Annotated in this window: 53 protein-coding genes (1 of these 53 only partly in view); 20 read left to right on the top strand and 33 right to left on the bottom strand. The window is 66.6% G+C overall.

Annotated elements, in window-relative coordinates; translation table 11 throughout:
- Nucleotides 1-1017 precede the first annotated feature (1017 nt).
- Nucleotides 1018-1812, bottom strand: a complete 795-nt coding sequence (locus D1409_RS18720) for a hypothetical protein (RefSeq protein ID WP_123538520.1) — start codon at nt 1810-1812, stop codon at nt 1018-1020.
- A gap of 260 nt (nt 1813-2072) precedes the next feature.
- Between D1409_RS18720 and D1409_RS18715 the strand changes: the two genes are divergently transcribed.
- On the top strand, nt 2073-3050 hold the full coding sequence (locus D1409_RS18715; RefSeq protein ID WP_123538519.1) for a sugar phosphate nucleotidyltransferase: 978 nt from the start codon (nt 2073-2075) through the stop codon (nt 3048-3050).
- Nucleotides 3051-3094: 44 nt separating this feature from the next.
- On the opposite strand, the gene D1409_RS18710 is transcribed toward D1409_RS18715, so the two are convergent.
- Both D1409_RS18710 and D1409_RS24730 read right to left on the bottom strand, forming a co-directional pair.
- Nucleotides 3095-4369, bottom strand: coding sequence for a glycosyltransferase family 2 protein (locus D1409_RS18710; RefSeq protein ID WP_123538518.1), 1275 nt, complete (start codon nt 4367-4369; stop codon nt 3095-3097).
- A 404-nt stretch (nt 4370-4773) separates the two neighbouring features.
- Nucleotides 4774-5214, bottom strand: a complete 441-nt coding sequence (locus tag D1409_RS24730; protein ID WP_164471779.1) for a lasso peptide biosynthesis B2 protein — start codon at nt 5212-5214, stop codon at nt 4774-4776.
- A 307-nt stretch (nt 5215-5521) separates the two neighbouring features.
- Here D1409_RS24730 and D1409_RS18695 point away from each other — a divergent pair, with 307 nt between their 5' ends.
- Nucleotides 5522-5749, top strand: a complete 228-nt coding sequence (locus D1409_RS18695; RefSeq protein ID WP_123538516.1) for a hypothetical protein — start codon at nt 5522-5524, stop codon at nt 5747-5749.
- A gap of 137 nt (nt 5750-5886) precedes the next feature.
- On the opposite strand, the gene D1409_RS18690 is transcribed toward D1409_RS18695, so the two are convergent.
- A complete protein-coding gene (locus D1409_RS18690) occupies nt 5887-6492 on the bottom strand; it encodes a metal-dependent hydrolase (protein WP_123538515.1) in 606 nt (201 codons plus the stop codon).
- 127 nt (nt 6493-6619) lie between these two features.
- Here D1409_RS18690 and D1409_RS18685 point away from each other — a divergent pair, with 127 nt between their 5' ends.
- From D1409_RS18685 to D1409_RS24725, 5 genes are all read left to right on the top strand, one after another.
- Nucleotides 6620-6883 carry a PqqD family protein gene (locus tag D1409_RS18685; protein ID WP_123538514.1) on the top strand — a complete coding sequence of 88 codons (264 nt, stop codon included), beginning with the start codon at nt 6620-6622 and terminating at the stop codon, nt 6881-6883.
- A 12-nt stretch (nt 6884-6895) separates the two neighbouring features.
- Nucleotides 6896-7021, top strand: a complete 126-nt coding sequence (locus tag D1409_RS25615; RefSeq protein WP_268895833.1) for a hypothetical protein — start codon at nt 6896-6898, stop codon at nt 7019-7021.
- Nucleotides 7018-8955: an asparagine synthase-related protein gene (locus tag D1409_RS18680; protein WP_123538513.1), complete on the top strand. Its 1938-nt coding sequence runs from the start codon at nt 7018-7020 to the stop codon at nt 8953-8955. The genes D1409_RS25615 and D1409_RS18680 overlap by 4 nt, the downstream gene beginning before the upstream one ends.
- A 150-nt stretch (nt 8956-9105) precedes the next feature.
- Nucleotides 9106-9261: a lasso RiPP family leader peptide-containing protein gene (locus tag D1409_RS18675; RefSeq protein WP_123538512.1), complete on the top strand. Its 156-nt coding sequence runs from the start codon at nt 9106-9108 to the stop codon at nt 9259-9261.
- Nucleotides 9262-9265: 4 nt separating this feature from the next.
- The gene (locus D1409_RS24725) at nt 9266-9421 is read left to right on the top strand and encodes a hypothetical protein (protein WP_164471778.1); all 156 of its coding nucleotides are present in this window, start codon (nt 9266-9268) and stop codon (nt 9419-9421) included.
- Between the two features lie 244 nt (nt 9422-9665).
- Here the strand turns inward: D1409_RS24725 and D1409_RS18670 are convergent, their stop codons facing one another.
- The 3 genes from D1409_RS18670 to D1409_RS18660 form a co-directional block, all read right to left on the bottom strand.
- A complete protein-coding gene (locus tag D1409_RS18670) occupies nt 9666-10553 on the bottom strand; it encodes a hypothetical protein (RefSeq protein ID WP_123538511.1) in 888 nt (295 codons plus the stop codon).
- 130 nt (nt 10554-10683) lie between these two features.
- Nucleotides 10684-12465: an ABC transporter ATP-binding protein gene (locus D1409_RS18665; RefSeq protein WP_123538510.1), complete on the bottom strand. Its 1782-nt coding sequence runs from the start codon at nt 12463-12465 to the stop codon at nt 10684-10686.
- Nucleotides 12466-12687: 222 nt separating this feature from the next.
- Nucleotides 12688-13920 (bottom strand): nucleotidyltransferase domain-containing protein, encoded by a 1233-nt coding sequence (locus D1409_RS18660; RefSeq protein WP_123538509.1) that lies wholly within the window; start codon nt 13918-13920, stop codon nt 12688-12690.
- A gap of 437 nt (nt 13921-14357) precedes the next feature.
- On the opposite strand from D1409_RS18660, the gene D1409_RS25760 reads away from it, so the two are divergent.
- On the top strand, nt 14358-14804 hold the full coding sequence (locus D1409_RS25760) for a DUF1616 domain-containing protein (protein ID WP_123538508.1): 447 nt from the start codon (nt 14358-14360) through the stop codon (nt 14802-14804).
- Nucleotides 14805-14814: 10 nt separating this feature from the next.
- On the opposite strand, the gene D1409_RS18650 is transcribed toward D1409_RS25760, so the two are convergent.
- From D1409_RS18650 to D1409_RS18630, 5 genes are all read right to left on the bottom strand, one after another.
- Complete coding sequence (locus D1409_RS18650) at nt 14815-17139, bottom strand: DUF2206 domain-containing protein (protein WP_123538507.1); 2325 nt, start codon at nt 17137-17139, stop codon at nt 14815-14817.
- Between the two features lie 51 nt (nt 17140-17190).
- A complete protein-coding gene (locus tag D1409_RS18645) occupies nt 17191-18468 on the bottom strand; it encodes a sulfatase (RefSeq protein WP_164471776.1) in 1278 nt (425 codons plus the stop codon).
- Complete coding sequence (locus D1409_RS18640) at nt 18465-19400, bottom strand: NAD-dependent epimerase/dehydratase family protein (RefSeq protein WP_123538505.1); 936 nt, start codon at nt 19398-19400, stop codon at nt 18465-18467. The genes D1409_RS18645 and D1409_RS18640 overlap by 4 nt, the downstream gene beginning before the upstream one ends.
- Nucleotides 19401-19499: 99 nt before the next feature.
- Nucleotides 19500-21530, bottom strand: coding sequence for a right-handed parallel beta-helix repeat-containing protein (locus tag D1409_RS18635; RefSeq protein ID WP_123538504.1), 2031 nt, complete (start codon nt 21528-21530; stop codon nt 19500-19502).
- Between the two features lie 195 nt (nt 21531-21725).
- Nucleotides 21726-22877 carry a glycosyltransferase family 4 protein gene (locus tag D1409_RS18630; protein ID WP_123538503.1) on the bottom strand — a complete coding sequence of 384 codons (1152 nt, stop codon included), beginning with the start codon at nt 22875-22877 and terminating at the stop codon, nt 21726-21728.
- A 269-nt stretch (nt 22878-23146) separates the two neighbouring features.
- Here D1409_RS18630 and D1409_RS18625 point away from each other — a divergent pair, with 269 nt between their 5' ends.
- Complete coding sequence (locus D1409_RS18625; protein ID WP_123538502.1) at nt 23147-24859, top strand: carbamoyltransferase family protein; 1713 nt, start codon at nt 23147-23149, stop codon at nt 24857-24859.
- A gap of 66 nt (nt 24860-24925) precedes the next feature.
- Complete coding sequence (locus tag D1409_RS18620; RefSeq protein WP_123538501.1) at nt 24926-25864, top strand: glycosyltransferase family 2 protein; 939 nt, start codon at nt 24926-24928, stop codon at nt 25862-25864.
- A 149-nt stretch (nt 25865-26013) separates the two neighbouring features.
- Here the strand turns inward: D1409_RS18620 and D1409_RS18615 are convergent, their stop codons facing one another.
- The gene (locus D1409_RS18615) at nt 26014-27504 is read right to left on the bottom strand and encodes a lipopolysaccharide biosynthesis protein (protein WP_123538500.1); all 1491 of its coding nucleotides are present in this window, start codon (nt 27502-27504) and stop codon (nt 26014-26016) included.
- A gap of 243 nt (nt 27505-27747) precedes the next feature.
- Here D1409_RS18615 and D1409_RS18610 point away from each other — a divergent pair, with 243 nt between their 5' ends.
- Nucleotides 27748-28662 carry a polysaccharide pyruvyl transferase family protein gene (locus tag D1409_RS18610; protein WP_123538499.1) on the top strand — a complete coding sequence of 305 codons (915 nt, stop codon included), beginning with the start codon at nt 27748-27750 and terminating at the stop codon, nt 28660-28662.
- 37 nt (nt 28663-28699) lie between these two features.
- Here D1409_RS18610 and D1409_RS18605 read toward each other — a convergent pair whose 3' ends face one another.
- Complete coding sequence (locus tag D1409_RS18605; RefSeq protein ID WP_164471775.1) at nt 28700-29452, bottom strand: glycosyltransferase family 2 protein; 753 nt, start codon at nt 29450-29452, stop codon at nt 28700-28702.
- Between the two features lie 282 nt (nt 29453-29734).
- Here D1409_RS18605 and D1409_RS18600 point away from each other — a divergent pair, with 282 nt between their 5' ends.
- On the top strand, nt 29735-30580 hold the full coding sequence (locus D1409_RS18600) for an alkaline phosphatase family protein (RefSeq protein ID WP_164471774.1): 846 nt from the start codon (nt 29735-29737) through the stop codon (nt 30578-30580).
- A gap of 152 nt (nt 30581-30732) precedes the next feature.
- Here D1409_RS18600 and D1409_RS18595 read toward each other — a convergent pair whose 3' ends face one another.
- Nucleotides 30733-32157, bottom strand: coding sequence for a sulfatase (locus tag D1409_RS18595; RefSeq protein ID WP_123538496.1), 1425 nt, complete (start codon nt 32155-32157; stop codon nt 30733-30735).
- Nucleotides 32158-32298: 141 nt separating this feature from the next.
- On the opposite strand from D1409_RS18595, the gene D1409_RS18590 reads away from it, so the two are divergent.
- The gene (locus tag D1409_RS18590; protein ID WP_123538495.1) at nt 32299-33447 is read left to right on the top strand and encodes a glycosyltransferase family 4 protein; all 1149 of its coding nucleotides are present in this window, start codon (nt 32299-32301) and stop codon (nt 33445-33447) included.
- A 22-nt stretch (nt 33448-33469) separates the two neighbouring features.
- Here the strand turns inward: D1409_RS18590 and D1409_RS18585 are convergent, their stop codons facing one another.
- On the bottom strand, nt 33470-34618 hold the full coding sequence (locus tag D1409_RS18585) for a glycosyltransferase family 4 protein (protein WP_123538494.1): 1149 nt from the start codon (nt 34616-34618) through the stop codon (nt 33470-33472).
- A gap of 531 nt (nt 34619-35149) precedes the next feature.
- Here D1409_RS18585 and D1409_RS18580 point away from each other — a divergent pair.
- Together D1409_RS18580 and D1409_RS18575 are read left to right on the top strand one after the other, a co-directional pair.
- On the top strand, nt 35150-36922 hold the full coding sequence (locus D1409_RS18580) for a right-handed parallel beta-helix repeat-containing protein (protein WP_123538493.1): 1773 nt from the start codon (nt 35150-35152) through the stop codon (nt 36920-36922).
- Nucleotides 36923-37047: 125 nt separating this feature from the next.
- Entirely contained in the window at nt 37048-37869 is an 822-nt protein-coding gene (locus tag D1409_RS18575) for a CPBP family intramembrane glutamic endopeptidase (protein WP_123538492.1), read from the top strand.
- A gap of 92 nt (nt 37870-37961) precedes the next feature.
- Here the strand turns inward: D1409_RS18575 and D1409_RS18570 are convergent, their stop codons facing one another.
- Together D1409_RS18570 and D1409_RS18565 are read right to left on the bottom strand one after the other, a co-directional pair.
- Complete coding sequence (locus tag D1409_RS18570; protein WP_123538491.1) at nt 37962-38204, bottom strand: hypothetical protein; 243 nt, start codon at nt 38202-38204, stop codon at nt 37962-37964.
- Nucleotides 38205-38265: 61 nt separating this feature from the next.
- Complete coding sequence (locus tag D1409_RS18565; RefSeq protein ID WP_123538490.1) at nt 38266-38457, bottom strand: hypothetical protein; 192 nt, start codon at nt 38455-38457, stop codon at nt 38266-38268.
- 496 nt (nt 38458-38953) lie between these two features.
- On the opposite strand from D1409_RS18565, the gene D1409_RS18560 reads away from it, so the two are divergent.
- The gene (locus tag D1409_RS18560) at nt 38954-39394 is read left to right on the top strand and encodes an NUDIX hydrolase (protein WP_123538489.1); all 441 of its coding nucleotides are present in this window, start codon (nt 38954-38956) and stop codon (nt 39392-39394) included.
- A gap of 105 nt (nt 39395-39499) precedes the next feature.
- Here the strand turns inward: D1409_RS18560 and D1409_RS18555 are convergent, their stop codons facing one another.
- Nucleotides 39500-39952, bottom strand: a complete 453-nt coding sequence (locus tag D1409_RS18555) for a universal stress protein (protein ID WP_123538488.1) — start codon at nt 39950-39952, stop codon at nt 39500-39502.
- Between the two features lie 177 nt (nt 39953-40129).
- On the opposite strand from D1409_RS18555, the gene D1409_RS18550 reads away from it, so the two are divergent.
- Complete coding sequence (locus tag D1409_RS18550) at nt 40130-42733, top strand: cation-translocating P-type ATPase (RefSeq protein ID WP_123538487.1); 2604 nt, start codon at nt 40130-40132, stop codon at nt 42731-42733.
- Between the two features lie 29 nt (nt 42734-42762).
- On the opposite strand, the gene D1409_RS18545 is transcribed toward D1409_RS18550, so the two are convergent.
- From D1409_RS18545 to D1409_RS18490, 12 genes are all read right to left on the bottom strand, one after another.
- On the bottom strand, nt 42763-43344 hold the full coding sequence (locus tag D1409_RS18545) for a VIT1/CCC1 transporter family protein (RefSeq protein ID WP_123538486.1): 582 nt from the start codon (nt 43342-43344) through the stop codon (nt 42763-42765).
- A 6-nt stretch (nt 43345-43350) separates the two neighbouring features.
- The gene (locus D1409_RS18540) at nt 43351-43641 is read right to left on the bottom strand and encodes a DUF211 domain-containing protein (protein ID WP_123538485.1); all 291 of its coding nucleotides are present in this window, start codon (nt 43639-43641) and stop codon (nt 43351-43353) included.
- Nucleotides 43642-43754: 113 nt separating this feature from the next.
- Entirely contained in the window at nt 43755-44222 is a 468-nt protein-coding gene (locus D1409_RS18535; RefSeq protein WP_123538484.1) for a pyridoxamine 5'-phosphate oxidase family protein, read from the bottom strand.
- 175 nt (nt 44223-44397) lie between these two features.
- Nucleotides 44398-44892 carry a DUF411 domain-containing protein gene (locus D1409_RS18530; RefSeq protein ID WP_123538483.1) on the bottom strand — a complete coding sequence of 165 codons (495 nt, stop codon included), beginning with the start codon at nt 44890-44892 and terminating at the stop codon, nt 44398-44400.
- A 94-nt stretch (nt 44893-44986) separates the two neighbouring features.
- Nucleotides 44987-45169 (bottom strand): hypothetical protein, encoded by a 183-nt coding sequence (locus D1409_RS18525; protein ID WP_123538482.1) that lies wholly within the window; start codon nt 45167-45169, stop codon nt 44987-44989.
- A 25-nt stretch (nt 45170-45194) separates the two neighbouring features.
- Nucleotides 45195-45509 (bottom strand): ferredoxin family protein, encoded by a 315-nt coding sequence (locus D1409_RS18520; protein WP_123538481.1) that lies wholly within the window; start codon nt 45507-45509, stop codon nt 45195-45197.
- Nucleotides 45506-46903: an FAD-dependent oxidoreductase gene (locus tag D1409_RS18515; RefSeq protein WP_123538480.1), complete on the bottom strand. Its 1398-nt coding sequence runs from the start codon at nt 46901-46903 to the stop codon at nt 45506-45508. Before D1409_RS18515 ends, D1409_RS18520 begins: the two co-directional genes overlap by 4 nt.
- Complete coding sequence (locus tag D1409_RS18510; RefSeq protein ID WP_123538479.1) at nt 46900-47985, bottom strand: electron transfer flavoprotein subunit alpha/FixB family protein; 1086 nt, start codon at nt 47983-47985, stop codon at nt 46900-46902. The genes D1409_RS18515 and D1409_RS18510 overlap by 4 nt, the downstream gene beginning before the upstream one ends.
- Nucleotides 47982-48773, bottom strand: a complete 792-nt coding sequence (locus D1409_RS18505; RefSeq protein ID WP_123538478.1) for an electron transfer flavoprotein subunit beta/FixA family protein — start codon at nt 48771-48773, stop codon at nt 47982-47984. The genes D1409_RS18510 and D1409_RS18505 overlap by 4 nt, the downstream gene beginning before the upstream one ends.
- A 114-nt stretch (nt 48774-48887) precedes the next feature.
- Entirely contained in the window at nt 48888-49073 is a 186-nt protein-coding gene (locus D1409_RS18500; RefSeq protein ID WP_123538477.1) for a hypothetical protein, read from the bottom strand.
- Nucleotides 49074-49090: 17 nt separating this feature from the next.
- Nucleotides 49091-49453, bottom strand: coding sequence for a winged helix-turn-helix domain-containing protein (locus tag D1409_RS25260; RefSeq protein ID WP_206425120.1), 363 nt, complete (start codon nt 49451-49453; stop codon nt 49091-49093).
- A 114-nt stretch (nt 49454-49567) separates the two neighbouring features.
- The gene (locus tag D1409_RS18490) at nt 49568-52939 is read right to left on the bottom strand and encodes a PAS domain S-box protein (RefSeq protein WP_164471773.1); all 3372 of its coding nucleotides are present in this window, start codon (nt 52937-52939) and stop codon (nt 49568-49570) included.
- A 136-nt stretch (nt 52940-53075) separates the two neighbouring features.
- Between D1409_RS18490 and D1409_RS18485 the strand changes: the two genes are divergently transcribed.
- Entirely contained in the window at nt 53076-53384 is a 309-nt protein-coding gene (locus tag D1409_RS18485) for an Hsp20/alpha crystallin family protein (RefSeq protein ID WP_123538475.1), read from the top strand.
- 89 nt (nt 53385-53473) lie between these two features.
- On the opposite strand, the gene D1409_RS18480 is transcribed toward D1409_RS18485, so the two are convergent.
- Nucleotides 53474-54172, bottom strand: coding sequence for a hypothetical protein (locus tag D1409_RS18480; protein WP_123538474.1), 699 nt, complete (start codon nt 54170-54172; stop codon nt 53474-53476).
- A 106-nt stretch (nt 54173-54278) separates the two neighbouring features.
- Here D1409_RS18480 and D1409_RS18475 point away from each other — a divergent pair, with 106 nt between their 5' ends.
- Nucleotides 54279-55328, top strand: coding sequence for a hypothetical protein (locus D1409_RS18475; RefSeq protein ID WP_123538473.1), 1050 nt, complete (start codon nt 54279-54281; stop codon nt 55326-55328).
- 43 nt (nt 55329-55371) lie between these two features.
- Nucleotides 55372-55926, top strand: a complete 555-nt coding sequence (locus D1409_RS18470) for a CoxG family protein (RefSeq protein ID WP_123538472.1) — start codon at nt 55372-55374, stop codon at nt 55924-55926.
- Between the two features lie 165 nt (nt 55927-56091).
- On the opposite strand, the gene D1409_RS18465 is transcribed toward D1409_RS18470, so the two are convergent.
- Nucleotides 56092-56595, bottom strand: the 3' portion of a protein-coding gene (locus D1409_RS18465) for a hypothetical protein (protein WP_123538471.1). The gene runs 72 nt beyond the window's last position; 504 of the gene's 576 nt are visible here — the last part of the coding sequence; its start codon lies off the right edge, out of view; its stop codon occupies nt 56092-56094.

The raw sequence follows: 56595 nt of genomic DNA, 5'->3' as shown, positions 1-56595 counted from the left end.
GGGACAGATCGGACGATCGCGGAGACACGGCTGACGCGCTCCACGGCCTGGAATTCACAACGTGTGAATTCCGGGACGGGGACTCCGGGATCCGACGGCTGTCCGCCGCGCTCGTTCGGGGCCGCTCACGTCGCTTCGTCAGTGGACCTCGAAAGTTCGAGACCACACTTCGCCGAGTTCCGAGAGGGCCGTCCCTCCGCTCGAGGCGCCACAGCACGCACGTTACCCTCGAATCCGCAACTGCGACGGCGCTCAGTCCCGGGTGAGTTCGGCGAGCGCTCCCCCGATGATCCTCGTGATATCCGACGAATGTCCGCCGGGCTGTTCCGCTGTTCCCCTGCAATCACGTCTCGACGACCACCGCGGACCTCGAAGATCGTGAACCCGTGATCGAGCGGTAGCGGCACTACCGATGGACGTTTCGCCGACCGTTCACTGTTTTTCTCGGTTCTGTTCGCGCTCGGTTCCTGTCTCCGCACGGAGGGATCACAGAGATCCGTCCCGTCTCTGTCGACCCGTCCTCTATCAGAACTGATTCTCTCGAACACTTGGGAGTTTATTACTGTATTCTTACAATTCTATAATCGGGCCGAGACGCTCCGATAGTGATCGACGAGCAACATATATCCAAGCGATCACTATGTAATATTAATCCGTTCAGTTTTTCTCCGACTCGTTGGTCGGATCGTGCGTCGAGTGCTGCTGTCAGACGGCTGTCGGGACTCCCCGCGCTCACGTCGGCATTTCAGACAGTAGAGTTACACGAGTTTCTCGAACTCCCGAATCTCAATAACAAGTCTATGACTGTAATCTCGCGGTTCTCGAGGATCGTTCAGGGGGTCCGATACGTGTGAAACGTGTTTCGCACACGTTGCACGTTCCGAAGAAAGTGGGTCCCGGAGAGAGAGGAGTACAGCGACACCGCGTTGTCGGTCGCCACAGCAGTCGCTGACTGCCGTCGACCCGTCTCGGGGCGTTGGCGAAGCGTGCCCGAACCGTCGCGTCGAGGCTATCGGGTTACAGGACCTGACGCAGGATCTGGAGTTCCTCCTCCTTCGAGACGTAGTCGGCGTCCATACACGCGTGAACCATCTTGTGCGTGAGATCGGGATCCAGTGCACACTCTCCCCCGGAGTCGCCGCGCTCGTCGAGGCGCTCCTCGAGTGATGCGACCCGGGACCGGAGGGTCTGGACGGTCGCGTCCCGCCCGGGCCTCGCGTAGTCGACGCCGGCCGCTCCGGCCGGGGCGCTGTCGAACAGCCGTCGGACGAACGCTCGCCGGTCCGCCCAGTCGAAGCCCGGGATCTCGTTCACGCGTTTCGATATCGTCGCTCTCGTCACGCCGAGTTCCCCCGCGATCGTTTCTTGCGTTGCGGTCGGATCCCGGTGGACCGCCCGGAGCGTCTCCAGCTGTTTCTCCGTCAACTCCGACGGATCGACCACCGGTCGCTCTGTCGCTTCACCCTCCGAGCTCACCGTCGCGAGATCTATCGTCAGATCCGCTTCGGTCTCCGCATCGCCGTTCGTTCCCCCTGTGTCCGTTATCGTGTCGGTGCCCGACTCCTCCGTCGGGTCCGGTTCAGAGATACCGTTCATATCTGAATCCGCCTGTTCGCTGGGTACGCCGTCGTGACCGGGTTCGTCCCCCTCGTCCCCTCGGTTCGGTCGGGTGCCGGTCGTCGCCGGGTCGCCGTACTCCTCCAGGACGCGCTCGACGAACGTCTCCGACGCGCCACTGACCATCTCCGAGATCGCAGTGAGCGACGCGTCCGGGTTCGACCGCGCAACGTCCAGTATCTTCTTGTGAATCATCGCCCGTGGCCGTGAGACGCTCTCACGACCGCTCTCGACACGCGCAGTTTTTGACTTGCCCATCCGTGTACCGCCCGCTACTATCCTACGAAATCCATCAAATAAAAGTATCCCTTATGTCGCCGGTTCTGAAAGTACTGACGAAGCACATTCCGAGAGCCGCCCACGGGCACACGCCTGTGAACGAAACGGATCCGTTCGTTCACAGGGGGCGTCGTCACATGAGTAAGAACAAAGAGAACTGACACTGAAGCGGACGCATGGACGCGATCGTTCTCGCAGGGGGGTTCGCGACACGACTGTGGCCGGTCACACGGGACCGTCCGAAGATGTTCCTGCCGATCGGCGAGACGACGGTGATCGACGACATCTTCCGGGACCTCGAGAGTGACGCTCGGATCGAGGACGTGTACGTCTCGACGAACGCGGAGTTCGCGGACGACTTCCGGCGCCACATCTCGGAGTCGCCGTTCGAGAAACCGACCGTCTCGGTCGAGGGGGCCGAGGCGGAAGCGGAGAAGTTCGGCGTCGTCGGTGCGCTCGCCGAACTGGTCGAGCGCGAGGGGCTGGACGACGACACGCTGGTGATAGCCGGCGACAACCTGATCAGTTTCTCGCTCCCGGAGTTCGTCGACTCGTTCGAAGCGAACGGAGCGACGACTATCGCCGCCTACGACGTGGGGGATCCGCAACGAGCGACGCAGTACGGGGTGATCGACGTCGACGGCGACCGCGTGGTGGAGTTCGAGGAGAAACCGTCCGACCCGCCCAGCACGCTCGTCTCGATCGCGTGCTACGCGTTCCCCGCCGAGACCATCGACCTGTTCGACACCTATCTCTCGGGAGACAACAACCCGGACGAACCCGGCTGGTTCGTCGAGTGGCTCCTCGGTCGGGACCCCGTCTTCGCGTTCTCCTTCGAGGGCGCGTGGTTCGACATCGGAACGCCCGACGGCTACCTCGACGCGTTCTCGTGGTCGCTCGACGGCGAGACGCTCGTCCACCCGGAGGCGACCGTCCGCGACTCTCGACTCCGGGAGAACGTCCACGTGATGCGCGGTGCGACGGTGACGGATTCGACGCTCGAACGGACGGTCGTGTTCCCGGACGCGACGCTCTCGTCGTGCGAGACGCAGTCCGCCATCGTCGACGAGGGGACGGAGCTCCACTCGGTCACCCTCTCGAACGCGCAGATCGGCGCGAACACGTCTCTCGGACGGTCGGAGTCGGACCGCTGAGACGCGACAGCGCCGGTTCGGCCGGCCCGTAGTGACGGTCGGGGTTACACCGACCGTTCCGCACCGACCAGCATGCTCAGGAAGAACGAGCTGAACACGGTCTGGACGCCGATCAGGGTGACCGTCGACGCGAGCAGGTTCACGGACGCGGAGGGGACTGCTGCCCACCCCTCGATCGTCCAGGCGACGACGGCGTAGCACAGGACGGTCGCGCCGCCGGCGAAGATCACCAGCCCGAGCGACGCGCCGTGTTCGAGCTGGAACCGGTCGCGGATCAGGTCGGTGATCGGGTCGGCCGGCTCGCGTATCGGGTCCGTCGCGACGGAGCTGAACATCGCGAGACAGCCTATCTGGTAGCCGACGACCGTGATCAGGCTCCCCGCGATCATCGTCTGGAGTCCGAACGTCGCGGAGCCGAGCTGGACCTCGAACAGCGAGAGACCCATGACCGTGACGCCGAGCAACGCGAACAGCACGGCCGGCCCCGAGAACAGGTAGCCGGGGGCGTTCACGAGCATGAACTTCACGTGTCGCCAGCCGTCACGGAAGCTATCGAGCGTCGCGTCGCCCTCGCGCTCGTAGTACGTGATCGGTCGTTCCTCGATGTTCATGTCCTTCGCGGCCGCGTCCATGATCATCTCGCTGGCGAACTCCATCCCGGTCGTCTCGAGCTCTAGCTCCTCCAGCGCGTCCCGGTCGATGACGCGGAGCCCGCTGTGCGCGTCGCTCACGCCCGCGTCGTAGAACGTGTTGAGGAACCGGGTCAGGAGCGGGTTCCCGACGTACTGGTGGAGCGCCGGCATCGCGCCGGACTTGATCTCCCCCTCGAGCCGACTCCCCATCGCGATGTCGGTGTCGTCCCGGTTCGCGAGCCTGACGAGTTTCGGGAGCTCCTCGAAGTCGTACGTCGTGTCCGCGTCCCCGATGGCGATGTACTCCCCTCGCGCGTGCTCGAAGGCGTACTTGTACGCGTTGCCGTACCCGCTCTCGTCCGGTTCGACGACGATAGCCCCCAGCTCGCGTGCGATCTCGGGCGTGCGGTCGGTCGAACTGTCGCTGACGATGATCTCCGAGACGACGCCGAGCTCGGCGACGGCCGTCTTGATACGGTCGATGCACTCCGCGATGCCCTCCTCCTCGTCGAGAGTGGGCATGACGACCGTCAGGCTCGGTTCCTGCGCGCTGTCTTTCTGGACCAGCAGGTCGTCCCCGTGCAGGTCCGTCGTTCCCTCGTTCGTCTCCGAGAGGTCGGCGACCGCGACCGACTCGTTCGGAGTTCCGTGAGTGTTGTCGTTTTCTCCTTCGGGATCGGGTACCATGTTACTCCGACGACTCACCGCCGTCAGCTACGAGTCGAGCGCCCGACGACCGGTCACACCGGACCGGCCGTCCCCCACACTCGACACAGACGTAGGTTCCTTCGATCGTTTCGACAACCGGCGCGTTACAGTCGATACACTTGATACTTGCCGTCCGTGCAGCTCGTGGATAGCGGCCCACCTATTCTCACCGTTGTCGATAATCCAGTTGGGTGAACGGTATAAAATACTTTTCTCTGAGTTGACTATTGTGGCCCGCCCCTCACACCGAAACCGGGATGCTGTCGGGTGATTCCACGATGTGTTACACTCCGGTGCGTCGCGTGATCGGCCGGTCGTAGTCCGGGCGTCGTATCGAAACGTGAACGTGACGTCGTGTCCGACCGCACCGGTAGAGCGTATCGTTACGGACGTTCACGTTCGTTCAGTGGCGGTAACGTGTCGAACCGGGAGAGGTCCGGCTGACCGCCGATGAGGACGTCGCCGTCGAGTTCGATCCAGCTGTGTGCCTCGATGCTGTCGGACCCCTCTCTGTCGACGCCGAGACGGTGCGTCGGCGTGTACCCGTACAGCCGCAACAACGTCTCGGTGGCCACGGAGCGCATCAGGCACGTCCGTGACCCGGGGAGCCGTCTGTCAGCGGTCGAGACGGCCCACGCGACCCGGAGCGGCGTGGGTGACCCCGGAACGGTCACGCGTCTGGCCACTCGAACGAGGAGGGTTCGCAGTCCGTGGAGCGACCAGAGCGAAAGCCCGACTCGGGCGACGACGAGCAGGCCGCTCGCCGCGAACAGGCGCAAGTAATCCCCCCGGGAGAGCGCGCGCAATCGAGCGACGGTCCCCATTCTACGGCTGTTCGTGGCGACTGCGGTCCACTTCGGCGGCCGGTTCGACGAGCGGGTCACGACGGTGCCGGTCCGACCCGTGGGTCGCGGGGTCCTCCGCCGCTGTGTGACGGACCCGCCGGTCACCGGAGCGTGTCGAGAGCGACGCCCCGGTCGAAGCGACCCGAGTCGGGGACGTTCGGTGGTCTGCGAAGGGCATTCGTTACCGTCCCCTTCTCGCCGACCGACATAAATCCAGTCGCCGGCCGCCGGGGCACCGGAACTGTTATGTTCGTGTACGGGCCTTCTCCTGACACATCTTTCACACATGAGCGCAGAACAGATGCAGGCCGTCGAGCTCCCGACGGAGGTCGTCGACCAGGTCGAGGAACGTCTCTCGCGGACGGAGTTCGAATCGTCCGGGGAGTACATCGCGTACGTGCTGGAGGAGGTGCTCCACCGGGTCGAGACGGAGGCCGGCGACGGGGACTTCGAGGACGTCGAGGAGCAGGAAGTCCGGGACCGACTCGAATCCCTCGGGTATCTCAACGAGTGAACGGCCACCGCTGACCGACCACCGCTGACCGACTCGAATCCACTCGTTCCCACTCGCTGAGGGCCCGTGATACGTCGACGCGCTCTCACGCGAGGACTACCACGGCCGCGACTACGTCACTGTCACTCGCGTCCCGGTCACCACTTCTCCATCCAGTCGTTCGTGCTGTCGCCGCCGGGAGACGGGTCGCGGTCAGGGAGACCAGGGAACCCGTCGAGTGCCCAGATACCCACGACGAGCGGGACCAGTAACACCTGGATGACGAACCTGTCGGTCAGGATGTCGACCGGCGCCCGGTGCCTGAGAGCGGAGAAGTGAACGACGACTCGCAGCACGTGGTCCATCACGTTCTCCGAGGGGTAGGTGGGCGCCTCGCGGAGCGGCCACAGGAGATACGGTGCGTCGAGGCTCGACGCCCCGCGAAGGACCGGGTAGAACGCGTCCGCGAACAGGTGCGTGAGGACGCCGAATCCGAACGCTGCGCCCCACTCGCCACGCCCGCGGCGTCGCGCGAAGAGGTAGACCATCGCACAGACCGGGACGGTCGTCAGGAGCGAGTGTCCGATCCCACGGCCGTCGAAGACCGCTAACCACCAGTTCAGCGGTTTGTCGACGAGGTCCGGCGCCTGTGTCCCGAGCAGTGCCAGGAGCGTCGGCGCGTCGTCCGGCGACCGCCGATGCCACAGCCGAGTTCCTCCTGAGTACAACAGATAGCCGACGGCGAGATGCCCCCATGGCAACATTGACGGATCGAACTTTCCCTCACACCGTATTGTGTGTACCGGTTAGAGACCTGACCTTTATACTGCGGCGGATCTATCACGGACAATTAGGGGTATACACGTGATTACCTTCTCAGATTCGACAGGGGTGGAACGCTCGGAGACAGTGCTCGCGACGACCGTCGACGGGGAGGCGGTCATGCTCGAGACGGAGTCCGGGACCTACTACGGGTTCAACGAGACCGCGACGTTCGTGTGGGAGCGTCTCGAAACCGCCGCCACTGTGTCCGAACTCAGGGAGGCGATTCTCTCGCGGTACGACGTCGACCGTGAACAGTGCGAACGGGACCTCGAGGACACGCTCGCCGAGATGGCGGAGCACGGGCTCGTCGAGGTCGACAGCGACATCTGACGGAGTAGTCGAATGGGAATACAAACCGATATCATCGCCGTTCGGTCCCGAACGGGCCTCGGGGGAACGTGGCTCCGTGACCGGACGGTCGTCGAGGGGGACGAACCGTCACGGCCGCCCGGCGACGGCGAACCATGAGCGGGATACTCTGCCTGTTCGACCGTGGCCGTGGAAGCCTCGACCGGGACGTCCTGACGAGGGCGCTGGACACGCTCGACCACCGCGGACCGGACGGGCAGGACGCCTGGCTGGACGACCGCGTCGGGCTCGGCCACCAGCAGCTACGGACCACACCGGAAGGACGCTTCGACGACCAGCCGTCTCGCGACCGGGGGCTCGTCGTCTCTGCGGACGCACGCATCGACAATCGCGACGAGCTACTGGAGACCCTCCGGATCGTCGACCCGCCCGGTCAGGTCCCCGACAGTCAACTGCTCGCAGCGGCCTACCGGGAGTGGGGCGAACACTGCGTCGACCACCTCGTCGGCGCGTTCGCGTTCGTCGTCTGGGACGCGAACGAGCAGTCGGTGTTCTGTGCTCGGGACCACTTCGGCGTCAAGCCGCTGTACTATCACGAGGGCGAGGGCGGGTTCGCCGCCGCCTCCGAGGCGAAGGCGCTCCTCGCGCTCCCGTTCGTCCCCGGGACGCTCGACGACCTGAAGATCGGCGACTTCCTGTTGAACACGTGGGAAGACAAGGAGAACACGTACTACGAGGCGATCCGTCGACTGCCGCCCGCACACGCGATGCGCATCGACGCGTCCGAGGCTCGAACGTGGCAGTACTGGGACCTGGACCCGACCCGGACGGTCAGTCTGGAGTCCGACGTGGCCTACGAACGGCGGTTCCGCGAACTGCTCGAACAGGCCGTCGACTGTCGCCTCCGGACCGATGGATCGGTCGGTTCGGACCTCAGCGGCGGTCTCGACTCGTCGGCGGTCACGGCCGTGGCGCGGGACCTGCTGCCGTCGGACGAGCCGCTGTACACGTACTCGAACGTCTACGACGAGTCGCCGACCAGCGACGAGCGGGAGTTCATCGAGACGCTGACCGACCGACCGGGGATCGTCCCGCGGTACGTCTATCTCGACGGTGTGGGGACGCTCGTCGACGTCGACGAGTGGCTCCCGTACTACGACGAACCGGCGCACAACGTCATGCACTTCGGGAAGTGGCAGAAGCTCCGGCGGATCCGGGACGACGAGGTCGGCGTCCACCTCAGCGGCGCCCTCGGCGACAGCGCCATCGACTACGGGTTCGGCTGGCTCCCGCAGATGCTCCGCACCGGCCACTGGCTCCGGCTCTACAGGACGCTCCGTGAGATGAGCGACGTGACGGGGGCGCCGTTCCCGCGCCTGTTCAAGTCGATGGCGCTGGCGAACCTCGTTCCGGATCCCGTCGAGCGGACGTATCAGCGACTCCGAGGCGACCCCGTGTTACTGGAGGCGGTGAACCCGACGGTGAACCCCGAGTTCGTCGACGAGTACGGGCTTCAGGGGCGATACAAGTCGCTGCAGAACACCGGTTCGGTGCTCCGTCGCAGCGCCCGCAGGTGGCAGCGCCGGTCGCTGCTCTCGGGGCACATCACGGCCACGTTCGAGACGGTCGACCAGTTACACGCGCTGTTCGGCGTCGAACCACGTCACCCGTTCACCGACGTTCGACTGGTCGAGTTCTCGCTCGCCATGCCGCCCGAGCAACACCTCTCGGACGGGTACACGCGCTCGATCGCTCGCCGGGCGCTCGGCGACCTCCTGCCCGACAAGATTCAGTGGCGACCCTGGAAGGCCATGCTCGACGAGGGGTTCAGGAACGCGCTCGCCGCGGAAGACGAGCACGTTCGACGGATGCTGTCGGACCCGGGCCGACTCGCGACGTACGTCGACGTGGACGCGCTCCGCGAGTCCTACGACCGGTTCGACCGGGACGTCACGTCCGAAGACCCGAAGCCGATCTGGCGAGCCCTCTCGCTGTACGTCTGGCTCGAGGAACGCGGGGAGCGAGACCGCGTGGCTTCGGCCGACGCGACGACCCCCCGCTCCACCGTTGCGACGAACGACGACGTTCGGTAGCGTGAATCGCGACACGTTCGTATCGTGAACGTCGGATCAATTACCATCGACGTCCCAGCGAGCTGCGAATCGCCGGCGTATCGCGCTCTGCGGCCCGAATCAGACCTGCCGGGACAACTTTTTTAACATGTTAACTCATAACGACGATCAATGTCAGATGCTGACAGTCACGGGTACGAGGCACCGCAGATCAACGAACACGGTTCGGTCGAGGAGATCACCGAGACGGGTAGCGGTAACAACAAGCAGGGGGACAGCACGGACGAATACTCGAACACGACCCCGCTCACCGGGTCGATATTCTGATCCCATGGCGAAACCGACCCGACGGTCGTACAGGACGCCGGTCGTCCAGAGACACGGCACGGTCGAACAGATCACGCGGACGGGGAGCGGTACCAACAAGGTCGGTGACAACACCGACGAGTACTCCGGTGCGACGCCGCTCACCGGGTCCGTTTTCTAGGGCCAGTGGACGGCGGAGTCGGCCCGTCTGCGGAACACCAGTGGGGACGCACCAGCCGTTCCCGCGATTTTCGGCCACCCAGTCCGAGACCGGCAGGTACGTCGGTCGGCGCAGGACGAGGTGGCCGCCACAGCGCCCGCCGGGCGTGACGTTCGACAGCACTTCGGGCCAGCGGCCGACGGCTCCGTGCGAGCGGCCGACGGCTCCGTGCAGGCGGTCGTCGGCGGTCCCGACGCCGCCGCCGTCACAGCTCGTCGGTCACTCGGTCGACCACCGACGGGAGTCGCGACACCGTTTCGGGGTACTGGAGTTCCCGGAACGGCGTCGTCTCGACGATATCCGAGCACTGCTCGAAGTGCGTGTCCGCGGCGTTCGTGTCGGACAGCACTCCGCGCGCGAAGGTCTGGGATATCAGCTCGAGAAACGTGTCCTGCAACGACAGGTCCGAGACGGCGAGCGGCCCGTCGCGCCGGAGCACGTAACATCGCGCGAGCGGCGCCGGGTCCGGCGTCGAATCGAGTCGCTTCAGCACCTTGTCGACCTGCTCGACGTCCGGGAACTCGTCGGTCTGTTCGATACCGATCGCGTCGGCGCAGTCGGGTTCGAGCCGGATCTGTGGGACGCCCGGCGCGACCGTCGGGACCTCGCCGTCAGTCCGGATCACGACCATGTCGTCCTCGAGGACGTCGTGCCCGGCCTGGTGGAACGCGGCGGCGGTCGTCGACTTCCCGGCGCCCTGTTCGCCCAGGAACAGCACGGCTTCGCCGTCGACGGAGACGGCACTGGCGTGGAGCACCAGCCGGTCGCGCTGATGGAGCGCCAGCCCCAGTATCTCTTTCTCGAGGAGTCGACGAACGGTCGGGTCGTCCAGCGTGTCGGCCGCGACCGGGTCGAACGTCACCCGTTCGCCCGATTCGACGAGAAACGTACCGACGGACTCGTAGGACAGTCGGGCGACCCCCGGTTCGGCCTGGACGCGGAACTCACCGAACGCGTCGACGGAACGCGGCACCGCTTCGACCGCGTCGTCTCTGATAGTGACGTCCGGCGCTGGCGCCCCGTCGACCGCCGGTAACTCCGGGAGTTCGAACGCCGACTGGATGCTCAGCCCGTACGCAGCGTAGTGGTACATGGAATGCGACTGCTCCGGTCGTTATCTCGAAAATACAGCTGTCCCTCTTAATGGTTACTTTACCATTCCCTGCCGGGGCGGCGCCGGAGCGCGGTCTGTCCGAGGGGGAACGACGCGTGCGAGACGCGACTCAGCTCTGTGTCGCGTAGAGGGTCGCGTACACACCGCCGCTCTCGACCAGCTCGTCGTGGGTGCCGGCTTCGGCGACTGTCCCGTCGACGAGGGTGTAGATCCTGTCGGCGTCCGCCGCCGTCGAGAGCCGATGCGCGATACTGATAGTCGCGTACCGGTCCTCCACCTCGTCGATGTTGTCGTGAACCCGCTGTTCGATGTTCGAGTCGAGTTCGCTGGTGGCCTCGTCGAGCACGAGCACGTCTGCGTCTTTCAGCAACGCGCGTGCGAGAGCCACTCGCTGCTTCTGTCCGCCCGACAGGCGGACGCCGTCCTCGCCGAGTTCCGTCTCGTACCCCTCGGGGAGCTCGTCGAGAAACTCCGTGACCTGTGCGATCTCGCAGGCGTGCTCGATCTCGCGCTGCGAGGCGGTTCGACGGCCGACCGTGACGTTCTCCCGGAGCGTCGTGTCGAAGATGTATGGGTTCTGCCGGACCACCGCGAGCCGTTCACGCCACTGGGTGAGATCGAACGCGTCGATGGGCGTCCCGTCGGCGAGTATCTGACCGGAGTCGGGGGTCTGTAACCGGCCGAGCAGAGACACCACTGTGGACTTGCCCGCTCCCGACTGGCCGACGAGCGCGACGTGTTCTCCCCGTTCGAGGTCGAACGTGACTCCCCGGAGCACCCGGTCGTCCCCGTCGTAGCCGAACCGGACGTTCTCGAACGCCAGGCGGTCGACGGAGTCGACTGGCTCGCCGCCCGCGGTCGTGTTTTCGGCGGTCGCGTCGAGTTCGTCCAGCCGAGCCTGGACTCTGACGAGGTGGGGCAGCTGGCCGCCGATCATGTACACGGTCTCGTTGAGTTGCGTCGCCACCGGCGACAGCCGGTAGACCGCGACGAGGAACACGCCGATCTCGGCGATAGAGAGCGCCGTGAGCCTGATCCCCACGTAGACGAGGCCGAACACGACCAGCGCGTTCGTGAGCTGGTTGAAGTTGCCGAGCGCGGTCTTGTTGCGGAGGTACCTGACCCGCACGTCGACGAACTCGTCGAGCGTCTCCCGCATCTCCTCGACCTGTTCGGACCGCAGGTTGAACAGGCGGACGTCGCGGGCGCCCTGGATCGCGGTCTGTGCGACGGTCTGGATCCGGCTGTTCAGGCCGGCGACCTCGTCGCCGACGGCGTAGGCCGGTTCGAGGACGAACCGGACGAACAGCGTGCTCGCAGCGAGTCCGACGAGAGCGACGAGCGTCAACCGCGGCGAGATGACGAAGGCGATGGCGAGGTAGATGAGCCCGCGAAGCGCGATGTCGACGACGGTGAAGACGGCGGCGGCGGCGCCGCCCGACCGGTGCGCTTCCGTGACGATGCTGTTGAGCAGGTCGTCGGACCCTTCGTCGTCGATGTACGTGACCGGCGCGTACGCGATGCGTTCGAACAGTTGCTGTCGCAACGACCGCTGATAGCTGGTGTTCAGGACGGCCCGTAACCAGCCGACGACGAAACTCGTCGTGAACCGGACGAACACGACGGCCGACGCGCCCGCGATCAGGTACTCCAGGCTGAACGGGACGTCGAGCAGCGCGTACGCCCGGACGAACAGCCCCAGCAGCCCGTCGGCTTCCGCTGTCGACGGAGTCGACTGTGCGAACTCGACGACGGGGAGGATGAACCCCACGCCGACGCCCTCCAGGAGCGCGGTGAACAGACTCAGTGCGACGATCACCGCCCCGAGTTTCGGCCTGTACGTGACCGCCTCCCGGAGCGCGGCGAACTTCTCGTCACGGCCGACGCTCATCCGTCCCACCGTCCGGTGTCCGTCGCTGTGACGCCGCCGCGGTCAGGTCGCTCGGTCGGCGTTGCTGCCCGAACGACTGCCCGACGCGACGGACACGGTTCGTGTGGGCGACTGAGCCCGCTCGTGACGCTTCGGTCCACCCGGATACCGTGTCGTCCTGTCGCAGAAAAGATAGTTCTTACGGGTGGCCGGAGCGACGCCCCCGCTCGGTCTCGTCCCGGACTACGTCCCGGGGAGCAGTCGCGTGCTGGCTTCCCCGAGCAGCCGGAGCGGCCGCAACGGGTAGTAGAGCACGGCGAGCGACTCGGGCAGTGAGACCAGTTCGATCTCCTTCTGATGCGGGTAGAAGGTCCACCGGATCAGGAACGTGAGTCGGTCTCGGCGCCGCTCGTGCATCCGGTACTTGAACCTGGGGTCGTCCCTGGAGTCGTGTTCGGCGTCGAACAGCCAGTCGTACAGCTGTTCGACGAGGTCGGCGACGACGGGGTCGGACTCCAGCCGGTCGACGACCTCGTCGGGAACGTCGACTGCGAGGAGCTCGCGGGCCACCTTGATACCGATCCCGACCCGTCGCTCACAGCCGAGGCGGGAGGCGCGACGGGAGACCTGCGCCCAGTCGATCTCGGATCGTTCGATCAGCGCCCCGAGGTCGCACACGCCGCGGAGCAACTGGAGACCGTGTCGAGTTCCGTGGACACAGAGCAGGAGCACCGTGTCCTCCGTCGAGAGCTTCGGGACGTCCCTGCCGGCGACCGACACCGTCTGTCGCCGGGCCCAGACGTCGTCGAAGTCGACCGGGAACGAGGAGCGTGGCGGGAGAAAGCGCCAGTGGAGGTCGACCGACACGCGCCGGTCCTCGCTGACGAACTCGAATCCGCGGCCGAACTGGAGGACGAGTGACTCCTGAGCCCGGGACAGTCCGTCCGTCGTCGGCGACTCGTACTGGATCTCGTACCCCCTGTCCCGGAGCACTCGTTTGGCCGCCTCGAAATCGGGTTTCGAGATGATGACGTCCAGGTCACCGAACTCGCGGGCCGAGACGTCCCCGTACGCCTCGGCCGCGACGGCGGGTCCCTTGTACGGGAGCGCGCGAACGCCACGCTCGTCGAACGCTTCGAGCAGTGCACACAGCTCCGCGGACAACTGGAGGTTCCGCTTGGTGTTGCGTTCGAGCTGTTCCGTCCACTGACCGAGTCTGTCCCGCGGGACGCCGTCCGAGTGGTGCTCGCTGCGGACGTGATACGCGATGGGTCGAACGCGGTGTCTGCGCGCCAGTTCCTCGAGTCGGTCCCAGTCGAGTGCCGTGTCGGACGCGGCTTCCAGCCGACCCGAACCGGTGTCGATCTGTCTCCGCAAACAGTCGAGAATCGCGGTCTGTTCGGCGTCCAGAGACGCGAGGGGGGACGAACCGCCCGCCTCGGAACTGCCCGCTCCGGGACCGCGAGAACTCCCCATCCGTCTCACCGCACCCACCGATCGGCGGCCGTACACGCCGTCCGCGAACGAGTCGACGCTGGTGGGACTGCCCTGGTCGGCCCGGAACGAACGCCCCCTTCCCAGGGGAGCGCACTCACGCCCCCGTGACCGCGGTCTCCCCGTTCTCTCTCCCCCGGATCCCGTCTCACGGTACCTTCCACGCCTATCGCGTACAAAGATGTAATGGTGTTCACATACCCGCGCCCGGCGACGAACTGTCGGATCGACGCGGAACGCTATCGCTGACCGGCGTTCACGTCGCGACGCCTCGCACGTCCCGTGGCGAACGCGACCCGGCGCTCGGTGTGAACTACACGACACGTTTTTCAACCAGCGGCGTCCGGTATCGAACACGACCGGGAACCTGTCGCGACTCGACGCCGACACGGTCGGTTCCCGACACACCCTCGAAACACATGAGTCAAACTGAGATCGGCGCGCGTCAGGTAGTCTCCGGCGTGCTCGGTGCGATACTCGTTCTCGGCGTGCTGGGGCTCGTCTACTACGCCGTGACGCCGGTGCCGGCGACGCCGGCGGCCACCGCGTTCTACGTCGTCAACGAGAGCGGAACGGCCGCGAACTACCAGACCGACCTCTCGGTCGGCGAGGAGACGACTGTCGTCGTCGGCATCGAGAACGACGAGCACCGCGAGACGACCTACGAGTTCGCGGCCGTCGCCGACGGCACGCGACTCGACAACCGGTCGGTGACGCTCGACGACGGCGAGACGTGGGAACGGCCGCTCACCCTCTCCTTCCGGGACCCCGGTGCGCGGACCGTCGAACTCCGCCTCTATCGGGACCGGCCACTGGACGGAGATCCGTATCGGGAACTCCAGCTAGCGTTCGAGGTCGAGGAGTAGGGCGGGGCGGTTACTCGGGACCGGTCCCCGACGCCACTTCGCTCGCCGTCCGGTTCTGACCGTAGTAGACGCGGCTGCCGCCGTTGTCGTAGATCAGGTGTTTGTCGCCCCAGTGGTCCCGTGACTCGCTCGTCTCGACGTACTCGAAGACGAAGTGGTGGCTCGGGAGGCTGATGATGTTCCCGAACCGCTCGTCGTTGTACGCGCTGAGGAACAGGTACCCTTCGTCGACGGTGGCGTTGTCGGCGAACATCTCCCGCTCCAGTGGCTTCCGCCAGAGCGTGGCCGACGCGGAGTCGCCGCCCGGTGGAGCCGCGAGCGGTCTGTGCCCGACAGCGCTCTTGGTGCCGCCCGGCCAGTTACTGCGGTACAGCGTCGAGTTGTCGGCGCCGGTCGACAGGAGCCACTCGGTCCCCGAGACGCCGTACACCGTCGGGTACTGCTTGTAGAAGTAGTTCTTCTCCGGCGGCGCGCCGTCGTCCATGATCCGGTCTTTCTCCACGAGCGCGTTCGTCGAGTACTCGTGGGTGACGGTCGCGGAGACGAACCCGACGTTCAGCGCGAGGAAGAGGAGGAGTGCCGGCGTGACGAAGTGGTGTGGGTCGAGCCTCCCGACCGGTTCGAGGTACTGCGCGACCAACTCGATTGGCTGTCTCACCCCGAGGACGAAGAACGGCGCGAAAAACAGGAGGGTCGTCGCGTACGTCCGCGCGGTGTTGAACCGCTCGACCGGGAGGAACGTGATCCCGAAGATGACGAGCGCCACCGACGCGAGGGCGACGTACTCCGTGTCGAACTCGACGTCGCTTCCCCTGATCAGTCGCCAGTACGTCAGCGCGAGGCCGACGACGATCACGAGGCCCACGAGGACGTTGTACAGCCGGAGCACGCTGAGCGTCGCCGAGGTGAAGTCGGACGTGAGGTACCGCGCGGTCGCGCTGGCGCTGTCCGGGTCGGCGACGTACTGCGCGGTCAGGCGGACGAGGAACGAGTCGGCGAACCCGAGGAGCGTGTCGAACGCCTTGCCCCCCGGCGACGCGTAGATGTACCAGGCGAACAGAATCGTCCCGTAGAGGAAGGCGAACACCGGCGAGGTGAAGGGAGTCTCGGTCCGATTCCGCGGTGACACCCGGTCGAGGACCAGTCGGACGGGAACGACGAGCACCAGCGCGAGCATGAACATGTACGAGACGCCGTAGTGCGAGACTACGACGCCCGCGACGAACAGGATACCGAGGATCTTGCGCCTGGCGAACGGGATCCGGTCGGAGGCGACCATCGCCGCGAACAGCGAGACGAAAAACAGCGCCGTCGCGGTGCGAGTGTTCCGCGAGAGCACGACGAAATACGAGAACAGCGACACGTAGAGGAACACCGACAGGAACGCCGCGCGCTCCTCGAGATACTGCTCGTAGGCGTGATACAGTGCGACCGGCGTCAGCGAGAAGATCAGCGGGTGGACGAGTTTGAACACCCAGACGAACTTCAGGTCCGTGAACAGCGCGTAGATCGGATGCAGGAACACGATCCGGAGCATCGCGTACTTGTTCCCGTGGCTCGGCGCCAGCGCGGGGTCCCAGTAGCCGTCGCGGACGACGTTCAGCGCGAGACTCGCCTCCTTCGGCGAATCGCCCCACGCCAGGAAGTGCCCGCTGAGGGTGTTCTGCAGCAGCAACGAGAGGGCGACGATCCACACCACGTACGGGAGGAGGTGGTCCGGCAGTCGGCCGGCGACGACGAGGACGGGCACTACCAGCACCGCTCCGTACAGCACGATCAGGAGCGTGTTGTCCCCGAACCGGGTCAGTATTAGCCCGCCGTAGATTCCGGCGAGCGGCAGGAGCGCCAGCGTCAGGACCGTCGGTGACGTGAGCTGACGGGTGTCGACCGTCGCCCACCTGTCCGCTTCGACGCGTGTGAAGTACACCCAGGTGAGCACACAGACGAACGCGCCGACGGAGAGCACCATCGGACCCTCGGAGACCGGCCGCACGACGCCGACCTGTCGGAGCGCGAAGTTCGCGACGACTCCGACCCCCATCAGCGAGACGAGACTCAGTCCGACGGAGTAGATCACGGTCTCGACGTGGCTCGTGTCCGTGACGCCCACGATCCGGAGGAGGAGGTACCCGGGAACGAACGTGAGATAGACGACCGTGACGACCGGACGGACCACGGGGAGCGGCAGTCCGACCCACTCCAGACCGACGATGGCGAGGACGAGCGCCTGGAGAACGAGGACCGCCGCAGTGACCCGTCTGCTCGTGACGGACAGCGACCGCCCGCGGGACTCGCCGAGCGGAGCGTGAATCTCGTGGTCGCTGGCCGCCGTCATGGCTGACGTAGTACGACTCTGCGTAGTACACCCATCATTCGTGTGGCGGTCTCAGGGCTCGTCATGCAGGCCGGCCGCGGCCCGCTGGATACCGAGCAGTTCCGACTCGTGACTCGCTCGACGGTCGGCGAGGGCTCCGAAGGTGTCGCCGATATCGTGTGTCTCGACCAGATTCTCGGTTTCGCCGCGGTCGGTCCCGAGGTCGTACAACTCTCGATTCTCGTCGCCGTTCTCGCTCCTGCGGATGTACTTGAACCGCCGGCTGCGGACCGCAGTGATGTCCCGGTCGTTCCGGCCGTCGTAGTCCGTCGCGACCACGTAGTCGTCTCCGATATCGGTGAGCGAGCCGTCCTCGACGCCCGCCGCTCGCGTGACGACGTCCGGGAGGTCGACCAGCGACACCGGTCGGTCGACGGTCCCCGTCGACTCGCCGTCCTCGACGACGAACGGCACGTGGACGTTCTCCTCGTACAGCGACGGGAAGAAGTGACCGTAGATGCCGCGCTCGTCGAACGCTTCGCCGTGGTCGCCGTGGACGACGATCACGGGGTCGAACGCCGAGAGCCGGTCCAGGAGTTCCGCGAGCAGCACGTCCCCGAACCGGATCGAGTCGTCGTAGATGTCGACGATCTTCCGGACCTCCCTCTCCGAGATGTCGATGTCGAACTCGTTGATGAGCTGGTTGCACCGCCAGTTGTAGTAGTACTGGTCGAAGAGGTTGCTCCACTGCCGGTACGTGCGCGGCGTGAGGTACGGGAAGTGCGTGTCGAGCGAGAACGCCCAGAGGAAGAACGGCTCGGTCTGGTCGTTTGCCCACTCGACCATCTCGTCGATGTAGCTGTCCCAGGTCTTGAACGCTTCCTGCCGGAAGACGAAGTTCCGGAGGTTCCGTACCAGCGTGTAGAACCCGGAGTCCCCGAGATGGTCCTGGAAGATGTCCTGATACCGGCTGTTGTCGAACATGAAGTCCTCGAAGCGGTCGAACCCGCGGTCGAAGCCGTAGAACTTCGAGGCGTACGCGTTCGGACAGAACGCGCCCGTCGCGTACCCCTCCGCGCGCAACCGCTCCGCGAGCGTCCCGTGGCGTTCGAGGTGTGAACGGGCGATCTCCGGGTTGGAGACCTGGTCGCGAAACACCATCGGTTCCCCGGTGAGGATGCCGGCCATCGACGGGTTGGTGCGCGACGCCGGGGCGATGGCGTTCTCGTAGACGACGCCGGTCTCGGCCATCGCGTCGAGGTTCGGGCTGGTGTCGCGCTCGTACCCCCAGTGGCCGCAGTGGTCGGCCCGCAGACTGTCGTACGTGACGAGGACGACGTTGCGCGTCACGTCCTGATCCCCTCGGCCTCGAGCAACTCCCGGAGCCCGTCTGTGAACTCGACGTCCGGCGTCCAGCCGATCTCGCGTTCGATGCGCTCGGTCGACGGGCAGAGGTGAGGTCGGTCCGACTCGCGGACGCGTTCCTCGGCCTGGGATATCTCGATCGGTTCGCCCAGCGCCGCCTCGGTGTGTTCGACGACTTCACGAACTGTGTGTTCGGTGCCCGTGCCGACGTTGTACGCGCGGTAGTCGGCGTCGAACTCCGTGAGGAGCGCGACGAGCGCGTCGGCGACGTCGGTGACGTGGACGAAATCGCGGGCCGGCGAGAGGTTCCCGAGCTCCACTGCATGCGACCCGTCCCGGAGCTGGTCCAGGATGGCCGGGATGAGGTGTTCGTTCGTCTCGTTCGTTCCGTACACGTTGAACAGGCGCGCGCTCGCCGCGGGCACACCGGTGTTCGTGGTGAACTGTTCGACGAGGTCCTCGCCGACGAGCTTGGTCCGTCCGTAGATGTCGATCGGCCCCGGCTCGTCAGTCTCGCGGTGCGGTCCGTCCTCGGGTTCGTACACCGCCGCCGTCGACGCGAAGACCACCTGCTCGAGGTCGTCGAGGTCCTCGGCCGCGGCGAGCAGATTCCGCGTCCCCATCGTGTTCACTTCGAACGCCGCCTCGGGGTTCGCGTTGCAGTACGGGATGTGATGTATCGCCGCGAGGTGGACGATCCCGTCCGGGTCCGTCTCCCGAACCGTCTCGGCGAAGGCGTCCGACCGCACGTCCTGTTCGAAGAACGTCGCGTCGTCCGGCACGTACTCCCGTCGACCGGCGAAGAGGTCGTCGACGACGACGAGTTCCGTGCCGCGGTCGGCGAGTCGCTCGGTCAGATGCGATCCGACGAAGCCTGCCCCACCGGTGACGAGGACCGTCGACTCATCCAGTCTCATTTACGTGTTCGGATAGTTCGGCCCCCGGTATTTTATTCTATTGGAACGGACAGTCACTTCGGCCGAACAGATCGTTTCGGAAGCGGCCGAACGCGACCCTCACTGCCGATTCAGCGCCGTCTGCCGCCAGACGGTGTGTCGACTGTCGAACTCGTAGGTCGCCAGCGCGCCGTTCGAGTCGAGCGCGTCGCTCCGGCCGCTTCGATTGAGGAGGGGGCAGGAGGCGTCGTCGCTGTCGTGTTCCAGAACGACTCGTTCGTCGCCCGCGCGAACGATTCTGGCGGTCACGCGACGGTCCCCCATGGGTTCGATCCCCTGGAGGGCCGCCGGTGAGCCGCCCGCTTCGACGAGCAGGTCGTAGCTGCCGACCGGGTCCGATTCGGGAGCGATCGTGCCGTCGGATCCGCCGAGCGAGAACGTCGGTGGGACGCGGTATCTCCCGTCGACGACGAGTCGATCCACGCCGTTGACGGTGTTCACGGTCGCCGGACCGGTGTCACGGACGACGACGCCGTTCGCCCCTCTGACGACCGTGTTCCCGTCCCGGACGTAGTTGTCGAGGATCCTGGTTTCGTCGGCCGCGACTTCTATCGACCGCCCGTTCGGCGCCTCGACGCGGTTGTTCGCGAGGATCGGATACCGCTTCTCGTCTTCGTCTTCGTCGACCGGCCCGTGTGTGATTCCGGTCCCCTGGGAGGCGTGGATCCGGTTCCCGACGACGTCACACCCCTTCCCCGGGTCGAAGATGAACACGGCGGAGCCTTTGTTCCCGCGACTGCTGGACGCGTTCTCGGAGATGAACGTGTTGAACTTGATGTCCGCGTGTGCATCGTTGTTCACCTGGAGGCCGTAGATCTCCCACCCTCGTACCACGTTTCCGATGACGAGGTTGTTCTCCACCGAGAGGGGTCCCGTGTTGGTCACGCTGACGATGATCCCCTTGTTCGCGACGTCGTGAATCGTGTTGAATCCGACGACGGTCTCTCTCGTCCGCCCGTTCGCCATGTTGATCCCCTTGTACGTCTGTGAGACGGTGTTCCCGAGGCAGACCGTCCTGCTCGTTCGATTGATGTTGATCGCCGGGTCCTGCAACGGCCTGTCGGTGTCGTAGCAGTGGTTGCCGATCACGACGGAGTGGTGTGCGTCCTCGACCGAGAGGCCGTGGTTGAACGTCGACGAGGGGTTCGCGTCTTTCACCTCGCAGAACGCGATCGTCGAGCGCTCGCCGAGCGGCGCACCGAGCGAGACCGCCGCGCAGTTCTCCGCTCTGCAGTTGACGAGCGTGTTGTCGTGACCGCCGCGGATCGCGAGGCCGCCGTTACTGCTCCCGGAGGAGCGCGCGCCTGCGTTCCGGACCTCGACGTGGTCGGCGAAGCAGTACGTCGGTCCCTCCGACCCGCCGACCCAGAAGATCCACGCCCCGTCACCGCTGTTCTGTCCGTCGTAGGTAAACTCACGCATCCCGGCCCGGGAGATGTCTGGCTCGCTCTGCAGGCCGTACCCGCCCTGTGCTCGCAGGGTCGACTCGCCGATCCCGGCCCCTTCGACGACGACGCCGGACCGACAGGTGACGTCGTTCGAGATCGTGAACTCGCCCTGTTCGAGTTTGACGATCCCCCCGCCCGAATCGGCGACGTCGTCGATCGCGGCCTGGATCGCCGCGCTGTCGCTCCCGGACCGAACCCACTGGACCGTCCCGTTCTGCTCGCCGACGTCGACCGATCCGAATCCGACGTCGACTTTCGACCACGAGTCGCCGTCGTCGACGTAGACGACCCCGTGTTCCGGCGTCTCGGGGTCGTGAACGCGCCAGTACCGGCCGCGACTCCCGGCAGGCGGCCGCTCCTCGAGCGTTCCCTCGTAGAACTCGGCCTGGAGTCCGCGCGTGAGCTCGGTGCCGCCGTCCGTGGCACGCGTCGGCTCGGGACTCGCCCGGGCCGTCGGGCTCTGTGTGGCCTCGCCCGTGGCGTCCCCGGGGTCCACGTTACGTGCCGTCTCACTCCTCCGTGACTGGAATGCGGTCGCGCCGAACAGCCCCGTCGCGGCCAGCGCACCTATCAGAACGTTCCGTCGACGCAGACCGCCGCTCCCTGCCGCTCCCGTCTCGTCCGGGTCGGTGTCGTCCGTCATCGCCCCTCCCCCGAGATCCGGATCACGGGTCGTCCCCCGCTGGAGCGACGTGTTCCGTCGTCAGCTCCGATCCGAACGAGTTCGTCCGCTTCGAGAGGCGCGCCGTACCGCTGGTCGAACGTGTGCATGTCTGTGTTGACCGCTCCCCCATCTGTACCGCCACTTCATCACCCTCCCTGATATGTTCCGGGGGTGTCAGGCGACACGGCGTCGTCGGGGCCGGACGGCCCGGTACACGTCCTCCAGGTCGGCGACGATCTCGTCCCAGTCGTGAGCCGCACCGTACTCTCGGGCGCCCGCCGACACCGCCGACAGGAGCACGTCGTCGGTCAGCACCTCGGCGATCTGGTCGGTAATCGCCGCGGGATCCGGGTCGACCACGAAGCCGGTCCTGCCGTCCTGGACGACCGCCGTCGACCCGTTCTCGGGATGGTCGACGACGAGGCTCGGCACGCCGCAGGCGTTGGCTTCGAGGATCGTGTTCGGGAACCCCTCCCGGATCGAGGGCAGGACGAACACGTCCGCCGCCTTGACGTGGCCGATGACGTCCTCGTCTTCCTCGACGAAGCCCTGGAAGACGACGTTCTCGAGGTCGCGCTCCGCCGCGATGCCTTCGAGACGCTCGCGCTCGGGGCCGTCGCCCACGATGCACGTCTCGACCGGGCGACCGAGGCGGTCTTCCGCGGCCTCGACGGCCTCGAGCAGCCAGGCGACGTTCTTGTGCTCCGCGAGGCGGCCGACGTAGACGACGTCCCAGTCCTCGTCGGCCGCGGGGATCTCCTGGATGCCCTGGTAGTCGACCCCGTTCTCGACGACCGTCATCTCGCGGGAACCCCCCGCCTCGACGAGGTCGTCCCGGATGAACGAGGAGATGGGAACGATCGTTTCGGGCGTGCGCATCGTCATCTGTTCGATGGCTTTCCCGAACACACCCTTCCAGCCGAGGTAGTCGTACCAGTAGTCGTCCCAGACCTCGTACCACGTGACCACGAGCGACGTGTCCGCCGTGAGCTCCTGCAGTTTGCTCGCGAGCACCGGGAAGTACGGGAACTGCTGGCAGTCGACGATGTCGTACTCGGTCCCGACCAGTTCCGGTCCGAGACTGGCGGCGAACTTGACTGCGGGCGGGATCGCGCGGCGGCCGTCCGTGTAGAGGTCGTACGGTTCACAGACGCCGTGATACGTGATCCCGTCTCTCTCCATGACGGCTGGGCCGTCCCAGTAGTGCATCCCGTACAGGTGGACGTCGTGATCCTCCGCGAGGCGACGTGCGAGTTCCCAGACGCGTTTCTGTGCCCCACCCTTCTCCCAGGGGAACACCGCGTCGTAGACGAACGCAATTTTCATAGTTGTAGTATGTTCCGGTCAGTCGTGGGCCGTCACCGAGTCCCGACGCCCGAGCAGTCCTGCGGCCGGGTCCAGTGCGGTCCACGCTCTCGTCGTTCTCCACACGAAACAGTTATTAAAATAACTATTACCGGTCTCGCGTCGGCACGTGACCGAGCGGTCACGACGTCTCACGGGCGGCACGGACGGGGCCGGCGGCTGTCGGTTCTCCGCTCCAAACTATCGGTCTAACAGAAAGACTCTTGAAGATGCCAACTCGCATGAGAGTTATGAGATACGTCCTCTCATTTCACCCGAGTGTACGGATGTTCGGGTCTCACGACCCGAGTGCCGTGATCTTTCGTGACGGGGAGCTCGTCTACGGCGTCGAGGAGGAACGGTTGACACGGGAGAAACACGCGGTGAACACGTTCCCGGAGCAGGCCATCCGCGCCTGTCTCGACCACTGCGACATCGGGTTGCGCGACGTCGACAAGATACTCCTCCCCTGGGAGCCGGAACTGTACAGACAGTCGCTCGTCTCTACGTTCAAGGAAGCTATCTCCGGGCCAGAGTCCGCCCGAACGAAGTTCTATCAGACCGGTCAGGCCGCGAAGCAGACGCTCGTCTCGTCGCTGTTCTCCGTCGAGTGGATCGAGAACAGGCTGGAGGACCTCGGTTCGGAGGTCCCGCCCGTCGAGACCCTGTCTCATCACCGCTGTCACGCGGCCAGCGCGCTCCATCCGGCGCCGTTCGACGACGGACTGGTCCTCAGTATCGACGGCCGGGGGGAGTACGACTCGACGGTCGTCTGGGAAGCGCGAAACGCCCGACTGGAGCGCGTGAAGACGTACGAGTACCCCAACAGCCTCGGGACGTTCTTCGGCGTCGTGACGAAGTTCCTCGGCTACTACCCGAACAACGGAGAGGGCAAGGTGATGGGGCTGGCGCCGTACGGCGAGCGGAACCGCAGGATCGAATCGACCCTCCGCGGCGTGATCGACACCGGCGTCGAGTACGACGTCACCGAACTGACCACGGGCGGGTTCGAGTCCGGCGTGGAACGGCTCGAGGCGCTGTTCGGACGGTCCAGAAACAAGACCCGTGGCGAGTTCGACCAGTGGGAGAAGGATCTGGCGTTCACGGCGCAGTACCTCCTCGAGGAGACGGTCACGGAGATCGCCGAGACCTACCTCCGGGAGTTCGGGACGAGCAACGTCGGGCTCGCGGGCGGCGTGGCGCTGAACTGCAAGATGAACCGGCGAGTGATGGAGCTGGACGCGGTCGACGGGATATTCATCCAGCCGGTCGCGAACGACGCCGGGACGGCGATCGGAGCGGGGATGCTCGAGAGTGGTCCGCGGCGGACCTCGGAGATGACGGACGTGTACTGGGGACCGAGTTTCTCCACGGAGACCATCGAAGAGCGACTGGAGACGAACAAACTCGACTACGAACGGCCCGACGACCTCGAGCGAGCGGTCGCCGAGCGACTCGCCGACGGCGACCTCGTCGGCTGGTTCCAGAACCGCCTGGAGATGGGGCCCCGTGCGCTCGGGAATCGCAGTATCCTGGCCGACCCGCGGACCGAAGCGTCGCGCGACCGGGTCAACAAGTTCGTGAAACACCGGGAGGAGTGGCGGCCCTTCGCGCCGTCGATGCTGGAGGAAGCCGCGGACGAGTATCTCGAGAACGCCGAGCCGTCGTCGTTCATGATCAAGACGTTCTCGACGAGACCGGAGGCGCGGGACGATATCACCGCGGTCCTCCACCCGTCGGACCAGACGACCAGACCGCAGACGGTCCGGGAGGACCAGAACCCGCGATACTACCGGCTCATCAGCGAGTTCGAAGACGTCACCGGCGTGCCGGTCGTCCTGAACACGTCGTTCAACGACCACGGAGAGCCGGTCGTCACGAAACCGAACGAGGCCATCAAGGACTTCTTCGGGATGGGGCTGGACACGCTCGTCCTGCAGGACCTGATCGTCGAGAAACGATGACGCGGCCTCTCCCCGGCAGTCGGACCGCTCGCGCAGTCGCGGTACCGAAACGGTCGAGCGAGTAGCATGCAAAATCCGACAGTCTCCGCGATAATCCCGACGATGGACCGTCCACGGGAGCTGTTGCGGGCGGTCGAGAGCGTCAGGGACCAGACGTACGAACCGATAGAGCTCGTCGTGATCGAGGAGGGCGTGACGGAGCCACAGGTGCCCGCCCTCCTCGCGGACGCCGGGTTCGACTCGACGGAGTTCCGCCACGTGTTCAACGAGGAACCCACCGGAGTGGAAGTCGCACGGAATCAGGCTGTCGCCCACAGCTCCGGCGAGTATCTGGCCTTTCTGGACGACGACGACGAGTGGTACCCGACGAAGATCGAGAAACAGCTCTCGCGTATCCGAGAGACCGGGTGCGACGTCTGTTACACTGGCGCCGAGCGTCGCGGACCGGACGGTGATCTCAGAGCGACCGCTATCCCGGACGTCGAAGGCGACGCCCGGTCACGCACGCTTGCCGGCGCGATCATCGGCCCGTCCGTGTTCGTGGTCTCACGCGACGGCTTCGAAACCGTCGGGGGCTTCGACGAGGAGATCCCGTTCTGGGAGGATTGGGACTTTCTCTACCGGTTGAGCGAGCGGTATCGGTTCACGGGCGTGCACGAACCGCTGGCGAAGATCCACACGGACGCCGACGTCCGTCGCAGTGACGCTCCGGATCTGGCCGAACGCGGCGGGAGATACCTGATCGACAAACACTGTCCTATCGACCACGAGCGACAGCGATTCGCCACGCGCCGGTTCAAGAGTCGGGTGTGGAACGGCGTCGGCCGGTCCGCGCTGATGAACGGTCGATACTCGGACGCGCGTGCGTTCTTCGCCAGGGCCGTTCTGGAGTGGCCGTTCGACCGCTCGTTACTCCTCTACGGCGCCCTCTCGTACGGCGGTGATCCGGTGTTGCAGACCGCACAGACCGTGAAGCGAGGCGTCGTCGGGATGGTACACGATTGAGGTAGTTCCGGGCCTCGGAGCGCCGGTGTCGAATCGGGTCCTCCCCCGGTATCGATCGCGACCGCCCCCACCCCGCCCCGCCCCGCCCCGCCCCGCCCCGCCCCGCCTCTCGAACCCAGCGGGGGTCCGCTCCCACGACGGTCTGGTCCTCACTCCGCGGCGACCTTCAGGTTGTCCCAGAGCGGTTTGAGACCGACGCCGAGCGTCGCCTCCTGGATCGCCATCACGACGGCGTAGACGGCGACGCCGGTCGCGATCTGTCCGATCAATCCGAAGACAGACACCGGGAGCACGCCCGAGACGGCCCAGACGGCCACGGCCATGATACAGCTACCGACGGCCTGCGGAGCGACCCGCTTTCCGATCACGACGGCGTCGCCGTCCACGATGTCCAGACAGAGATACAGCCCGACCGGGAACGTCAGGAGCGACGTTCCGACGATGACGAACGCAGCGCCTTCGATGCCGTAGCCGTCGGTCAGCGGATAGATCGCGACCGCGATGAGCGCGATCCTGAGCACGAGGAGCTTCGTCTGAACGTCCGGTTTCCCGACGGCCTGGAACAGCGGCGTGAACACGGACCCCGTTGCACGGACGAATCCCCACACCGCGAGTAGTTGCATCGTGACGATCGCGGGGGTCCACTCCGCCCCGAGCACGACCGGCACGAACACCGGTGTCACGGCGACGATGCCGAGCGACATCGGGAACGAGATGAGCGTCACGCCGCGGATAGATTTGTAGAACGCGCGCCGGAGGGAGTCCACGTCGTCCTGCAGTTCCGCGAACGAAGGCAGGAACACCTTCGATAGCGCGCCCGAGACCTGAGTCGCGGGAGCGTTCGAGAATCGATACGCCGCGCGGTAGAACCCGAGCGACGACGTGCCGAGTAACCAGCCCAGAAAGAGGTCGTCGCCCTTGTCGACCACGTAGATGAGCAGACTAGACCCGAAGATCCACTTCCCGTAGTCTATCATCTCCATCGCCTTCGCTCTCGTGAACGTGAGCTCGGGTCGGAACGAGTGCAAGCCGTAGGAGAACGCCAGTCCGACGACCGCTCCGGCCACCTTCCCGTACACGAACGCCCAGACGGTCGGCGTGGCGAGTAGCAGTCCGACGGTGACGACGCCGAACACGAACGTCTCCCCGAACCGGTACTGGAACAGCTTCTGGAACTCCAGATCCTTCTCGAAGTACAGCACCGCCGGGTTCCGAATCCCGTTCACGAGTGGGATGAGCGCGAACACCTGTAACATCGGCCCGAGCTGGCGTTCTCCGAAGACGACGGGGGCCACGAACGAGAGACCGACGAGGACTGCCGCGAGAAACGCGCCTTTCGCCACCTGGAGGAACCACGCCGTGTCGAGGTAGTCGTCGACGTCGGCCTCCGACCGCTGGATCAACGACGTCTTGATCCCGATGTCCGTGAGCTGCACGCAGAGCCCGTAGACGAGCGTGGCGAGCCCGATCAGGCCCACCCCGGCGGGCGAGAGAAATCGGGCGAGCGCCACGTAGACGCTGATCCGAAAGACCTGATTCGACCCCTGCAGGATGCCGGACCAGATCCCTCCCGTGACCACTTTCCCTCCGAGAGAGTCGCTCCGTGAGAGCAGTCGCTTGAGGGACTCCAGGATTGCCATTCGTATGCAGTATCACCGAATTCCTTGTTTACTCTTGTGATTGTCACGATCGGCGTCCGGCTCGGTGCGAGCCGATTCCGGCGACTCGTGGTCCGACACCGATACCGTGGGCTCCGGGTCCACCACGGCACGGTGGCACGACCGGCCGGGCCGACTCCCGACCTCGTCTCTCGGTAGCGGACGGTGTCTACCGGAGAGGCGGTTTTAACTGAACCCGGTAGCAACTCCTGACACGAAGCCATAATGAGTGATGTCAAAGGAGTCCTGTCGGACGTCGCTGTCCCGGGAGAGGTACTGACGGTTCAACCGGGGGGAAACCACGGGGACGAACTCATCTACCGGGGATTTCGTCGGATCGCCGACCAGATAGACGTCGGACAGGTGCCGCTTCGCAGCGGGGAAAATCGGTACGACGCACCGCCGAGCCTGCCGACTGCCAACCTCGTCACCTACGGGAAGGTCGTCCACCGGCACGCCTGCTACCTCCGGCACCGGCTCACGACGACACCGTCAGCCGTCTACATCCACGGCGGCGGGAACTTCAACGACATCTGGCGCGAAGGGATCGCCTGCTACGAGGCCGCCACGCGATACTTCGACTGCCCGGTCGTGGTCGGCCCGCAGAGCTGTCGATTCGAGAGCATCGATCCGAGCGACCTCTTCGGGCGGGTGGACAACGAGACTCACTTTTTCTGTCGGGAGGAGTACTCGTATCGGACGATGAAAGCCGCCGCGGCCGGGCACGAACACGTCTCGGTCTACCTCGACGACGACACCGCTCTCTCGCTGACCGCCGATTCCCTCCCCGTCACCGAACGCGACCCCGAGTACACCCTGGTGGCGATGCGGGCAGACGCGGAGAGCGCCGACCCGCTCCTGCAGGAGGACATCTCGGCCCCGATCAAGGTCAGCGATATCAGCGTCACCGCGGACTCGTTCGAGGAGTTCGTACAGACCGCAGCGGACGCGGAGTACGTTCACACCGACCGACTTCACGTCGCGATTCTCGCGTCGCTGTTAGACACGCCGGTGACGTGGTACGAGATCGGATACCACAAATCGCGAGGCGTGTACGAACACTCCCTCTCTCACCGTGACGACGTCACGTTCGTCTCCCGGGACGAAGCCGTCCTGACACACGCTGCGGACGGGGACTGAGTCTCGAAGCCGACCGGCGGCGGTCCACCCGCGTCGGTCACTCGCCGCGCGACTCCGTTTGGGGGGTCGGGACTCCGCGGATCATCGCGTTCACTCGGCTGACGTTGCGCAGCGTCTTGCCGGCGGTCTTCACGACGACCTCCGAGAGACTGCTGCCGCCGGAGACGGGGACCAGTTCGTACCAGTCGGTGAAGACCGGTTCGTCCAGTTTCTTCGCGCGGTACACGTCCGCCGGACCGTACTGGAGCTGTTTCTTCCACCAGCTGACCGGCGTGTTTCCGAACTCGTGTTCGACGACCAGGTCCGGGCTGTAGTGTATCTCGTACTCTTCTCGCACCCGCTCGGCGAAGAGGGTCTCCTCGTGTCCGAAGTCGATGTTCTCGTCGAACGTGCCGACCGTTTCGAACACGTCCCGTCGAAAAGCCATGTTGCAACCGACCAGCGTCTCCGCCTCTCCGGGATCGTCGCCCTGATCGTACCCCCGGTTGTTCCCCATCTTCGAGAAGAAGTGGTCGCGAGGGTCTTCGACGCGTCCCGCGACGACGTCGTGTTCTTCGAGTAACGTCGAGACGGTCTCCAGCCACCCGTCACAGGGGATGGCGTCGTCGTCGAGAAACACCAGTTTGTCCGCGGCGGCTTCGCGAATGCCCTCGTTTCGCGCTCGAGATATCCCCTCGTCGTCTCTCAGAACGACCTCGAAGTCCCGAAAGTCGCTGTCCCGGAGTGGCCGGAGACACTCGAGTTCGTCCCGTGACTCGAACGTGACGACGATTACGCTGACTTCGGGCATGTGAGACGGGACAGTCGACTTCCGCATAAGAATTGCTGTTTCACTGATAGTAGGGAACGACGGACGGTCCCGCTTCGGCTATCTCCACGTCCGAGCGACGCACTTCGACGACGGGGGCGGACGTCAGCCTGTTTTCCGCCGCTCTTCTTCCAGAGAACCCGTGACGGACGAACGATCCGTGAACTACCACTGTGAACACCAGTACAAAATTAACATCCGAACGAACCTTGCCGAACAATGAATATAGTGCCCCTTCGATCGATCACCGATATGTTTCGGCGCGTGACTACTACACTCCAGACGGTTGCGTTCGGGCTCTATCACCGCGTCCCGTACAACGTCGGGCGGCCAGTGTTCGAAACCGACTGGGACGTGCTGGTCGTCCTCGACGCGTGCAGGCCCGACGCTCTCGAAGCGGCCGGGCGAGAGCGTGAGTGGATCTCGCACGTGCCGACCGAGGTGTCCGTCGGCAGCAACTCCGAAGAGTGGATCTCCCGGAACTTCCGGGAGGCCCGGCCGGAGACGCTCGACCACACGGGATACGTTACCGGGAATCCGTATTCCGCGGAACAGGTCCCCCGCGAACGGATCGCGCATCTAGACGAGGTCTGGCGGTACGCGTGGGACGACGACGCCGGGACGATGCCACCACGGCCGATCACGGACCGGGCGATAGCTGCCGCCAGAGACGACCGTCTGGACAGACTCGTCGTTCACTACATGCAGCCCCACTTTCCGAGTATCCCCTCGCAACTCGGAAGCGGAAAGGAGACGGGTGAATGGGGCGAAGGCAGAGTAACGCTCTGGGAACGGATCGAGAGCGGAGCGATAGACGTCGCGACCGCCTGGGAAGCGTATCTCGAGAACCTGGAGTTCGTGCTCGAGGAGGTGGAGCTTCTACTCGACAACGTGGACGCGGACGACGTCGTGGTCACGGCCGACCACGGCGAAGCGTTCGGTGAGTGGGGCCTCTACGGGCACGGACACCAGCCCGCACCGATCCTTCGACGTGTCCCGTGGATACAGACGACTGCCCGGGACAGCCACCGTCACGAGCCAGCAGAGTACGACGGCCGGTCGCAGAACGTAACCCGGGACGAACAGCTCCGAGCGCTGGGGTATCGGTGAGAAGTCGTGCCCGACTGCACCGGACTCTCGAATGGCGTTCACGGAGCGCCGTGACCGAGTCGGCCGTTTCGTTCCGACGTTCTATCCGGTCCGCTAAAGCGTCTATCACGAACACAGTTCCCCGATGTGAGAGAACCGGCGGACCGCCGTGACTAGTTCATGTATCCGAGTTCTTTCAGTCTGTCCTCGACCTGGTCGGACATCTCGGCGCCCAGTTCCGGTAGGGCGGTCGGCTGAACGGTCAACTGTGTCGCCCGCGACTCGAGACTGCTTCCCGGATACGTGGGTGCGACGTCGCGCCTCTCTCCTCGGTCGATATCGGTGTGGTATATCTCCACGCCCTCGTCCGACCCCGAGTCCGGGTCGGAGTGGACGATCGCCTTGTGGCCGTCGTCCCGGACGGAGACGGTGTGGCCCTCCGGGCTGATCGAATCTGCGAGTATCGGTCCGGTGTCGTCCTCTTCGAACGGATTCGAATCCGACGATTCGGGGACCGGAGCGTCGGGAAGTTCGGCGAGTTCGGAGAGCAGTTGGTGCATCCACGCGAGCGAGAACGGTCGGTCGGTGCGGTCCACGCCTCTGTCCGTCGACGGGTCACGAACCACTACCGGGACGTGTAGCAGGTCGTCGTACAGGTAGTGGTGCGGGTGTCCGTACTGCCCTCTGTCGTGAAGCGCTTCGCCGTGGTCACCGGTCACGACGAGTGCGGTATCGTCCCAGTGGCCGGCTGACCGCAATCCATCGACGAATCGTTCGATCTGTGAATCGACGTATCGTAACGCGCTGTCGTACCGCAGTTCACATCGCGGGTCCTCGATGTCGGCCATCCGGTCGGCGTCCCAGCCGAACTGAGTCCGCGGCCCGGCAGTACAGAGCCCCCCCTCTCGAACCGTGTCGGGATGGATGGGGCCGTGGAGATCCATCAGGTGGACCCACAGGAAAAACGGGGTAGACGCATCGGCCAGCGCCGTTTCGGCTCGTGACACGATCTCCTCGCCCGGGACGGTCGGCCAGTCCGTCCGATACTGGTACTCCCGGAGCGCGACGACGGGCGCCTTGTAGTAGAAGGGGAGTGAGTCCAGCCGTTTCATGCGTCGTCGGAAATCGTACAGTCGCTGCCCGACGGACAGTCGTCGCAGGAGCGGGTTGTCCGCGTCGCGTTCGGTCGTCGGTTCGTCCGTCGACTCGTTCTGCTCGGGGACTCGCAGGTTTTCGAAGTGGTCGAACCCCGCGTCGAAGTTCCTGCGACGGGTCAACTGCGGGTTGCTGATGACCGCGAGCGTCTCGTACCCGTTCTCTCGAAAGTGGGAGGCGACGGTGTCAGCGTCGTCCGGGAGCGCCTTTCTGGTCGGCGACTCCACGTACGCACAGTCCCTTGAGAGCCGGCCGGCCAGGATCCCGGGAAACGACTCGGACGTGTCGGGGCCGCTCGCGTACGCGCTGTCGAAGACGACGGATTCGCTCGCCAGTTCGTCGAGAAACGGTGTCGTGTGACGGTGGTGCCCGGTGAATCCGCATCTGTCGTAGCGGAAACAGTCGACGGTCAGAAGAACCACGTTCGAACCGTCAGCGTGCATCGTCTCAACACCGACCCGGGTAGTATTTATCAGTTTATCTTTTCAGAGCACTGTCTCGTATTCGGGCCGAGACGCGCGGTCGGGGTGGCCCGGTGAAATGTGACCAGTTTTATCCCCACTACGTATTGATACTATCACCGAATGCGAGTGTGTCTCATCTCGAAGCAGTTCGACCCCACCGGCGGCGGATCGGAGCGGTACGCGTACGTACTGGCGCTTGCGCTCGCCGACCGGGGCCACGATGTAGACGTGTTCGCGCTGGGCGACCGGAGTTCGCTCCCCGAGAGCACACGGCACGAACGACTCTCGGTGACGTTTCTCTCCGACCGTCGACGGCCGCTCGTCACGTTCGAGACGCTGTATCATAGCCTGCTCGCGCGCAAAACGGTCGATTTCGGCTCGTACGACGTGATACACGGGACGTTGATGCCCGCGTCGACGATCGCGTTGACGGTCGCACCGCCGGAGACGCCGATCGTCGTCACGTGCCACAGTATCTCTCTCAGGGAAGTCCAGACCCACAAGCTCGAGGTCCCGACGGACGTTCTCAGAAAGTTCGTCTTTCACCCGACGAACGTACTCATGGACGCGGTCGCCTCGGTGCGGACGTCGAAAACTATCGCCATCAGCTCCGTCGTTCAACGGGACCTGGACAGGTACTATCCGCCGGATTCGAGCGATACAGTCCGTATCCCGCACGGTGTCGACAGCGACCGATTCCGTCCGGATCACCCGCCGCATCCGGCGCCCTCTCACGATCGATTCACACTTCTTCACGTCGGCCGACTCGTTTCACGGAAACACGTCGAACTGGGGATCGAAGCGCTCGCCGCGACGGAGCGAGACGACGTGGAACTACTGATCGCCGGGACGGGACATCACAGAGACAGACTGGAACGCAGGGCTCGGGAGCTCGGCGTCGACGCCGACACCGAGTTTCTCGGTTTCGTCCCGGAAGACCGCCTCCCGTCGCTCTACGCGACCAGCGACGCGTTCCTGTTCCTTCCGCGGTTCGAGGGATTCGGACTGACGTTCCTCGAAGCGATGGCGTCCGGGACGCCGGTGATAGGGACGGAGACCGGTGGGCTTCCGGATCTCGTCACCGACGGGGAGGACGGTCTGTTCGTCGACGACGACCCCGTCGACGTCGGACGGGCCGTGGATCGACTCGCCGGGACTCCGTCCCTGCTCGACGAGATGGCGGGGAACGCCCGGGAGACTGCCGCGTCGAGAACGTGGGACACCGTGGCCGCGGAGACCGAACGAGTCTACGAGGCGGCCCTCGAGTGAGCAACGGGTCCGACCCCTGCCGTCAGAGCGTTCTGTAGAACTCGTCGAGTCGATCCGCCGACCGGGTCCAGTCCAGTGTTTCGACGAGTGCTCCGAGATTCCCGCGGAGCTCCGTTGCCAGCTCCCCGTCTCGGATCAGCCGATGGATCGCGTCGACGAACTCCTCGTCTACGGTGTCGCTCACCAGCGCGTGTCGCTCGTCCTCGATGTCGATCCCCTCGATCCCCTTGCGGGTCGTGACCATCGGTAGCTGGAGGCTGAGGTAGTCGTATATCTTCGTCTTCGTGCCGCCACCGTGCAGAATGGGGACGATCGCTACGTCGGCGGCGTCGAGTGTCGAGTACAGGTCGTCGACGAAACCGGCGACGTGGACGTTCGGCGCCGATATCGCCGGTGCGTTTCGGCCGACGAGCAGGAACTGGACGTCGAGGTCTCGTTCGAGAACCGCCGGTGCGATGCGCTCTCCGATCAGGTTCGCGGCTTCGCGGTTCGGTGGGTGGTCGTAGTATCCGTGAAAGACCGCGACGGGACGGTCGTCCAGTCCGAATCGGTCCCGGATCGTCGGCGTCTCCTCGAGAGCGGACCTGTCTACTTTCTCGGTCCCCGTGGGGATAGCACGCACGTGGTCGCGTGGGACGTCGTATCGGTCCACGAATCGATCCCTGTCCTTCGCACTCACGGTCGTGACTGCGTCGGCACAGGCGACCGTCGTCCGTTCGATGAGGGGGATCAGTTTCGGGGCGGCGGCGCGTTTGTACGCCGGGAGGGTCGGGTCGACGAAGTCCTTCGCGTGGTCGGCCTCCACGTTCTGTGCGGCGTAGACGACCGACGCGTCGCCGTCGAACCGGTTCACTAGCCGCGTCGTACAGACGCCGGAGGAGAGGTGGACGACGTCGATCGGTTCGTTCGAGAACACGCGACGGACGGCGCCGACGAACGACGGGTTGAGATCCGTGAGAAACGGGAGTGACCACTGCTCGTACGTGTACTGTCGCACTGCCCAATCGGGACAGCGGTCCGCGTTCTCCTCGGGGACGAGCGTGTACACGTCCCACCGGTCGGCCAGACTTCGCGAGAGGTGGTGGAGCCTCGCCCCTTCTCCGCTCTCCGGGTCGACGATACTCGGACCGGGAGAGACGAAGAGAACACTGCCCGTTGCTTCCGTGTCCATCAATTGTCGTCTCGACTGTCTTTTTCGATCCTCTAAGTGGTACCGGTTCTGGTAACTCGATCCCCTGGGCCGCCGAACTGGAGCGCCACCCCGCCGGAACGACAGGAGTTCGTTTCTATATTTCGACGGATATATTAAAGAATATGCTACCTGTAACTATATGGGTCGTTACCGACGAATACTGCGCGTCTAAACTACTGTATATGGTACGTAAACGTACTCGATGTGGCGAAATCAAATTCGATAACGACGACGAGACATTCAAATAATCCAGTTTGTAACGCCGGGTATGGGAACTCCCAATCGCGATCCAGACGAGCGTAACGAGGTCACAGACGGGGACCCACGCTCGACTCCTCGCACTGACGGTTCGGACGGAGGTGTCTCGAGGCGAGATAGTATCAAAGTCGTTGCAGGTCTTCTCGGGGCGACGTCGGTTTCGGGTATCGCTCAGGCGGGCACGGAGACGGACGCGGAGACGACGGGGTACGGCAACGGCGGCTACGGCGAGACGAAATACGGAATGTAACAATGGCAGACAATCACGACTACAACAGACCGAAGCAGGGCACCACAGACTGGGGAGATCTCATCAACCAGAACTTCGAGGCGCTCGAACGGGAAGTCGAAGTCAGAGATACGGAGGACGCTCTCGAAGCGTACGAACCGAAAGCGGGGGCGAAGTTCCTCGCGACCGATTCGGAGTGTGCGTTCGTCGGAGACGGTGAGGAGTGGCGAGAGCTGGTGTCTTCGGGGAAGGACCCGTCGTTCGATTCGGTCAACGACACCGTCTACGTCGACCCCGTGGACGACGACGACGGGATCAGGACGGCCATTGAGCGCGTGAAGGAGACCGGCGGCATCGTCCAGTTGCGGGAGGGTGTCTACGAGGTCCACGACGACATTCAGATGTACTCGGGCGTGCACCTGCTCGGAGCGGGAATGGACCGGACGGTCCTGTCCGCACAGTCGGAGGCGAGGATCATCAACGGCGAGGACACGGTCCGGGACGCGAAGATCGGTCGGTTCACCTACAGAGGGAACAACCGGGGCGGAGCCACCGAGATCCGAATCCTCGGCGGCGTCCAGTGCGAGATGTTCCGGGTCAAGGCCGTCGACTGCGGGGCCCGGGAGAGTCACAACAGCAACGGTGGGCTCGGATTCCGGGGCGGTCGCGACAACGTTATCCGTCAGTGCGTCGCGGAGAACTGCAGCAACGTCTCCATTTTCAACCCCATCTCGGAGTCGCCACGGGTCATCGACTGTCTCGTTCGCGATCCGAACGACAGCGGCACCTTCACCCACGCGATCGCCGTCGAACACGCTGATTACGCGATCGTCACCGGCAACGTGGTGATGGGCGGGGGAGACCCGGCGTACAACCTCGCGCGGAGTAGCCACGTCCTGTGTGCGAACAACATCGCGACCGATCTCGTGAAGGGGATCAACATCGGGAACGGCAACGCGCGACGCAGCATCATCTCGAACAACACGATCGAGAACGCGTCCGACTTCGGTATTCTTCTCACAGTGACGAACACGGGAGACCTCTCGATCGAGGACAACCTGATCGCCGGAAACACGATCCGGAACGCCGGCCGCGCCGGCATCCGGATCCGAAACAACGCACACGCGGACGTGAAGAACAACTACATCGACTGTGCCGACGAGACGGACGTCGGGATCTCGCTGCAGACCGTCGGCAAATCGGTCCGCTGTACCGGAAACACGGTGCTCGATGCGAGCGACGCCGGCATCAAACTCGGCAAGCAACTGGAGCAGGACCACCCCTCGTTCTTCGCGAACAACTTCGTCCAGGGGTCCGGCGGACAGAGCCTCCACTCGTCCTCGTACTGTGTGGCGATGGGGAACGTGCTGGAGCGGTCGATGAAACTCCGCGCGAGCGACTCCGTGGTCATGTTCAACTGGATCCGGTCCGGCGGAATCCTCGAACGGAACGCGCCGGAGAACGTGACCTACATGAACAACATCGCCAGTGGGATCGATCTCAGAGGGTCGAACTCCACGGTCCGGGGGAACACCTTCTCGGCGGCGGAGAGACGCGTGACGCTCAGGACGGGCGCACGTCCCGCCGCGCGCGTCTCCGGGGTCTGCGAGGACGAGCGCGTGACACCGGAGATCAACGCCATCCGTCCGATCACCGACTCGACTCCCGGTGTGAACTACTCGTACACGGCGTACCCCGAGTGGAACGCCGGTGACGGAGTCTGGGACGTCGTCCTCGAGTGGGAGACGGACCCCGGCGCGGACATGGACGTGAGAGTCGACGTCGACAGACCGTAAACTCCACTCTCCCGTGAGCGCGACCCCCGTCTCGACGGTGGTTCGACTCGGGTGCGGAATCCGAACGGGACGTTCGACCGGGCATTTTATGTCGCTGAGACAGAGATGTCGTACCAGCGACTACAATGGCCTCAGACGAGTCGGCCGGCCCGTCGCCCCTCCACGGGTGGAGACGCGCCTCGAACGCCGCGTCTCCCAGTCCCCGTGTCGCGGTCGCGGTCGCCGTCGCGGCGGTCGTCGTCAGCGAGGGACTGCTGTTCACCGGGCGCACGTGGCCCGCGATGTGGGCACACCTCGTGACGCTCGTCGGTTGTGTGACGGTCTTCCAGCGGGCCGACCGGGACCTGTCCGTCCTCCGCGTGTTCGCGCTCGTTCCGCTCTTCCGACTGGTCACCTTCGGGATGCCGGTGTTCTTCGAGCAGGCGCTGTACTGGTTCCCGCTGGTGTACGGGCCCTTCGTCCCGACGGTCGTCCTCGTCGAGGACACGCTCCCCCACGTCGACGTGCCGATAGGTGCGAGACGCGACGCGACGCTGGCTCCGCTGGCGGTGCCGCTCGGATTCGCACTCGCGGAAGTCGAGTACGCGATCGTCCAGCCGGACGCGCTCGTCGCCGAGTGGAGCGTGAGCCAGCTCCTCCTGGTCACGGTCGTGATGGTCGGACTCGTCGGGTTCGTGGAGGAGTACCTCTTCCGCGGACTGCTCCAGGGGACGCTGGAGTCGGAGCTGGGGCGCTGGCCGGGACTGCTCGTCGCGAGCGGCGTCTTCGGGCTGATGCACGCCGGATACGGGCTCTACGGGGAGCTCGCGTTCGGCGTCGCCGTCGGCCTCGTGTTCGGACTGCTGTACGACTACCTCGACAGTCTCGCGTTCGTCATCTTCGTCCACGGGTCGCTGAACGTCTTCCTGTTCGCGATCATCCCGATGCGAGGCCCCTTCCTCCTCTAGCGACGTGCGTCGGCGTTCGACCCGTGTCGGGTGCGGCGGGTGTCGCTATCGGGGGAGAACGGGTGCTGAGCGGTCGACCGCGACCGTCGCCGTCACGACGCGAACTCAGCATTGAAAGCGACGATGCCGAGAAACGTCACCACGAGCGGGATGGCCATCGCGCCCAGCGTCCAGTGGACGCGCCGGTCGGCGTCCCGCTTCGCCGAGAGCACGTCGAAGTACGCCAGCAGGTACACGAGCGCGAGCGACGCGGCGATCCCGCCGGCGCCCAGCCCGACCGAGACGAGGGGCGACGCGCCTCCCGCCGAACCCGACGCGACTGCGGTTGCGCCCATGGAGATATCTATTCGAGATTACAGGTGCGCCGGCTTAGTCGTTTCGGCTGGCAGACAGCAGTCAGCGCGCCGACCGTGTTCGGACGCCGAACCGACCGAGGAACGCTCTTCCCGTCGCGGCAGCGGACCCGACGCGTCGGCGGACGTATCCGACGAGCGTTCCGAGTGAGAGGAGCACGACGTACGCGATACCGAGGACGAGGATCACCGCGACGTCGGACAGGTGTCCGAGCTTCGAAGCGTCCGAATCCATACGCCGAGTTGGTGATATTTACGTAAAAGATCGATCCTCTCTCTATCAGTTGTGAAATTCGGCTGTCAGCTCGGGCCGGTCGCGGCGTCGCGGCCGACGGGGTGGGGGTCGAAACCAGAGAGAACTCGTCGGGTCGGAGTTCGACGACCGAGATCACAGGTGGCCGGGCTGACCGTCTCGACGGTGGAGTGTGGATCGAGTGCGGATGGGTCGGTGTCGAGCAGGGACGGTCAGCGGCCCCGGCCCTGTGGCGTCGTGCCACCGCGTGTCGACTCGGTCCGGGGAGTCGCTCCCGGATCGGGCTCCGGTGGCGCCTGGATTGTTGAAACGTACCACACTAAAAGTTTCGATGAAACAACACGTACGGTGTGTGAATCACAGTCGTTCTCGGCGGTCTCGGTCCGTTCGCACGGCCGAGATCGTGGTCGAACGACGCGAACGCGGTGACCGTACCGACCACCAGATTGAAACGTTCGTTTCACCAATATCTGTACCGATGACTGACGACCCGATCCGGGCGACGGTGTCGCTACGCGGTGTCGTGTTCGGCGCTGACGATACCGTCCTTCTGATGCGGCGGGCGAGCGACGGCGGGTGGGAGCTCCCGGGCGGGCGGCTCGACGCACACGAGGACGCGCTCGCCGGACTCCGGCGCGAACTCGCCGAGGAGACGAGTCTCGACCCGCTCGTCCACGAACCGGTTCACACCGTCTCGTGGCGCAACGACGCCGACAGGGGCCGGTTCGCCGTGTACTATCTGTGTGAATCCGAGCGCCGGTCGGTGTCTCTCTCTGACGAGCACGTCGCGGCCGAGTGGGTCTCGGTCGCGACCGCTCGCGAACGGCTCAGCGGGTCCCAGGGCACGGCGGTGGCACGCGCCGACGAGACGCGCGACTCGACGGTCGAACTCGCCGAGACGACGGGCGACCTCTCGTGATCTCGGGCCCGACGAGACTCGACGCCACCGCTGGCCGGCGCTGCTTCGTCCCTCCCGTGGACTCGCCCGCCCCGAGTCGACCGGATTCGGGCGGCGGCGACGCCGTTACTCGGGGTCGACCGGCGTCTTCACGACGGTGACGGGGCGCTCGGCCATCTCGACGACGCGCTGTGCGACGCTCCCGAGCAGGCGCCGGTACTCCCCGGGACGGTGTTTCGAGCCGACGACCGTGAGGCCGATATTGGCGTCGGTGACGTACTCGAGGATCTCCTCGTGGGGCACCCCGTGTCGGATCTCGGTCGTCGTCGCGACGCCGTGGTCGGCCGCGGTCGTCGCGATGTCCTCGACCGCCTCCCGGCCCGCCTCCTCGAGGGCGTGTTCGAGCCCCTCGAACTCGTGGACGTACTCGTCGGCGGGATAGGAACTGTAGGCCTCCGCGTCGACGACGTAGAGCACGTGTAACTCGGCGTCGTACCGCTCGGCCGCGTCGATCGAGTGCTCGACGGCCTGGTCGATACCGGCGCTCATGTCCGTCGGCAGCAGCAACCGGTCGTACATGCTAGCACGTAGGGTCAGAAGCCTGATAAAACCAGACCCCGGAAACTGAGGGTCTCCTGGCCCGCGGGCGACGGCGTCGGCCGCGGCGGGGAAACGACTGTAAGACTCGCCGTGGTACGTCGACGTGACGCGTCGCCCGGCGGTCCCGTCGAACGACGGAGGACGACTCACGGTGAGATGAACTGGCACACGCGTTCACTCGAGCGGATATACGACGAACTCGACACGTCAGCGGCGGGACTGGAGCCGACGACGGCGGAGAAACGTCGCGAATCGGTCGGACCGAACGAGATCAGCGGCGACCGCGGGCGAGGACCGCTCGAGATCTTCGTCGCCCAGTTCTCGAGCGCCCTCATCTGGGTCCTGATCGTCGCGGCGGTCCTCTCCGTCGCGGTCGGGCAGGTCGTCGACGCGGTCCTCATCGGCGTCATCCTGTTCCTGAACGGGGTGTTCGGGTTCGTCCAGGAGTATCGCGCCGAACAGAGCCTCGACGCGCTCCGCGAGCTGGCGACGCCGGCCGTCACCGTCCGTCGGGCCGGAACCGACGGAGAGATCGAGTCGACCGCGCTGGTCCCCGGCGACATCGTCCTGCTGGGGCAGGGCGACGTGGTCCCCGCCGACGCGAGACTCGTCGAGGCGGACTCTCTCGAGGTGGACGAGGCCACGCTGACCGGGGAGAGCGTCCCCGTCGTGAAGGCCGTTGGCGCGGTCGAGGCCGAGACGCCCCTCGCCGAGCGCGAGAACATGGTCTACAAGGGGACGAGCGTCACCCGCGGCCGCGGCGTCGCCGTGGTCGTGGAGACGGGGATGGACACGGAGGTCGGCGAGATCGCGACGGCGCTGATCGGGGCCGAGGACTCCCGCACTCCGCTCCAGCGCGACCTGGATCGGCTTGGTCGCCGGCTGGGGATCGGCGTCGTCGCGCTCTCGACAGTCGTGGTCACGCTCCTCCTCGTCGGCGGTCGGGGGGCCGTTCAGGCGGGGTTGACCGCCGTCTCACTGGCGGTCGCGGCGGTTCCCGAGGGCCTCCCGGCCGTCGTCACGCTGACGCTCGCGCTGGGCGTCCGCCGCATGGCCGACGAGAACGCGCTCGTCCGCACGCTCCCGGCGGTCGAGGCGCTCGGTGCCGTCGACGTCGTCTGTACCGACAAGACCGGGACGCTGACCGAGGGCGAGATGCGCGTCCAGCGGACGTGGATCCGCGACCGGGTCGTGCCGGTCGGCGGGGGAGTCGACGACGACCGCCTGGACCGCCTGTTCGAGATCGGTGCGGTGTGTAACGACGCGACCGCCGACGAGGGCGACCCGACGGAACGAGCCCTCGTCACCGCCGCGGCCGACCACGGACTGGACGTCGCGGCCTGTCGGGAGTCCCGGCCGCGACGCGACGAGGTGCCGTTCGCGTCGGAGCGCAAGCGCATGGCGACGATCCACGACGACGTCGTCTACGTGAAGGGCGCCCCCACCGTCGTCCTCGAACGGTCGACTCGGGTGCTCGGGCCGGACGGGCCGGTCGAACTGGACGGGGAGACCCGCGACGTTATCGAGGCGCAGGTCGACGAGTTCGCGTCGGACGCGCTGCGCGTCCTCGGGTTCGCGTACAAGCAACGGGACGACGACGGCGGTCCGGAGGAGAACCTCGTGTTCGTCGGCCTCCAGGGCCTGCTCGATCCGCCGCGCCCGGAGGTCCGCGACGCGATCGAGGACACGCACCGGGCGGGCATCGAGGTGAAGATGATCACCGGCGACAACGCGGTGACGGCGCGGGCCGTCGCCGGAGCGGTCGGTATCGAGTCGGACGTGCTCACCGGGCGGGACGTCGAGGGGATGGACGACGAGACGCTCCGCGAGCGCGTCGCCGAGATCGACGTGTTCGCGCGGGCCGAACCGGCCCACAAGGTCCGGATCCTGGAGGCGCTGCAGGCGAACGGGAACGCCGTGGCGATGACGGGCGACGGGGTCAACGACGCGCCGGCGCTGAAAAACGCGGACGTGGGGATCGCCATGGGCATTCGGGGGACCGACGTCGCCAAACAGGCCAGCGACATCGTCCTGCTGGACGACAACTACGCGTCGATCCGCACGGCGATCGGACGGGGGCGGACCATCTTCGACAACGTCTGGAAGTTCGTCGCGTACCTGCTCAGCGCCAACGCCGCGGAGGTCGCGATCGTCTTCGTCGCGTCGCTGTACGGCTATCTCGTCCTCCCGGCGGTCCAGCTGCTGTGGATCAATCTGCTCACGGACGGCCTGCCGGCACTCGCGCTCGGAACCGACCCCGGCGGGGACGTGATGGACCGGGACCCCCGAGACCGGGCCGCCGGGATCATCGACACACAGATGCTCGGCTTCGTCGGCGGGGCGGGGCTGACCGCCACGGCCCTGTTGCTCGGGCTGCTGTTCTACACGCTCGACGGCGCGCCGACGGTCACGCCGTACGCCATGACGATGGTGTTCACCGGGCTCGTCGTCTTCGAGTTCGTCAAGCTGTACGTCGTCCGGTGGACGAGGGGGACGCCCGCGCTGACGAACCCCTGGCTCGCTGCCGCCGTGGCGGCGTCACTGGCGCTCCAGCTCGCCGTCCTCTACACGCCGCTGAACGACTACTTCGGCACCGTCCCGCTCGGCGTCGCCGACTGGGCGCTGCTCGGCGTCGTGCTCGTCGTGGGCGCGCCGGTGCTGGTGGTCGTCGGCTGGCTCGTGAAGCGCCACGGAGCCGGCGGTCGCGAGACGGTGAGTCCGCCCCGGACGGACGACTCGCCGGAGGCCCAGGTCGACTGAGGATCGAGGGCGCGCGACTCGCGCGACCGCTAGCCGGGCAGAAAGAGGTTGAGCAGGGCGACGACGAGGCCGGCCAGTCCCATCCGGGCCGCGGACACGTACCACCGCTGGCCCGAGATAGAGCCCATGTAGGCGCCGAAGACGGCGAGCACGCCGATCCCGAGCCCGACCCCCGCGACGCCCGCCTCGGCCAGAGTGAAGACGGTGCCCTCGAACAGGAACGGGACGAGCGGGACGAGGACGCCGATGAGCGGGCCGAGCCCGCTGGCCGTCGCGTGGATCACGCGCGCTCCCCGCTGCTCGCGCTCGACGCGCGTGTCGTCGAGGTCGGTCAGCATCGCCGCTTCTATCCGGAGGATCTCGGCTTTCGTCTCGGCGCGTTCGATCTCCCAGACGCTCCAGACCGCCGACGTCCCGAGCCCGATCGCGGCGCCCATACCGATCTTGACGACGGTGACCCCGTCGGGGACGCCCGACAGGACCGACCCGACGATGACGCCGACGCTCGTCAGCGTCCCGTCGAACCCGTTCGAGACGAAGTATCGCCGGGAGATCGAGCGAACGTCCTCCCGCCCGAGGAGCGACCGCAGGAGTCGGACTTTCGAGGACACGACTGCTCACTCGTCCTGCAGCGTCCGTCGCTCTTCGACGACGTACTCGCCGTAGGCGGCCTGGTCGACCGAGTGGATCGTCCCGCCGAGTTCGGCGATCGACTCCTCGATGGCCGCGTAGTCCAGTCCGTCGCCCTCGAGGGTCAGTTTGACGTTCTGTACCTCCTGGTCGAGTTCGATGAGCGACGACGCGACGCCGTCGACGGACTCGACGCCCGCGATCCGCTCGGTGAACTCGAGCAGCGGCGGGTCGTGGGGTTTCAGCACGTCGAGCGTCACGCGGCGAAGGGTGGTCATCTGTCCGTGGTTCGGCAGCGGAGTGGTTAATACTGCTGGACGACCCACGTCTCGGCCGTCTACACCGCTTCGCTCCGGCCGACCGCTTCGAGGAGCGACCGACTCCGAACCGGTCACGCCTCGAAACCGGGCGGGAGCCCGGTCTGTTTGCGGCCCGCTTTCGTCTCGATGTCGAAGCGGTAGACCGAGATGCTGTCGTCCGAGACCGCCACGTCGAACACCTCGGGATGCCACGCGTTGTCCATGACGTCGTCGAGGTCCGACAGGTCGGGGTCCGGGACCGGGTCGACCGACCCCGAGAGGACCACGCTCTGCCAGGAGAACGGTGTCGGGGCCCTGTACACGAGGAACCTGGCGCAGTCCGACCGCTCGCTCAGGTCCCGCTTCCGGCTCTTCGCGCCCGAGACGAACGTGAAATAGAGGGCGTCGCGACCGTCGAACCCGAACGATATCGGGACGAGGTACGGACCGTCTTCGGCGGGCAGTCCGAGGACGCCGACGCCCTGGCTCGAGAGGAACGCGTCGATCTCGCGCTCCGCCATCCGGCTGATCCCGATCCGCTCTAGTTCGTTCGGAGGCATCGCTCTACATGTACCGACGAACACGGGAGCAATACGTCCGGCGGCGGTTCTCGAGAACTGAGAGCGGTGTGGTGGCAAGTCACACTGAAGCCGCTTCCGGCCTCGTGTCGGCCCAGTCCGGGTGAATCGCGTGGCGGTTCGCGGCGAGCGCCCCCGAGTTTGGCGACGGAGGACGTCAGAGTTCGGCGTACACGCGCCCGGAGCGGTCGCCGTCGACGACGTATATCGTGAGCGGGCCGTCGGTCTCGCCACGCATCCCGGGCGACCCCCGGGGCATCCCCGGGAGGGCGATCCCGTCGACCGCCGGTTCGTCGTCGAGGAGTGTCGCGATGGCCGCGACGGGGACGTGTCCTTCGACGACGTACTCGTCGAGAACGACCGTGTGACAGCTCCGGAGGTCGGCCGGGATCCCGTGTTCGCGTTTCGTCGCGGCCACATCGTCGGGAACGGTCTCGGAGAGGTTCCCGCGGACGTATCCGTCTAGGTACGACGCATACTGCTCACAGCAGGCGCAGCCGGGCGAACTGTACTGCTGTGCGTCGTCCACCGGGAGCGGGTCGTCGCTCTCCCGCGAATCGGTCCCCGACGCCCCGAGACAGCCCGCGACGCCGAGCACTCCGACGGTGGTGCCGAGTCGGAGCGCCCGTCGCCGAGTCAACTGTGATGCCATCGAACGACGCTACCGAGCCGGTTCGTATACGAGTCGCTGTGATTCCTGCTGTCTGAGAACGGGTCGACGCCGATCCGTTCGCGGTGGGACCGCCTCACTCGTCGGCACCGCGGACCGGTCGGATCGCCGTCTCGCGGTCGCGTCGTCGAATCGCCGTGGACGGCGACGAGACCGACGCGAGCATCCCGTAGATGTGATGCCCGGCGGTCGCGTGACGTCGGCTCTCCCGGAACTCGATGCCCGTCCCGCAGTCGAGACAGTACCAGTTCGGAGTCATGCGTTTGTGAAAGCGGGTAACTCCCTCACCCGTTCTTGTACGTGACGCCGGCGCCGGTGTCGGGGTACTCCCACTCGACGTTGCCGTGTGGGCAGGCCCACCGACAGCTCCCGCACTCGAGGCAGTTCTCGTAGGCGATGTTCGGCACGCCGTCCTCGCCCTCGCGCCACACGTCCGCGGGACAGACCTTCACGCAGTCGGTCGTGACGCACTTCTCGGCGCAGATCCCGGGGATCGTCACGTCGAGGTGGGAGTCGCCGGGGTCCTCGTACTTGACGGTGTAGAGGCGGTCTTCGATCGATTCGTTGTCGACGGTCGGGATGCCTGGTTCGACGCTCATGAGAGTAGTTTGCGGTAGCGGACCGCGAGCTTCGCGGCCCCGGTGTAGCCGCCGACGGCCCGCAGGAGCTCCCGCTTTGCCGTCGACGCGTGCTGGTCTTTCGGCGCCCTGTCCATCCTGAAGTACTCGCTGCCGGCGTCGGCGACCGCCCGCGGGAGCTCCTCGAAGAGGAGTTCCCGGTCCGCCTGGACGCGCTCGATCAGCCACTCGTAGCGCTCCAGGTTCTCGACGACGAACGACGATTCGAGGTCCTCGCGGTAGGCGGCGAGCGCGTCCGCGTCGGTCCGACCCCGCTGGGCGGCCGACGCCACGGCGTTGGCGGCGTGATACCCGCTCTCGACGGCCATGTTGGTCCCCTCGAGGTGGAGCCCGTTGTTGAGGACGAGCCCCGCCGCGTCGCCGACGATCACCGCGCCGTCGTGGACGAGTTCGGGGATCTCGTCGGCGCCGCCCTCGGGGATGGTCTTGGCCGTGTACTCGACGGTGCGAGCGCCGCGCAACAGCGGCGCGACCGCCGGATGCGTCTTGAAGGCGTTGAGCGTTCCCTCGGGGTCGGGCTGGGACGTCGCGGCGTCCGAGAGCCGGTAGGCCAGCCCGACGCTGACGGTGTCGCCGTTGGTGTAGATGAACCCGCCGCCGAAGGCGTCGCCGACGGCGCCTTCGCCGAAGTAGTGATACGAGACGCCGGCGTCGCCGGTGAGCCGGAATCGGTCCTCGATGGCGTGCTCGCGCTCGGGGAACTCCAGCACCTCCTTGACGCCGACCGCGACGTTCTCGCGGCGGTCTTTCTCCTTGAGGTCGGCGCCCTCGCTCACCAGCGAGTTGCCGCCCTCCGCGAGGACGACGTACGGGGCGCGGATCGTCCCGTCGGGCCGGTCGGTCTCGATGCCGACGACCCGGTCGCCCTCGCGGAGCAGGCCGGTGACGGTCGTCCGGGTGACCAGCGTCGCGCCGGCCTCGACGGCCTGCTCGGCGAGCCACTCGTCGAACTCGCCGCGGAGGACGGTGTAGGAGTCGTTGTGCGGCGGGTCGTGCCACTCGCCCGGACTGATCGAGACGGCGGTCTCGTCCTCGTCGGAGAGCATCCCGAAGCGCCGTTCGGCGATGTACCGCTCCAGGGGCGCCGCGTCGACGTCGACGAGCTGCCGGAGCGTCGGCGTGTAGAGCACGCCGCCGAAGACGTTCTTCGCCCCGGGATAGCGGCCGCGCTCGACGAGCAACACGTCGAGCCCCTCGTCGGCCATCGTCAGCGCGGCCGTACTCCCGGCGAGCCCGGCGCCGACGACGACCGCGTCGAAGGCGTCGTCGTAGTCCGGCGTCGCGGTGTCGCGGTCGGTCAGGTCGATCCGGTCGGTGCTCCCGTCGGTGTCGGTCTCGGGTGCGGTTTCGGTCATCGCTGTGCCTCCGGTTCGATGTCTGCCTCCGACCCGGCTAGCGCCTCACCGTCCCGGACTCGCTCGGCGAGAGCGGGACAGACCTCGAAGAGGTCGCCGACGATGCCGTAGTCGGCGTGGTCGAATATCGGCGCGTTCGGGTCGTCGTTGATCGCGACGACGACGTCGCTGTCGTTCATGCCCTCGACGTGCTGGACGGCGCCGGAGATGCCGACCGCGACGTACAGATCCGGGCGGACGGTCTTGCCCGTCTGGCCGACCTGCCGCGAGCCGTCGACCCACCCCTCGTCGACGGCCTTCCGGCTCGCGGCGAGGTCGGCGTCCAGCGCGTCGGCGAGCGCCTCGACCGGGGAGAGGTCGCCGTTACAACCGCCGCCGGCGGCCACGATCCGGTCGGCCTCGGTGATGTCCGCGGTGTCGCCGACGACCCGCTCGCGGACCTCGGTCACGGTGTCGGCCTCGTCGACGACCACGTCGACCTGTTCGACCGCCCCCGCTCTGTCGGGGTCCGGCGCCGCCGCCGCGAAGACGCCCGGCCTGACGGTCGCCATCTGCGGTCGGTGGTCCGCACAGACGATGGTCGCGAGGACGTTGCCGCCGAAGGCCGGTCGGCGCGCCTCCAGGAGGCCGTCGTCGTCGACGCCCAGTTCGGTGCAGTCGGCGGTCAGCCCGGCGTGGGCCGGGACGGCGACCCGCCCGGCGAAGTCGCGGCCGGTGTGCGTGCCACCGATGAGGACGATCGCGGGCCGGCGTTCCTCGACGAGCGCGCGGAACTGCTCGCCGTAGGGGTCTGCCCGGTACGGCTCGAACACCGGGTCGTCGGCGACCAGCGCTCTGTCGGCCCCGCGTTCGATAGCCTCTCCGGCCACGTCGTCGACGTCTTCGCCGATCACGAGCGCGACGAGGTCCTCGCCGAGGTCGTCGGCCAGTCCGCGCGCCTCGGCGAGCAGCTCCCACGAGACGGTCATCACGTCGCCGTCGTGTTCCTCGACGAACACCCACACGTCGCTGTACGCGTCGGTGTCGACGGTGCCGTCGTCGACCGGTTCGTCGTTCGCCCCGTCCGCGTCGTCGGGACTCATCCGAACACCTCCGTCTCGGCCAGTTCGTCGGCCAGTTCGTCGACGCCCTCGACCACCACTCGCTCGCGTTCGACGGGCTCGACGGTCTCCATGCCGCCGACCTCCGTCGGCGAGGCGTCGATGCCGACCTCGTCGTCGTCGAGGCCGATGTCCTCGGCGGACAGTTCGATCGGTTCGAACTCGGACTCGGCGTAGAGCTTGCGGTGGAGCCCGGCCGGCCGGGGCTCGAACTCGCCGTAGGCCACGGCGACGACGACGGGCAACTCCGCGGCGACGACCTCGTGCCCGCCTTCGACGTCCCGGCGAGCGACGAGCGTCTCGTCGTCGAACTCGGGGTCGAGTTCTTCCGCGTAGGTCAGCTGTGCCCACCCGAGGTGGGCGGCGATGCCGGGCGGCACCTGTCCGGTCGAGGAGTCGGTCGTCTCTTCGCCGCAGACGAACACGTCGGCGCCGAGCGATTCGGCGGCGGCCGCGAGCGTGAGGCTCGTCGGCCACGTGTCGCTGCCCGCGAACGCGCGGTCGGTGATCAGCGCGGCGTCGTCACAGCCTATCGCGACCGCTTCCTCGAGCACGTCGGTGGCCGTCGGCGGCCCCATCGTGACGGCGACGACTGTCCCGCCCGCGTCGTCGCGCAGCCCGAGCGCTGCTTCGAGTGCGTTCCGGTCCGGCGGGTTCATCACCGCCGGCGCACTCGCCCTGTCGAGGTGCCCCGTGTCGGGGTCGATCCGTACTTCGTCGTCGTCGGGCACCTGTTTCACGCCGACGACGATCACTGGTTCGTCTCCCATGATTGTGTTGTCTCCGTCAGTCCTCGGCCGCTCCGTCTAGATCCGCGACGCCCCGTCCGTAAGCCGTATCGGCGTCTCCTATTTCGCGGGAAGGACGGCGCGGTTTTTGTACCGTCACGGCCGCTCCGCGGCTCTGTCCTCCCGCGGTGACTCGGTCCGCCGCTCGATCGTCACCCTGTGTTCGACTCTCGCCTGCCGCTTGTGGGCCCGCTCCTTGGTCAGCGCGTCCGCGACCGACGCCGCGTCGGCCTCGTACGGGCACGTCTCGCAGGTGAGCCGGAATCGCGCCAGTTGCGCCATCGCTCCTCGCCACCCGATCAGTCGCTCCCGGCCAGCGAGAGCGGCCGGTCGCTGACCCTCCCGTAGGACGCCCGGTCGGCCGGGGAGTCCACGAACTCGACGTCGAACCCTCCGTCCTCCGTCATCGTCACGACGGCGGCGTCGAAGTCCAGTTCGTAGACGTTCTTCGGGCGACAGTCCTTCGGCAGGCGGTTCTTCTCGACCACGAGGTCCGCCTCCTGTAACAGGTGGACCTTCCGGTAGGCCGTCGACAGCGGGATGTCACAGTCGTCGGACAGCTCCGGGATCGTCAGCCGCTCCTCCCGGACCGCGTCGAGGATCGCGGTACAGTCCTCGTCGGACACCGCCTCCAGGAACGCTCGTCCCTTGGTCTCGCTCATGGACACCTGAACGTAGCGCGTTCGGGGCCATAGCCGGGGGGCCTAGTCCACTAGTGACAGAGCGTTAGTACCAATCGGTAGATCCTAGTCTGCTAGTGAGATACGTGCGACAGTCTACGGGTCGGGGAACTGCCGGAGCGTCGCCGTCCCCGTGGGGGCGGGCTCGTCGTCGCCGAGCAGTAGTTCGAGGATCTTTCGGGTCCCCTCCCGGACGTGCTGGTAGAACGTCGGGGAGGCGATGCCGAGGACTTCGGCGAGGTCCTCGCCGGTCGAGTGGCGGGGGGAGGCGAAGTAGCCGGCGTGGTAGGCGAGCGCGAGCGCCTCCCGTTGCCGGTCGGTCAGTCGCTCCTCGACGGCGGTCTTCGTCAGTTCGAGCGTCCGCATGTCGCGGTCGCGGGTCCGCTTCGCGACGAACACCGTCGCCTCGCCGCCCCCTTCGAGGTCCGTGATGAGCGATTCGATGTCCGACTGCGGGGCGGTCTCACAGCGCAGGCTCGCCCGGTCGCCGGTCGCCTCGAACGAGCGGACTGTCGCGCCGTGTTCGACCAGCGTCGCGATCGGCCCGAGTCTGCCCGTCACCTCGACGATCCCGGTCCGACCGTGTGCCTCGACGACGCGGGCCCGCTCGACGTCCGACCGCCGGTCGAACTCGTCGGTGACGGCCGCCGGGGCGGCGCCGTCGACCGCGAGGTACCAGGCGTAGGTCCCGCCCTCCGCCGGGGTGACGCTGTTCACCGACAGCCAACACCCGAGTTCGCTCGCGACGGCGACGACGGCCGAGTCCCGCCGCCCGACCTCGAACTCCAGTTCGACGACGGTGTCGGTGTGTAACAGCTGTCTGTTCTCGGCGGCGTTGATCGCGTGCCCGACCCGCTCTCCGAGTTCCCGTAACAGCCCCTGTTCGTACTCGTCGAAGGCGTCGGGTCGGGCGGAGTAGGCGCCGAAAACGCCGAGAACGGTGTCGCCGTACACGACCGGAACGACCGCCAGTGACTGGTAGCCGTAGGTGAGCGCGCGGTCGCGGCGGACGTCCGTCGTCGGGGCCGTCGGGATCTCGCGCACGACCTGCACCTCGCCGTCGGCGACGGCGCGCTGGACGAGTTCGTCCCCGACGCCCTCCTCGGGAGCGGTCAGGTCGAGCGTGCGGACGAACTCCTCCTCGACGCCGGCCCACTCGCGCGGCGTGACCGCCCCGACGGCCGAGTTGTAGTCGCCGATCCAGGCGAACAGGTACGCGTCCGAGGCGGTCAGCAGTTCGCACAGCTCCCGGTCGACGGCCTCGCGGGTGTCGGCCCGCGCGAGCGCTCGATTGATGGGCCGCAGGCTCTCGATGATCTGTTTGATCCGTTCGAGCGAGTTGCGCTGGCGGCGGAGTTCGCGTTCGCGCCGCTTCTGCTCCGTGATCTCGTCGTTGATGGCGACGAACCGCTCGATCGCCCCCGAGTCGTCGGCGATCGGGGCGATCGTCTGGTTGACGACGTACGTCTCCCCCGACTTGCGGCGGTTGACGACCTCGCCGGTCCAGATATCGCCGTCGACGATCGTCTCCCAGAGATCCTCGAAGAAGGCGTCGTCGTGCTCCCCCGAGTTCAGGATGGACGTCCGCTCCCCGACCGCCTCCTCGGCACCGTAGCCCGTCACCCGCTCGAACGTGGGATTGACGTACTCGATCCGGCCGTCGGTGTCGGTGACGTAGACCGAGTGGCCCGCCTGCTCGACGGCTTCCCGGAAGGTGCGGAGCGACTGCTCGCGCTCCCTGCGCTCGGTCACGTCCTCCACGACGGCGATCACGCGCTCGACCGCGCCGTCGTCGCCCCGGATCGGCGCCGCGCTCACCGAGACCCAGTCCGTCCCGGTGTCGTCCGACGCCGATCCGAGGGCCAGTTCGAGTTCGACCCCACTGACGGCCTCACCGGTCGCGAGCACACGCGCGACCGGCAACTCGTCGGCCGGGACGGGGTCGCCGCTGCCGTCCCGGACGGTGTCCGCGAGTTGCGCGAACGAACTCCCGGTCAGATCCGCGTTCTGCCGGCCGAAGAGACGGCTCGCGCGGGCGTTCGCCCGGACAACCGTCCCCTCGGTGTCGGTGACGAGGAGGCCGACCGGGCTCGTCTCGAAGACGCGACTCAGCAGCGACCGCTCGCGCTCCAGTCGGTCCTCGGCCCGCTTGCGCGCCATCAGCACGCCCAGGTCCGCGACGACGTCGGTGACGGCGTCGACAAGTTCCTCGTCGGCCGACCGCCGCTCCGTGAGGAAGAACGCCAGCACGGCCACGACGCGGCCGTCGGTCACGATCGGGACGCCCAGCGCCGCCTGGAGACCGACCGCTTCGGCGGCCGCGGTCCGGTGGAACACGTCCGTGGGCTCGGCGGACGCGTCGGGGATCCACTCCGCCGACGCCGACGCCCAGACGCGACCGGGGAGCCCCTCCGCCGACCGGAACGTGACCGAGCGACTGGCCCGCAGGAACTCCGTCAGCCGTTCGTCCGCGGCGTGAGCGACGAGGTGTTCGAGATAGTCGCCGTCGGCGGCGGGGACCCACGCCTCGCCGTAGGCCCACTGGGTCCGCTCACAGACGGCTTCCAGCGTCGTCTCGACGCCGTCGCGGAACGTCTCCGCGTCGGCGACGGCGTGGTTGACCGCCGCCAGCAGCTCCCGTTCCTCTTCGAGCCGCTTGCGGTCCGTCCGGTCCCGTATCGTCAGTCTGTACCCGTCGACCCCACCGTCGTCGGTCCGCCGGACGGAGACGGTCGTCGCCGCCCAGAACTTCGACCCGTCCGACCGGAGGCACCACCCCTCGACATCGACCGTGCCCTCGCTCCGGGCGCGCTCGAGCGGCCGAGCGGCCGCGTCGTCCCCGGCGTCGTCGGGAGCCAGCAGCGAGACGTGGGCGCCGACGGCGGCGTCCTCGCTCCAGTCCGTCAGCGACTCGGCCTCCCCGCTCCACGCGGTGATCCGTCCCTCCGCGTCCAGGCGAGCGCCCGCGACGTGGGCGTCGTCGGTCTGGACGGGATCGCTGTCGTCGTCAGTTTCGGCGGGAGCGCCGTCGCCGTCGGTCTCGGCGGGACCGCTGTCGCCCTCGAACGTGAGCGTCACGACGACGCGTTCGGCCGACGCCGGGCTGAGCGTGGCCGCGACTCGGCGGCCGCCCTCGGGCGCGTGCGGCCCGGTCTCGGTCCACTCGGCGGTTCGCTCCGCACCCGTACTCGCGACCGTCTCTGCGAGGTCGGCCACGCGCTCCGGGAACGCCTCGACGGCAGCGGTCCCCTCGATCGCGCCGGGCGACCGACCGAGGTATCGCTCGGCGCTCGGGTTCGCGAACGCGACCGTCCCGGCGTCGACGGCGAGGATGCCCGCAGCCGTCGATTCGACGGCGGCTTCCAGCGTCTCGGGGTCGAGCCCGGCACGCCCGTCCCGCTCGGTGCTGGCCGCTCGCTGGTCCCCGTCCGCCGGTTCGGCCTGTGACTGTGGGCGCTCGTCTGTCACGATCTCGCCGATACGGTGCGGACGCGCAAAAGCGTATGCCACGAGACCGCCGCTCGCTCCCGCTGTCGTTCTCACCGAGTCGTAATTACCGAAAGACCGGTGCGGTGGGACCGAGTATCTCCGACCAGGGACCCACATGACGCACCATCCCGACCACGAAGTCGAACTGTACAACGACGACGGGAGCTACCGGGTCTTCGTCGATCTCCCCGGGTTCGATCCCGGGGACGTCGACGTCACGTGGCTCGACCATCGGCTGTCGATATCGGCCGAGCGAACCGACGACGCCGGGAGTTCCCGCGTCTTCCACCACCACGTGACCGTTCCCCGGGAGGTCGACGCCGACGCGATCACCGCGACCTACCGCGACGACGTGCTCGACATCGAACTCCCGATCCGGGAGTCCGACGACCCGCCGGGCCTCCGGATCGACGTCCGGGAGTGACTCGCCAGTCGATCGGACTCGATTCGCACGCCGTCGCGCGGAACTCTTCTCGGGACGGAACGGAACGCGTCGTCGACCGCTCGCCGCTCTCAGACGACGGTGAACTGGTCGGTTATCGTCGCCTCGACGTCGGGTTCGTCCCCCTCGACGGTGACCTCGTATCGGTAGGTCCCTCGCTCGGTCTCGCGGTCGGTCGCGATCTTCGACCCCCAGGTGTCCTCGGCGTAGGCCTCGTGGTCGCCGGCCCAGTTCAGTTCGAGCGGTCCGTAGTCGGCGTTCGGGAACTCGACGGTGACGCCGTCGAGCGCGTCGTCGCCGAGCGGTTCCCCCGTCTCGGGGTCGTAGATGGCGACGTGGAGTCCGACCTCCATCCCCGCGGAGAAGCGGCCGATGCTGGCACAGGCGGTCGTGGTCGGGGGCGGCGTCGGCGTCGGCGTCGGGGTCGGCGTCGGGGTGGCGGTCGCAGCGTCGGTCTCGTCCCCGGGGGTCGCCCCGGACGGATCGCTGTTCCCGTCCGTGGGCGTCGGGGTCGGCTGGCCGACAGGCTCGTCGGTCGTGGTGGTCTCGGTCTGGACCGTCGGCGTGGCCGTCTCGTCGGAGTCGTCCGAGTCGCCCGTCCCGGGGTCGGTGACGTACTGGCACCCGGAGAGGCTCACGGTGGCCCAGGTCGCGGCGCCTGACGCGAGGAGCCGTCGTCGCGTCACGCGCCCGTCGCCTGATCGGTCCGACTGCGCACTCGGTTTCCCGCTCCGACCGATGTCGTCGACGCCGGAGGTGTCTTCAGCCATCTCGCTAGCATCTTCGGGAAGCCTATGATAAAACGGCGGACGTAGTTCCCAGAGAATTGGAACTACGGGGAGTGTTTTGCCGACACCTCGTCGATATGTGGACGTAATGAGCCGCGAAGGAAGTCGTCAGATGGAGGAGGAATCACCCGTCGGGCCGGACGGCGAGGCGGTCGAAGGGGCCGACGACGGAACGACACGCCGTCGCGTCCTCGCGGGCGGCGCCGCGAGCTGGGCGACCGTCGCGCTCGCCGGCTGTCCCGGCGGCGACACCGAGACCGACACGGCCGCGCCGGCCGACACGGAGACGCCGACCGACACGCCCACGCCCACGGACACGCCGACCGCGACGCCGGAGCCGGAACCGGAGAACTACGTCGTGACGGTCGAGACCGGGACGGGCGAAGTCCCGGAAGGCGCCGCGTTCGCCTCGGCATGTTCCGCGACCCGCCGGTTCGTCCCCGGGATGATGGTCGCCTTCTACGTCGGCGTCTACGACCCGGAGACCGGTGAACAGCTGACGAACGACGACCTCGACGGCGTCGTGGTCGACGTCGAGGGTGGCGAGTCGGTCGAACTCCAGTGGGCCGGCGACGACGAGGAGCACCCGGCCCAGGAGTGGGGCGGGTCCTGGACGCTCCCGGAGGACTTCTCGACCGGGACGTACCCCTACACGGTCGAGGTACGGGTCGCCGACGGCGACGCGAACTTCCACACCGCCGGCATCCTCGAGGACTCCTTCGAGGTCATCGAGTACTCGAACCCGACGAACTACGTCGTCACGACCGAGACGTTCTGGAACGGCTCGCCCCAGGAGGCCGCGAACGGCTTCGTCGGCGGCTGTGTCCCCGAGCGGCAGTTCAGCGGGGAGATGGACGTCACGTTCGCCATCGGCGTCTACGACGGGTCGAGCGGCGAGATCGTCGGCGCCGACACGCTCGACTCGGTGACCGTCGAGTCGACGGACGGGGCGTTCGACGCCGTCGAGCTCGAGTGGCAGGCCGGCGGCGAGGACTCGACCGCCCAGTGGACGGGGACGCTCGAGACCGAGTCTCTCGACCCCGGGAGCTACGGCTACGAGGTCGTCGTCACGAACGGCGACGCGAACTTCTACAACGTCGGCATCGCCTCGAACCAGTTCACGATCATCGAAGTGTAGCGGCGCGGCTCCCGCGGGAGTCGCCCGCGCACTCTCCCAACCAATGAGTCATCCTGACAACACCCGAGAGCCGGACGAGGCTGTTCCAGACGAACAGTCCGACACCGCCGACGTCGCTCCCGACGACGAGGGAGCCCAGCGCCTGGAGTTCTCCGACGCGGTCTACATCGACGCCGATCCCGAGGAGCTCTGGGCGTGTCTGTCGGACCCGGAGTTACTGACGGAGTGCATCCCGGGCGCGGAGTCGGTCGAGCGGGTCTCCGACCGGACCTACGCGCTCGAGATCACGCGCGGCGTGAGCCGACTCACCGTCTCGCTGTCGGGCGAGGCGGAGTTCGTCGAGCTGAACCCCCCCGACCACGTCGTCACGAGCGCGACGGCCTTCGACTCGACGACCGGGAGCGACTTCGACGTGCTCGCCGCGATGGAGATTCAGGCGGGCGACCGGACGGAGTCGCGACTCGTGTACCGGGCGGAAGTGACCTACAGCGGCGGCGCCGCCACGCTCAACCCGTCGGTCCTCCGCCCCATCGTCAACCGCGACATCGAGACGTACTTCCAGAACGTCTCGGTCGCGGTCGAAAACAGGAGCCGCTGACGACTCCGGGGCGAGAGACGGGCCCAGCCGCGTTCCGCTCGTCCTGCTGTCGTCTATCCTGCTGTCGCTCGTCCTGTTGCCGCTCGCCGACCTGCTATCGCCTGTCCCGCTGTCGCCCGTCGTTCAGTTACCCGTCCAGCACCCCGTCGACCCGACGGAACCCAGCTACCACAGTCCCCTGTGGCTCGTGAGGACGAACTGCGGCGGCTCGTCGGGGTCGCCGTCGCCGAACAGCTCGGACAGGAACGCCAGCGAGTACGTGTGGCCGGCGATGTCGACCGCGTGTTCGGTCTCCGGTTCGCCGTCGAATCGCTCGGCGTACCGCTCGACCGTGTCGCGGTTCACCTGCAGGCCGTACTGCCGGCGGAGCAGCCGTTCGCAGGCCGTGGGCGACCGGTCGGCCGCGTGGAACCGACACAGGTCGACGATCGGTCTCGCGTAGTCACATCCCTCGTAGAACAGCGCGGAGAGGTCGCCCTGGTACGACCGACCGCAGTCCGTACACTCGTACTGCTGGACGTCGACGCCGACGTCCTCGATCCCCGCGGCCGTGACGAGTCGCGCGACCGTCTTCGGTTCGCGCTGGTACCCGTTCTTCCGGCGCTCGTCCGACCCGCAGCCGGGACACGGCCGGGGGTCGCCGGCGCGCTCCCCCGCGTAGGCCCGCAC

This window comes from Halosimplex salinum, assembly GCF_003730195.1.
Classification (GTDB): Archaea; Halobacteriota; Halobacteria; order Halobacteriales; family Haloarculaceae; genus Halosimplex; species Halosimplex salinum.
This window is presented reverse-complemented; position numbering and strand designations above follow the sequence as displayed.

Coding starts and splice junctions, on each gene's coding strand:
- D1409_RS18720 (WP_123538520.1), bottom strand. CDS start 1,812: ATGATTCACAAGAAGATACTGGACGTTGCGCGGTCGAACCCGGACGCG.
- D1409_RS18715 (WP_123538519.1), top strand. CDS start 2,073: ATGGACGCGATCGTTCTCGCAGGGGGGTTCGCGACACGACTGTGGCCG.
- D1409_RS18710 (WP_123538518.1), bottom strand. CDS start 4,369: ATGGTACCCGATCCCGAAGGAGAAAACGACAACACTCACGGAACTCCG.
- D1409_RS24730 (WP_164471779.1), bottom strand. CDS start 5,214: ATGGGGACCGTCGCTCGATTGCGCGCGCTCTCCCGGGGGGATTACTTG.
- D1409_RS18695 (WP_123538516.1), top strand. CDS start 5,522: ATGAGCGCAGAACAGATGCAGGCCGTCGAGCTCCCGACGGAGGTCGTC.
- D1409_RS18690 (WP_123538515.1), bottom strand. CDS start 6,492: ATGTTGCCATGGGGGCATCTCGCCGTCGGCTATCTGTTGTACTCAGGA.
- D1409_RS25615 (WP_268895833.1), top strand. CDS start 6,896: ATGGGAATACAAACCGATATCATCGCCGTTCGGTCCCGAACGGGCCTC.
- D1409_RS18680 (WP_123538513.1), top strand. CDS start 7,018: ATGAGCGGGATACTCTGCCTGTTCGACCGTGGCCGTGGAAGCCTCGAC.
- D1409_RS18675 (WP_123538512.1), top strand. CDS start 9,106: ATGTCAGATGCTGACAGTCACGGGTACGAGGCACCGCAGATCAACGAA.
- D1409_RS24725 (WP_164471778.1), top strand. CDS start 9,266: ATGGCGAAACCGACCCGACGGTCGTACAGGACGCCGGTCGTCCAGAGA.
- D1409_RS18670 (WP_123538511.1), bottom strand. CDS start 10,553: ATGTACCACTACGCTGCGTACGGGCTGAGCATCCAGTCGGCGTTCGAA.
- D1409_RS18665 (WP_123538510.1), bottom strand. CDS start 12,465: ATGAGCGTCGGCCGTGACGAGAAGTTCGCCGCGCTCCGGGAGGCGGTC.
- D1409_RS18660 (WP_123538509.1), bottom strand. CDS start 13,920: ATGGGGAGTTCTCGCGGTCCCGGAGCGGGCAGTTCCGAGGCGGGCGGT.
- D1409_RS25760 (WP_123538508.1), top strand. CDS start 14,358: ATGAGTCAAACTGAGATCGGCGCGCGTCAGGTAGTCTCCGGCGTGCTC.
- D1409_RS18650 (WP_123538507.1), bottom strand. CDS start 17,139: ATGACGGCGGCCAGCGACCACGAGATTCACGCTCCGCTCGGCGAGTCC.
- D1409_RS18640 (WP_123538505.1), bottom strand. CDS start 19,400: ATGAGACTGGATGAGTCGACGGTCCTCGTCACCGGTGGGGCAGGCTTC.
- D1409_RS18635 (WP_123538504.1), bottom strand. CDS start 21,530: ATGACGGACGACACCGACCCGGACGAGACGGGAGCGGCAGGGAGCGGC.
- D1409_RS18630 (WP_123538503.1), bottom strand. CDS start 22,877: ATGAAAATTGCGTTCGTCTACGACGCGGTGTTCCCCTGGGAGAAGGGT.
- D1409_RS18625 (WP_123538502.1), top strand. CDS start 23,147: ATGAGATACGTCCTCTCATTTCACCCGAGTGTACGGATGTTCGGGTCT.
- D1409_RS18620 (WP_123538501.1), top strand. CDS start 24,926: ATGCAAAATCCGACAGTCTCCGCGATAATCCCGACGATGGACCGTCCA.
- D1409_RS18615 (WP_123538500.1), bottom strand. CDS start 27,504: ATGGCAATCCTGGAGTCCCTCAAGCGACTGCTCTCACGGAGCGACTCT.
- D1409_RS18610 (WP_123538499.1), top strand. CDS start 27,748: ATGAGTGATGTCAAAGGAGTCCTGTCGGACGTCGCTGTCCCGGGAGAG.
- D1409_RS18605 (WP_164471775.1), bottom strand. CDS start 29,452: ATGCCCGAAGTCAGCGTAATCGTCGTCACGTTCGAGTCACGGGACGAA.
- D1409_RS18595 (WP_123538496.1), bottom strand. CDS start 32,157: ATGCACGCTGACGGTTCGAACGTGGTTCTTCTGACCGTCGACTGTTTC.
- D1409_RS18590 (WP_123538495.1), top strand. CDS start 32,299: ATGCGAGTGTGTCTCATCTCGAAGCAGTTCGACCCCACCGGCGGCGGA.
- D1409_RS18585 (WP_123538494.1), bottom strand. CDS start 34,618: ATGGACACGGAAGCAACGGGCAGTGTTCTCTTCGTCTCTCCCGGTCCG.
- D1409_RS18580 (WP_123538493.1), top strand. CDS start 35,150: ATGGCAGACAATCACGACTACAACAGACCGAAGCAGGGCACCACAGAC.
- D1409_RS18575 (WP_123538492.1), top strand. CDS start 37,048: ATGGCCTCAGACGAGTCGGCCGGCCCGTCGCCCCTCCACGGGTGGAGA.
- D1409_RS18570 (WP_123538491.1), bottom strand. CDS start 38,204: ATGGGCGCAACCGCAGTCGCGTCGGGTTCGGCGGGAGGCGCGTCGCCC.
- D1409_RS18565 (WP_123538490.1), bottom strand. CDS start 38,457: ATGGATTCGGACGCTTCGAAGCTCGGACACCTGTCCGACGTCGCGGTG.
- D1409_RS18560 (WP_123538489.1), top strand. CDS start 38,954: ATGACTGACGACCCGATCCGGGCGACGGTGTCGCTACGCGGTGTCGTG.
- D1409_RS18555 (WP_123538488.1), bottom strand. CDS start 39,952: ATGTACGACCGGTTGCTGCTGCCGACGGACATGAGCGCCGGTATCGAC.
- D1409_RS18550 (WP_123538487.1), top strand. CDS start 40,130: ATGAACTGGCACACGCGTTCACTCGAGCGGATATACGACGAACTCGAC.
- D1409_RS18540 (WP_123538485.1), bottom strand. CDS start 43,641: ATGACCACCCTTCGCCGCGTGACGCTCGACGTGCTGAAACCCCACGAC.
- D1409_RS18535 (WP_123538484.1), bottom strand. CDS start 44,222: ATGCCTCCGAACGAACTAGAGCGGATCGGGATCAGCCGGATGGCGGAG.
- D1409_RS18530 (WP_123538483.1), bottom strand. CDS start 44,892: ATGGCATCACAGTTGACTCGGCGACGGGCGCTCCGACTCGGCACCACC.
- D1409_RS18525 (WP_123538482.1), bottom strand. CDS start 45,169: ATGACTCCGAACTGGTACTGTCTCGACTGCGGGACGGGCATCGAGTTC.
- D1409_RS18520 (WP_123538481.1), bottom strand. CDS start 45,509: ATGAGCGTCGAACCAGGCATCCCGACCGTCGACAACGAATCGATCGAA.
- D1409_RS18515 (WP_123538480.1), bottom strand. CDS start 46,903: ATGACCGAAACCGCACCCGAGACCGACACCGACGGGAGCACCGACCGG.
- D1409_RS18510 (WP_123538479.1), bottom strand. CDS start 47,985: ATGAGTCCCGACGACGCGGACGGGGCGAACGACGAACCGGTCGACGAC.
- D1409_RS18505 (WP_123538478.1), bottom strand. CDS start 48,773: ATGGGAGACGAACCAGTGATCGTCGTCGGCGTGAAACAGGTGCCCGAC.
- D1409_RS18500 (WP_123538477.1), bottom strand. CDS start 49,073: ATGGCGCAACTGGCGCGATTCCGGCTCACCTGCGAGACGTGCCCGTAC.
- D1409_RS25260 (WP_206425120.1), bottom strand. CDS start 49,453: ATGAGCGAGACCAAGGGACGAGCGTTCCTGGAGGCGGTGTCCGACGAG.
- D1409_RS18485 (WP_123538475.1), top strand. CDS start 53,076: ATGACGCACCATCCCGACCACGAAGTCGAACTGTACAACGACGACGGG.
- D1409_RS18480 (WP_123538474.1), bottom strand. CDS start 54,172: ATGGCTGAAGACACCTCCGGCGTCGACGACATCGGTCGGAGCGGGAAA.
- D1409_RS18475 (WP_123538473.1), top strand. CDS start 54,279: ATGAGCCGCGAAGGAAGTCGTCAGATGGAGGAGGAATCACCCGTCGGG.
- D1409_RS18470 (WP_123538472.1), top strand. CDS start 55,372: ATGAGTCATCCTGACAACACCCGAGAGCCGGACGAGGCTGTTCCAGAC.